Here is a 50,118-nt window from a genome sequence, read left to right on the forward strand (position 1 = left end):
CGGGGGGGGGGGGGGGGGCCCCGGGCGGTGCCTTCGCCTTCGATCAGCGCGATCAGCGCGCCGACCTCGACGGTGTCGCCGACCTTGACGACCTGCTGGCCCATCACGCCGGCAACCGGCGAGGGGACTTCCACCGAGACCTTGTCGGTCTCGAGGCTGGCGATCGGCTCATCCGCCTTCACGGGATCGCCGGGATTCTTGAGCCATTCGCCCAGGGTAGCTTCGGTAATCGATTCACCCAGGACGGGGACGTTGACGTCGGTAGCCATTCTCAACCTTTCCGGGTTCGGCGGATTTCTTGACGGACATTATGGCCGAGCGCGTCGGCGACGAGTGCGCCCTGCTCGGCCTGGTGGCGCTTCATCAGGCCGGTGGCGGGCGATGCCGCCGCGGCCCGGCCGGCATAGCGCGGGCGCTGCGGGCGGGTGCCCGCCTCGACCATGCAAGCCTCGATGAACGGTTCGACGAAGAACCAATAGCCGTTGTTGCGCGGCTCTTCCTGCGCCCACACCACCTCTTCGAGATTGGTCATGCGCGCCAGGCGTTCGACCAGCGGCTCGCCGGGGAAGGGATAGAGCTGCTCGATGCGGACGATCGCGGTGTTCTTGTCGCCGGCCGCGTCGCGGGCCTCGATCAGGTCATAGGCCACCTTGCCGGTGCAGAGCACCAGCCGCTTCACGTCCGCATCGGCCGGGGCCGAGGGATCGGAGAGGATGCGCTTGAAGTGGCTGTCGCCCAGGAAGTCCTCGGTCTTCGACACCGCGAGCTTGTGGCGCAGCAGCGACTTGGGGGTCATCTGCACCAGCGGCTTGCGGAAGTTGCGGTGCATCTGGCGGCGCAGCAGGTGGAAATAATTCGCCGGCGTCGTGATGTTGACGACCTGCATATTGTCCTGCGCGCAGAGCTGGAGGAAGCGCTCGGGACGTGCCGAGCTGTGCTCCGGCCCCTGCCCTTCGTAACCGTGGGGCAGCAGCATCACCAGGCCGTTGGCGCGCAGCCACTTGGCCTCGCCCGCCGCGACGAACTGGTCGATCATGATCTGCGCACCGTTGGCGAAATCGCCGAACTGCGCTTCCCACAGCACCAGTGCCTTCGGATCGGCCGAGGCATAGCCATATTCGAAGCCGAGCACGCCATATTCGGAGAGCGGGCTGTCGAGCACTTCGAAGCTGCCATGCGGGATCGTCGTGAGCGGCACATATTTGTGCTCGTCCTTCTGGTCGACCCAGACGGCGTGCCGCTGGCTGAACGTGCCGCGGCCCGAATCCTGGCCGGACAGACGGACGCTATAGCCCTCCGACAGCAGCGCGCCGAAGGCCAGCGCCTCGCCGGTCGCCCAGTCGAAATTCGCGCCGGACTTGAACATCTCGCGCTTGGCGTCGAGCACGCGGGCCAGCGTCTTGTGGATCTCCAGCCCTTCGGGAACGTCGGTCAGCGTGCGGCCGAGGCTGTCGAACAGCTTCTTCTCGATGCCGGTATCGACGCTGCGGCGCGCGGTCTCGGCATCGACGGGAGCGCCCAGGCCCGACCAGCGGCCGGCGAACCAGTCCGCCTTGTTGGGCAGGTACGACTTGCCCGCCTCGAACTCGCCTTCGAGCAGGGTGGTGAACTGGTGCGTCTTCTCGTCGACAAAGCCCTGGTCGATCACGCCTTCGCCGATCAGCCGCCTGGCGTAGAGGTCGCTCACGCCCGGATGCTGCTTGATGCGGGCATACATCAGCGGCTGGGTGAAGCTCGGCTCGTCGCCTTCGTTGTGTCCGAAGCGGCGATAGCACCACATGTCGATCACGACGTCGCGCTTGAACTTCTGGCGGAACTCGATCGCCACCTTGCAGGCGAAGGTGACGGCTTCGGGATCGTCGCCGTTGACGTGGAGGATCGGCGCCTGGACGCCCTTGGCGACATCCGACGGATAGGGCGAGGAGCGCGCGAATTGCGGGCTCGTCGTGAAGCCGATCTGGTTATTGATGACGAAGTGGATGCAGCCGCCGGTATTGTAGCCGCGGATGCCCGAGAAGCCGAGGCATTCCCAGACGATGCCCTGGCCCGCAAACGCCGCATCGCCATGGATGAGGACGGGCAGCACCTGCTCATGCTCGGCGAGATCGCCGCGCAGCGTCTGCAATGCACGCGCCTTGCCCAGGACGACCGGATCGGCCGCTTCCAGGTGCGAGGGATTGGCGACCAGCGACATATGGACGCTGATCCCGTCGAACTCGCGATCGGTGCTGGTGCCGAGGTGATACTTCACGTCGCCCGATCCGGCCACGTCGTCGGGATTGGCCGAGCCGCCGCCGAATTCGTGGAAGATCACGCGGAACGGCTTCGCCATCACGTTGGCGAGCATGTTCAGCCGGCCGCGATGCGCCATGCCGTACACGATCTCGCGCACGCCCATCGAGCCGCCGTACTTGATGATCGATTCCATCGCCGGGATCATCGCTTCGCCGCCGTCGAGGCCGAAGCGCTTGGTGCCGACATATTTCTTGCCGAGGAAGCGCTCCCACTGCTCGGCCTCGATCACCTTGGAGAGGATCGCCTTCTTGCCATCCTTGGTGAACTGGATGACCTTGTCCTTGCCCTCCATCCGGTCCTGGAGGAAGCGGCGCTCCTCCACGTCCGCGATGTGCATATATTCGAGGCCGACATTGCCGCAGTAGTTCGCGCGCAGGATGTCGACGATCTCGCGGACGGTCGCGTAGCTGAGGCCCAGCACGCCGCCGAGATAGATCGGGCGATCGAGATCGGCGCCGACGAACCCGTGATATTCGGGCGTCAGATCCTCGGGCAGGTCGCGGGTGGAAAGGCCCAGCGGATCGAGATTGGCGGCCAGATGCCCGCGCACGCGATAGGTGCGGATGAGCAGCATCGCGCGGATCGAATCGCCGGCGGCCTTGGCGATCACCTCGGCAGCGGGCGCGGCCACGGCGGCCGGGGCGGGGGCCGCGGCTTTGGCCTTGGCCGGCGCCGGCTCCATCTGCGTCGGATCGAGCCCGGCGGTGAGCGCGTCGGTCTCGGTCAGCGGCCAGTTGGCGCGCGCCCAGCTCGGGCCGCTCGCGGTGTTCTCCAGTCCTTCGAACCAGCCGCGCCAGCCCGCCTCGATCGAGGTGGGATCCGCCTTGTAGCGGCGATACAGAGTCTCGACGAAGGCGGGGCTTACGCCGCCTGCGATGTCGTCGAAGTCGAGGCCTTCATAGCCCATGATCTTTGTCCGTTCGTGTTAGCGCTCACATACCCCCACGATATAGGAGCGCAAACGTTGTAGATTAGCCCTTCAGCACTTCGACCAGCGTCGAGCCCAGCTCCGAGGGGCTGGCCGCGACCTTGATGCCCGCTGCTTCCATCGCCGCGATCTTGTCCTCGGCGCCGCCCTGGCCGCCCGAGACGATCGCGCCGGCATGGCCCATGCGGCGGCCCGGAGGCGCCGTGCGGCCGGCGATGAAACCGGCCATCGGCTTCTTGCGGCCGCGCTTCGCCTCGTCGCGCAGGAACTGGGCGGCTTCCTCTTCGGCCGATCCGCCGATCTCGCCGATCATGATGATCGACTGGGTCGCGTCGTCGGCCAGGAACAGCTCCAGCACGTCGATGAAGTTGGTGCCGTTGACCGGATCGCCGCCGATGCCGACCGCAGTGGTCTGGCCGAGGCCGGCATTGGTGGTCTGGAACACGGCCTCATAGGTGAGCGTGCCCGAGCGGCTGACGACGCCGACCGAACCCTTGGAGAAGATGCTGCCCGGCATGATGCCGATCTTGCACTCGCCGGGGGTCAGCACGCCGGGGCAGTTCGGGCCGATCAGCCGCGACTTGGAACCGGAAAGCGCGCGCTTCACCTTCACCATGTCGAGCACCGGAATGCCCTCGGTGATCGTCACGATCAGCGGCACTTCGGCGTCGATCGCCTCCAGGATCGAATCCGCCGCGAAGGGGGGCGGAACATAGATCACCGACGCGGACGCGCCGGTCTTGCTCACCGCCTCGGCGACGGTGTCGAACACCGGCAGGCCGATATGCTCGGTGCCGCCCTTGCCCGGCGTGACGCCGCCGACCATCTGGGTGCCATAGGCGAGCGCCTGCTGCGTGTGGAAAGTTCCGGTCTCACCCGTCATGCCCTGGGTGATGACCTTGGTGTTCTTGTCGACGAGGATGCTCATAGGTTCGATTGACCTTATTGCGGATCAGCGGGAGGGGCGGCGGCGGAGGAGCGCAGGGCGATCCAGCCGCCATAGGTAGCGAGCGTCAAACGGGTCTGGCCCTCGGCGCTCGTCGCGAAGACGAAGCCGTTGGGCTTGGAATCGGGGCGCAGATACATCGGCACGCTGTCTTCTTTCGGCATCACGATCTTGCGTGCTGCCAGATAATCGTCGTCGCCGGCGGACTGCCACAGCACCATGCACGAATCGGCAAGCGGCGCGGCGGGCGTCGCCACGGCGCTGGGCACGATCAGATAGAGCTGGCCGCCGGCGATCTGGAACATGCGGTTGGGCATCATCACGGCATCGGCGATGCCCGCCTTCTGCGCCTCGGCATCGATCGTCGGCACGACCTTGCCCAGCGCGCGGCGCGCCGGATCGGGAAGCACGGAGAAGGCCGCTTCGTTCGCGGTCTTGCGGTTGAGCCGCGCGCCGCCGCCCATGCACACCGCCTTGAACAGCGGCAGCGGTTCCGACGGCACCGACTCGGCAGCATCCTGCGCCGCCGCCGGGGTTGCCCCCAGCAGCAGCGCGAAGGGCGCTGCCGTCAGGCTCAGCCGAGCGATGAGTCGATCGACTTGCATGCCACCAGCAGTTCCTTGACCGCATCGACCGAGGCCGTGAAATTGGCCTTGGCCGTCTCGTTCAGCTCGATCTCGACGATGCGCTCGACGCCGTCCTTGCCGATGACGATCGGCACGCCGACGTACAGGTCGTCGACGCCGTACTGGCCGGTCAGGTGCGCGGCGCAGGGCAGGAGGCGCTTCTTGTCCTTCAGATAGCTCTCGGCCATCGTGATCGCCGAGGTGGCGGGCGCGTAGAAGGCCGAGCCGGTCTTGAGCAGGCCGACGATCTCGCCGCCGCCCGAACGGGTGCGCTGGACGATCGCGTCGATGCGCTCCTGGGTGGACCAGCCCATCTTGATGAGATCGGGGATCGGGATGCCGGCGACGGTGGAATATTCCACCACCGGGACCATCGTGTCGCCGTGCCCGCCGAGCACAAAGGCGGTGACGTCCTCGACCGAGACCTGGAATTCCTCGGCCAGGAAGGTGCGGAAGCGCGCGCTGTCCAGCACGCCGGCCATGCCGACGACCTTCTGGTGGGGAAGCCCCGAGAATTCGCGCAGCGCCCAGACCATCGCGTCGAGCGGGTTGGTGATGCAGATGACGAAGGCGTCGGGCGCATGGGCGGCGATGCCCTCGCCCACGGCCTTCATGACCTTGAGGTTGATGCCCAGCAGGTCGTCGCGGCTCATGCCCGGCTTGCGGGCGATGCCGGCGGTGACGATGCAGACGTCGGCGCCGGCAATGTCCTCGTAGCTGTTCGCGCCGCGCATATTGGCGTCGAAGCCCTCGACCGGGCCGGACTGGGCGATGTCGAGCGCCTTGCCCTGCGGCAGTCCCTCGGCAACGTCGAACAGGACGATGTCGCCCAGTTCCTTCATCGCGGCGAGGTGCGCGAGCGTGCCGCCGATCATGCCGGAGCCGATCAGCGCGATCTTCTTGCGGGCCATGGAATCTCCTTGCTCAATGCCAGGCAAAATGGGGCGCGAAACCTGTATCTGCGCCACCAAAGCGCGGGCGGCTTAGGCCCAATATAGGCCCGCCGCAACCCGAGATTCCGGTTGGGTGGAGATTATCTTTGCAACTAATTCGCAAGTGCAATAAGGGCGCGGGCAAGGAGAGGGTCAGCGCAGGCTGGCGCGATCCTTCTCGAAGACGATGCTCTCGAACCGGCTTAGCACGTCCTGTCCGATCAGCGATACGCCCAGGTCGTCGCTCGCCACGCCGACCCTGACATCCGCAAAACGCCGCCCGGCGATGCGCAGTTCCCCGATCCGCGCATGGGTGATGCGGACCTCGCCGGCGAGCGTGCGGGCGCGGCGCGATCCTTCGGCCTGTTCCTCCAGGCCGAGGCGCGCGGCATCGGAGCGGGTGAGGATGGTCGCGGTCGAGCCGGTATCGATCAGGAAGCGGATCTGCCCCGTATCGGCCTTGGCGGAGAGATAGAACATGCCGTCGGCCGCGCGCTCCACCTGTTGCGATGCGCCGGGAAGCTCGGGCGGCGTTGCGGGGGCGAGGGGGGCGGCGGCGACACGCGCCTGGAGCTCGGTCTCGGACAGGCGCAGCCAATGTCCCATGCCCTGGCCCATCGAGCCCACGGCCTGCACGGCCAGCACCGACGATGCCAGCAGGCCGAGAGAGGAAACAAGGGACGCATTCGCGAGCATGAGGGCATGCTAGGCGAATTTCTTTGCACAAGATTTAAGTCGGCGCCTGGGAAATCCCCTATAAGTCGTTCCCCGAGGCGTAATCGTACTTAACGAATGCTGGCCGGGTTTGCTTAATTTGGCGTTACCGCGGGTTCGGCCGAAGTGCCCATGCGGCGCCTGATGTCGCGGACCCGCAGGCGCTGGGCGATCCAGAAGAGGAAGATGACCAAAGCCCCGGTCGCGAGCTGCACCGATACCGCGAGATAGCGCAGCCGCGACGAGAGCGCGCTGCGATACAGCACATAATAGGGATTGGCGACGTGGATCCCGGCGCCGTTCAGGTACGAGACGGTCGTGCCCGGCAGGCCGTTCCGGACCAATATGCCGAGCCGGGTGTTCGACACGCCGTCATGCGCGAAATGTCCCAATTCGTCGCTGCTGAGCTCGGCGAAGAGCGTGATCTTCTGGCCGTTCGCGAGTTTGGATTCGACCTGGGCGAAGCTGGTGCGGATCAATTCGCCCGGCCAGCGCATCCGGAACAGGATCGCCCGCTTGGGCGCGCTGGCGAACTCGACCTGCGTCACGCCCTCGCGCACCTGGAAGCGATTGGCGACTGCGGACAATTGCTGCGGCGTGCCGCTGTCGCCGGGCAGATCGATGAATATCAGCAGGACCGAGACCAGCGTGGCGACCGCGAGGCCGCCCGCCGCCCAGGCGAGCCAGCGCGCGAGCCCCGCGGCGGCGCGCAGACCGGCGGTGCGTTCCTCGACGATCGGGGGCGGTTCACGGTGGCGCTGGGCGCGTTCGATCAGCTTGACGATCACGATCGGCGGCGCGCCGAACAGGAGCACGAGCCCGCTGAAATTGCCGACCGGCGAATACCAGTCGTAGCGGGCATGCTCCCACTCGGCGAGGGCGGCATAGAGGCCGGTGTACCAGAAGCCTTCCCAGCAGAAATAGCCGAGCACGAGCAGCAGCCAGGCCAGGGCCAGGGGCTTTGCGCGTTTCAGCCATGCGCGATTGCGCTCGGGCTCGAGCGCGCCGTCAGCGGTGGTGGTGGTCATGCGGCCTCGCCGCCGACACCCTCCGTTGCGGCCGGGTTCAATGCCCGCCGGCGCCAGCGGACCAGCCCCCCGACGACGCCGAAGCCCATCAGCCACATCGCCCAGGCGGCGGGCTCGGGAACCGGGCTGACCGGCGGCGTGGGATCGGTCACCGGTACGGTCGGCTCGGTCACCGGCGGGGTGGGGCCGTCGGTAGGCGGCGTCGGCGTATCGGACGGGATGAAGCCCGCGGGGCCCGAACTGGGCGCGAATTGCGACAGCAGCCCCTTGAACGGCGGAAGGGCATCGGAACCGCGGCCCGCGCTCTCTCCTCCGATGCCGGTGCCCGGTGCGGTGGGCGTCGTGGCGGGTGCCGCGACGGCGGCGATCTCGGGCATCGTGCCGGAAGAGGCCGCGCCGTCGCCGGACGGCTGCGGGCCCTCCGCGGCGGGAGCGGGCGCAGCGCCGGAGCCGCGACCGGCCGAATCGAGCAGGCGGCCGATCACGCCCCTTGCGGGGGCGATGCCGCCGGCCACGCCCTTGGGATCCGGCTGGACCAGGGTCGCGAAGGCGCCGTCGCGTCCCTCGCCGATCGCGAATATAGAGCGGCCGTTCAATTGGCTGGCGGCCGTGAGCGACAGGCATGCTGCCAAAAGCGCGACGACCAGGCGATTACGCCTGACTTCCTGTACTGCGATACCCATTTACCCGACCCCCAGCTCATCCGCCAGACAGGCGGTGCCGCTTTGGCACGATTAGCTGCACGTTCCCTGAATTTCAATAGATCGGACGTGTCCGAGTTGCGGCGGACTGTGAGAGGGGAATGGAACTTTTTGACCCGATTTAAGACGGCTCCGCCGATCGGGCGGATTTTTTCGAACCGCCGGGAGGGCGCCGCGGATCGATAGTTGCGATTCTGCCCCTTGGGGCTGCCTTGCCATCGCGCCCGCCACGGCGCTATCCGGTATGGCAATCCGCCAACGCTGCCGCGTCACGAGGTTCGTCCTCGCACCGCGGCGAAGATTGGTGGAATGATAGCGCTGTCAGGGAGGATGGGTGGTGCGTGGTCTGCTGGCGCTCATGGCTTTGCTGTTCGCGGTTCCTGCCCTGGCGCAGGTCGAGCAATCGACGGCGGCGCTGAACGATCCGGCCGCGCCCAGCGTCGCTTCGCCCGACGGCCGCATCGTGGTGACGCTCACCACCGATGGCGACGGGCGCCCGCTCTACAGCGTCAGCCGGGGCGGCAGGCAGGTCGTCGCGCCGTCCGCGCTTGGCTTCCTGTTCACGGATGCGCCCAAGATGCAGCGTAGCTTCAAGGTGGAGAGCCTGGCGTCGAGCAGTGTCGATACCAGCTGGGACCAGCCCTGGGGCGAATGGAAGACGATCCGCGATCGCCACAACGAGCTGCGCGTGCGGCTGAAGGAGGCGACCGCGCTCGGCCGGGTGATGGACATGGTGTTCCGCGTCTTCGATGACGGCGTGGGCTTCCGCTACGAGCTGCCCGACCAGCCCAATCTCAAGACCGCGCATATCGCCGACGAGATGACCGAATTCTCGATCGCCCAGGACGGCGAGGCCTGGTGGATCCCCGGCTCCGAATGGAACCGCGACGAATATCTCTACAACCGGACGCCGATCTCCAGCGTGCCGCTCGCGCATACGCCGCTGACGATGAAGCTGGCCGACGGCACGCATATCGCGATCCATGAGGCGGCGCTGGTCGATTATTCGGGCACCTGGCTCCAGCGGGTCGAGGGGACGCGCTTCAAGACGGTGCTGATCCCGGGCGCGGGGCCCGCGAAGGTGACGCGCGGCACGCCGTTCGTCACGCCGTGGCGGACGATGATCCTGAGCGACGACGCGCCGGGGCTCTATATGTCGCATATCGAGCTCAACCTGAACGCGCCGAACAGGCTGGGCGACGTCGGCTATTTCAAGCCCGGCAAATATGTCGGCGTGTGGTGGGAGATGCACCTCGCCAGATCGGGCTGGGGTTCGAAGCCGGTGCACGGCGCGCGCACCGACAACGTGAAGCGCTATATCGATTTCGCCGCGAAATACGGCTTTCCCGGCGTGCTGGTGGAGGGTTGGAACAGGGGCTGGGACACGGCCTGGCTCGGCGACGGCAAGGGCTTCGACTTCGACGTGCCCACGCCGGATTTCGATGCGAAGTTCCTCGCCGATTATGCGCGGAAGAAGGGCGTCCAGCTCATCGGCCATAACGAGACCGGCGGTTCGGTGAGCCATTATGAGAGCCAGCTTGAGCGGGCGATGCGGTTCGCGCATGCGCATGGCGAGACCGTGGTCAAGACCGGCTATGTCACCGATGCCGGGCAGCTTGAGCGGGTCGGGCCGAACGGCGAGCCGATGCGCGAATGGCATGACGGGCAGTTCGCGTCGAACCACCATCTCCGCGTGCTGCTGATGGCGCACAAGTACAAGGTGGCGATCGATGCGCACGAGCCGATCAAGGACACCGGGCTGCGGCGCACCTATCCGAACTGGATCAGCCGCGAAGGCGCGCGTGGACAGGAATATAATGGCTGGGGGAACCCCAAGAACCTGCCCGATCACGAGGCGAATCTGGTGTTCACGCGGATGCTCGCCGGGCCGATGGACTATACGCCGGGGGTGCTGAGCCTGGTGGGACAGGGCGACACCCCGATCCTGACGACCGAGGCGAAGCAGCTTGCGCTTTATGTGGTGCTCTATTCGCCGGTGCAGATGGCGGCCGACCTGCCCGAGAATTACGAGAAGCACCTGGCCGGCTTCCAGTTCATCCGCGACGTTGCGGTCGACTGGGCGGATACGCGGGTGCTGAACGGCGAGGTGGGCGATTACGTCACGATCGCGCGGAAGGACCGCGCCGGGCCGGACTGGTTCCTGGGCTCGGTCACCGATGAGAATGCGCGGGTGCTGGATGTGAAGCTGGGCTTTCTCGATGCGGGGAAGACCTATGAGGCGCAGATCTATCGCGACGGCGACGATGCCGATTACCGGACCGAGAAGCGGCATTCGCTGGTGGTGGAGAAGCGCCGGGTGACGGCGGGGGATACGCTGGCGATCCGGCTGGCGCCCGGGGGCGGGCAGGCGATCCGGTTTCGGTTGGTGAAGTAAAGGGGAACTCCCTCTCCCCAGCTCTCGCCCCGGAGGGGAGAGGGCGTGCGGGAGTTGCGCTGCTCCTGCACCGCGCTATCACCGCCCCCAGCCAATTAGGGGGAGCGCATGGCCAGCCTGTTCCGTTTGAAGCAGATCGTCGCGGAGCATGAGCGGCCGCCCGAGCACCGGTTGCAGCGCACGCTTTCCTGGCCGCATCTGGTCGCGCTCGGCGTGGGGGCGATCGTGGGCACCGGCATCCTGACGCTGATCGGCGTCGGCGCGGATCGCGCCGGGCCGGCGGTGATCCTGTCCTTCGCGGTGGCGGGTGCGATCTGCGCCTGCGCCGCGCTCGCCTATGCCGAGATGGCGACGATGATCCCGGCCTCGGGCAGCGCCTATACCTATAGCTATGCCGTGCTGGGCGAGATCGTCGCCTGGGTGGTGGGGTGGAGCCTGCTCGCCGAATATACGCTCGTGGTCGCGACGGTGGCGGTCGGCTGGTCGGGCTATGCCAACGGCTTCCTGCTGGGGCTCGGCGTGCATCTCGATCCGGCGCTGGTGCACGGGCCGGTGATGGAGGCGGGGCGGATCGTCTCCTGGGGCGTCAACGTGCCGGCGATGCTCATCGTCGCGCTGGTCGCCGGGCTGCTCTGTTTCGGCACGCGGGAGAGCGCCAATATCAACGCGATGCTGGTGATCGTGAAGATGATCGCGCTCGCCATCTTCGTCGTGGTCGCTTTGCCCTATTTCAACCCCGCCAATCTCGAGCCCTTCGCACCGTTCGGCTTCGCCAAGCATATGAGCGGCGACGGGGTGGAGCGCGGGGTGATGGCGGCGGCGGCGATCATCTTCTTCGCCTTCTACGGCTTCGATGCGATCTCGACCGCGGCGGAGGAGGCCAAGAACCCCGGCCGCGACCTGGCGATCGGCATCGTCGGCTCGATGGTGGTGTGCGTCGTGATCTACATGGTCGTCGCGGTCACCGCGATCGGGGCGCTTTCCTATACGCGCTTCGCCGACAGCCCCGAGCCGCTGGCGTTGATCCTGCGCGAGATTGGCCAGCCGGGCACCGCGACCTTCCTGGCGGCGACGGCGGTGATCGCGCTGCCCACCGTGATCCTCGCGTTCCTCTACGGACAGAGCCGCATCTTCTTCGTGATGGCGCGCGACCGGATGCTGCCGGCGGGGCTCGCCAAGGTCTCGTCGCGGGGGACGCCCGTCCGGATCACGATCTTCACGGCCGGCGTGGTGACGTTCTTCGCGGCCTTCTTCCCGATCGACCAGATCGCGGCGCTCGCCAATGCCGGCACACTCACCGCCTTCGCGGCGGTGGGCATCTGCATGCTGGTGATGCGCCGCCGCGCGCCGGATGCGGTGCGGCCGTTCCGCACCCCGGCGGCGTGGCTGGTCGGGCTCGGGGCGGCGTTGGGCTGCCTCTACCTGTTCATCAGCCTGCCGCACCAGACGCAGATCCTGTTCGGCATCTGGAACCTGTTGGGGCTGGGCCTCTACTTCGCCTATGCGCGGCGAAATGTTGAAAGGGCGAATGCATGAGCGGTTGGACGATCGGGATCATCGGCGGTTCGGGGCTCTATGATGTCGAGGGCATCGAGGGCGGCCAATGGGTGGAGGTCTCGAGCCCCTGGGGCATTCCCTCGGACGAATGCTTCGTGGGCCATGTCGGCCATGTGAAATTGGTGTTCCTGCCGCGCCACGGCCGCGGGCACCGGATCAGCCCGTCCGACCTCAACGTCCGCGCCAATATCGACGTGCTCAAGCGGCTGGGCGTGACCGACGTGCTGGCGGTCTCCTCGGTCGGCGGGCTCACCGAGGAGCGGGCGCCGGGCACCTTCACCATCGCCGACCAGTTCATCGACCGGACCAAGGGGCGCCCATCCTCCTTCTTCGGCGAGGGCATGGTGGCGCATGTCTCGATGGCCGATCCGGTCTGCCCGCGGCTTTCCGCGCTGGTGCGCGACGCGGCGATCGCGGCCGGGGCCGAGGTGCATGACGGCGGCACCTATCTGGCGATGGAGGGACCGCAATTCTCGACCCGCGCCGAGAGTCATCTCTACCGGAGCTGGGGCTGCCACATCATCGGCATGACTGCGATGCCCGAGGCCAAGCTCGCCCGCGAGGCCGAGCTGCCCTATGCGTTGGTCGGCATGGTCACCGATTACGACTGCTGGCGCGAGGGCGAGGAGGCGGTGGACGTCGCCACGGTGATTGCCCAGCTCGGCGCGAATGCCGACAAGGCGCGCAAGATGGTGATGCACCTGCTGCGCAACCTGCCGGAGGAACGGCCGGCGAGCCCAATCGACACCTGCCTGGACTATGCGCTGATTACCGCGCCGCATGCCCGCGATCCGCACCTGCTCGCCAAGCTCGATGCCGTCGCCGGCCGGGCGCTCAACAAATGAGGATGCCCATGTTCAAGCTCATGCCCTTCGCGGCGCTGGCGCTGGTCTGCGCCGCCGGGACCGCAGTCGCGCAGGATGCGCCGGCCGAGGATCATTCGCAGGATGCCGCCTGGCACAACCGCCAGATGCTCGCGCTGGCCAGCCTCAAGCCGAGCGACGGCTGGCGCTCGCTCCAGGGCGGGTTGCGCTGGCGCCGCATCAAGGGCGACGGTTCGGGCCGGCACCCGACGCTCGCCGACCAGGTGACGATCCATTATGCCGGCAGCTTCATCGACGGGACCGAGTTCGACAGCTCCTATGGCGGCGAGCCGGCGACCTTTCCGCTCGGGCGGCTGGTGGAGGCGTGGCAGATCGCCGTGCCGCTGATGGGCGTGGGCGATACGGTGGAGATCGCGGTGCCGGCCGAGCTGGGCTACGGCACGCAGGGCAAGGGGCCGATCCCGGGCGATGCGACGCTGATGTTCAAGATCGAGCTGCTGGGGATCGCGGAGTAGGGCGGGGCGTTCCGGCCTGCCGGTTGACTCATTTGACTCCATACGCGTGTGGGGTTGCCACGCGGCGCGCGCGTTCTTGTAGGGCCTCGACGATGAGAAAGAGCTGGCCCTGTGGTCGGCTCTCGAATCCTACATTGCAAGGGTGGCGTCGGGGTATTCCGCCAATCCTCTGCTCCGTCACCCCGGCCGAAGTGCCGGGGTCCACCGGGATGCTGGGAGAGCCGCTGGAGGCGTGAGGGGCTCGCTTGCGGAGGAGTGGACCCCGGCACTTCGGCCGGGGTGACGAAGGGGGGTAGGGCCGCCTTCCCTTGCGTGAATAAAGGCCCGATCCAGGAGTCACGGGCGATACGGCAGAGAAACCCTGGATCCCGGCCTTCGCCGGGATGACGGTGGGGGCGAGGTTCCCCGACCTCGAATGTCGATCGGCCTTCGGAAACGAAAGCGGCCCCGCTCCACAGGGGAGCGGGGCCGCTTCTTGTGTCCTGCAAAGCGCCGGTCAGGCGGCGAGCTTGCGCAGCACGTAGTGGAGGATGCCGCCGTTGAGGAAATATTCCAGCTCGTTGACGGTATCGATCCGGCAGCGGGTCTGGAAGGTCTCGACCTTGCCGTCGGCGCGAGTGAGGGTGACTTCGACGTCCTGGCGCGGGCGGAGACCCGCGACGCCGGTGATCGTGAAGGTCTCCGTGCCGTCGAGCTTCAGCGTCTCGCGGGTTACGCCTTCGGCGAACTGCAGCGGCAGGATGCCCATGCCGACCAGGTTCGAGCGGTGGATGCGCTCGAAGCTCTCGGTGATGACGGCGCGGACGCCCAGCAGGTTGGTGCCTTTGGCCGCCCAGTCGCGCGACGAGCCGGTGCCATATTCCTTGCCGGCGACGACCACCAGCGGCGTGCCGTCCGCCTTGTGGCGCATCGCGGCGTCGTAGATCGGCATCACCTGGTCGCCGTACTTGGTCATGCCGCCTTCGACGCCCGGCACCATCTCGTTCTTGATGCGGATATTGGCGAAGGTGCCGCGAACCATCACTTCATCATTGCCGCGGCGGGCGCCGTAGCTGTTGAAGTCCTTCTTCGCGACCTGATGCTCCTGCAGGAACGTGCCCGCGGGGCTGTCCGCCTTGATCGAGCCGGCGGGGGAGATGTGATCGGTGGTGATCGAATCGCCCAGGATCGCCAGCGGCTTGGCCTCGACGATGTCCTGCACCGGGGCCGGGGTCATCGCCATGCCCTCGAAATAGGGGGGATTGTGGATGTAGGTGGAGGCGGCCGGCCAGCGATAGGTGTCCGAGCCCTCGACGGTGATGCCGCTCCAGTGGCTGTCGCCGGCATAGACGTTGCCGTAGCGCGCGCGGAACATCTGGTCGTCGATGTTGGCGGCGATGAGATCGGCGACTTCGAGATTGGTCGGCCAGATGTCCTTGAGGAACACGGGGCCGTCGGTGCCCTCGCCGATCGGGGTCTCGTACATGTCCTCGGTGACGGTGCCCTTCAGCGCATAGGCGACGACGAGCGGCGGCGAGGCTAGGAAATTGGCGCGCACGTCCGGCGAGACGCGGCCCTCGAAGTTGCGGTTGCCCGACAGGACCGAGGCGGCGACGATGTCGTTGCCGTTGATCGCCGCCGAGATCGGCTCGGCGAGCGGGCCGGAATTGCCGATGCAGGTGGTGCAGCCATAGCCGACCAGGTTGAAGCCGATCGCGTCGAGATCCTCGGACAGGCCGGCCTTGTTCAGATAGTCGGTCACGACCTGCGAGCCGGGGGCGAGCGAGGTCTTCACCCAGGGCTTGCGCGTCAGGCCGAGCGCACGCGCCTTGCGCGCCACCAGGCCGGCGGCGATCAGCACCGAGGGGTTGGACGTGTTGGTGCAGCTCGTGATCGCGGCGATGACGACGTCGCCGTCGCCGATGTCATGGCTTGCGCCTTCCACGGCGACGCGCGCCGGATGGTCCTTGTGATAGACCTTGACCAGATCGGCGTTGAACACTTCGTCCACCGCATCGAGGCCGACGCGGTCCTGCGGGCGCTTGGGGCCGGCGAGCGACGGGCGGACGCTCGACATGTCGAGCTCGAGCGCGTCGGTGAAGATCGGCTCGGCGGCATCGGCATCGTGCCACATGCCCTGCGCCTTGGCATAGGCTTCGACCAGCGCGACGGTCTCGTCCGGGCGGCCGGTGAGGCGCATGTAATCGAGCGTCTTCTCGTCGATCGGGAAGAAGCCGCAGGTCGCGCCATATTCGGGCGCCATGTTGGCGATCGTCGCGCGGTCGGCGAGCGTCATCGAATGGAGGCCGGGGCCGTAGAACTCGACGAAGCGGCCGACAACGCCCTTGGCGCGCAGCATCTGGGTGACGGTGAGCACCAGATCGGTGGCGGTGATGCCCTCGGCCAGCGCGCCGGTGAGCTTGAAGCCGACGACCTCGGGGATCAGCATCGACACCGGCTGGCCGAGCATCGCGGCCTCCGCCTCGATGCCGCCCACGCCCCAGCCGAGCACGCCGAGGCCGTTGACCATCGTCGTGTGGCTGTCGGTGCCGACCAGCGTATCGGGATAGGCGACCGTCTCGCCGTCCGCGTCCTTCGACGACCAGACCGACTGGGCGATATATTCGAGGTTCACCTGGTGGCAGATGCCGGTGCCCGGCGGAACCACCTGGAAATTGTCGAGCGCCTTCGAGCCCCATTTCAGGAACTCGTAGCGCTCCAGGTTGCGCTCATATTCGAGCGCGACATTGTCCTCGAACGCCTTGGGCGTGCCGAACTCGTCGACCATCACCGAGTGATCGATGACGAGATGGACGGGAACCTGCGGATTGATCTTGGCCGCATCGCCGCCGAGCTTGGTGATCGCGTCGCGCATCGCCGCCAGATCGACCACGCAGGGAACGCCGGTGAAATCCTGCATCAGCACGCGGGCGGGGCGATACTGGATCTCGCGGTTCGAGCGGGCGTCCTTCTGCCAGTCGACGATCGCCTGGGCATCGTCCTTCGTGACGGTCACGCCGTCCTCGAAGCGGAGCATGTTCTCCAGCAGCACCTTCATCGAGAAGGGCAGGCGGGAGATGTCGCCGAGCTTCTTCGCCGCCTTGGGGAGCGAATAATAGCTGTAGGTGGCGGTGCCGACGCTGAGCGTGTCGCGAGTGCCGAGGCTGTCCTTGCCGATTGCGGTCATGGGGCGCGGGTTCCTTCCCTGTCTTGCCGATCCGGGCGCTCGGGGGACGCGGCCGTCAGGGTCGCGCGGGCGCACCGGAATATTGCGAATGCGAAGATTCGCTGGCGCCTTAGCGCAGCGTTGGTGTGGGGGGAAGGGGCGCGGACGGAAAGGCGCGCGATTGCATTTCCCGGCCGTTACGGGTGCGCCCGTCGGAATCGGCGGATCGTTCGCGACATGCTTTTGCCCCACTATCGCCCGATCCGGGGAGGCGTATAAAAGCGCGCGCGCAGTTTCCGCGCCCGCGCCAGTTCCTAGGGTTCCAGACAGCCTCCCGATGCAGCCGACGACTTCCCTTTCCTTGTCGGAGCGATTTCGCGCGACCTTCCGGCGGCGCGGCGCGGCATTCGTGCTGGCGCTGATCGTCGAGCTGCTGATCGCGCTGCTGCTGCTGGGGCTGATCCCGACGATCACGCCGAAGGAGAAGCCGAAGACCGTGACCTTCGGCATCAGCACGAACGAGGGCAAGGAGCCCGCATCGAAGGAGCAGGCCAAGGCCAAGGCCAAGGCGAAAGCCGAGCAGGGCGACAAGCCCGAGCCGCAGCCCCAGCCGGTGAAGCCCGAGATCGTTCCTCCGCCGCCGGTGCCCGAGGCCAAGCAGCCGCCGAGCTTCGTGGTGCTGACGCGGCAGGACTATGCGGCGGGCGACATTTCCCGGGCGAAATCGAGCGGGCCGATGTCGACGGCGGATGCGGGCAGCGCGGACAATGGCGGATCGCCCGGCGCGGGCGACAGCGAGACGGCGGGCAAGGGGCCGCATGGCGAGACGCTGTACGCCGCCGAATGGTATCGCCGGCCGCGGGATGCGGAGCTTTCGCCCTATATCCCCGAACGCGCGCGCGGCGTGGAGGGCTGGGGCGAGATCGCGTGCCGCACGGTGGCGCGCTATCATGTGGAGGACTGCCAGGAGCTGGGCGATTACCCGCGCGGATCGGGCTATGCCGGCGCGGTGCGCCAGGCGGCATTCCAGTTCCTGGTGAAGCCGCCGCGGGTGAACGGGCAGCTGCAGGTGGGAACCTGGGTCCGGATCCGGATCACCTATACCCAGCATGGCGGGGAGTGAGCGTCCGCCGCCGGGGCCGATGTTGCACGGGAACGGACCGTTTCTTCGCTCCGCTTTAACCGGAATCATGGAAATGGCGCTATGAATCAGTAACATCAATCCATTCTGGGCCCTGGAATGACCGGCGTCGTTTTCCTCCTGATCGTCAATGTCGCCGTGACGGGGTTCTTCGCGGCGGCCTTTGCGGCGGTGGCGCTTATCGGTCCGGGGCAGCGCAGGGCGTTCTGGTTCGCCGGCGCCTATGGGGTGGGCATGCTCACGCCGCTCAGCGAGTTCCTGCTGCCGCTGAGCCCCATCCCGGAACCCTTCGCCTTCATCAGCTATGCGAGCTTCCTCGGCGGCCCGCTGTTGATCCCGATCGGCCTGGCCGCCGTCCATGACGCGCCCCGGCCGTGGCGGGCCTTCTGGATCATCCTGGGGGGCGGGATCGGGCTGCGGCTGGTGATCTGGCACTGGGATCGCGGCAGCCTTCCCTATGAGCTTGCCTATCAGCTTCCCTTCGCGCTCGGCGCGATGCTTGCGTCGCGCACCATCCTGCGCCTGCCGGAGCGGCGTCCCCTCCATATCGCCGTTGCGATGCTCTTTGCCCTGATCGCGCTGCAGTTCCTGGCGAAGCCGTTCCTCGCGATGGCGTTCGGCTCGGGGAGCACGGCCGCGACCTATGTGCGCAGCACCTATGCGATCATCTCGCAGGCGAGCACCGCCGTGCTGCTCGTCGCGGCCGGGCTGCTGCTCCTGCTGATCGTCGTCCAGAAGGCGATCGGCGATTCGCAGGCGGCATCGGAGACCGATACGCTTTCCGGCCTCGCCAACCGGCGCGGCTTCGATCGGCAGGGGCAGCGCCTGATCGCGCGCGCCGCCCGCGACCGCCTGCCGCTCTCGGCGATCCTGTTCGACCTCGATCACTTCAAGGGGATCAACGATACCTATGGCCATGCCATGGGCGACGCGGTGATCGCTTCCTTCGGCGACCTGCTGCGGCGCTCCGCGCCGCAAAGCGCGGTCGTGGGGCGGATCGGCGGCGAGGAATATGCCGTGCTGCTCCAGGAAACCGTGGGCCAGATGGCGTGGCTCAAGGCGGAGGCGATCCGCGTCGCCCTGCCCGCAACGGCCGATGCCGGGCTTCCGCGCGTCACGGTGAGCGGGGGCGTCGCCGAATGGGAGCCGGGAGAGAGCCTCGCCGACCTGATGCGCCGGGCGGACAGGGCCTGCTACGACGCCAAGGGCGCCGGCCGGAACCGCGTGCACAGCGCGGATGCCGGATCGGTCGCCGCGCTGTCCGTCCTGCCGCACAACCGGGCGGCCTCGGCGATCTGACCGGACGGCGGGGGCTTGCCCCGAAGCGGCGATCGGTGATCCCTTTTTGTTCTTTCCATGTAGGATTTCGTCCGATAGCTGGTTCGCTCCTTTCTGGCGGGGGCGAGTCGTGGCGGGTTCCAAGGGGCGGGGACGTTGGTCGGCGGCGGCGCGGGAGGCATTCCTGGCGTCGCTTTCGGGGCAGGGGCATGTGCGGCATGCCTGCGCGGCGGTGGGGATGACGGTGGCCTCCGTCTATCAGCTTCGCGGGCGCGATGCCGGGTTCGCGAGCGCCTGGGATGCGGCGCTCGATCGGGCGCGGGCCGCGCGCGCGGCGCGGCAGAGCGCGCTGATCCTGCGCAATCCCGCGCTGCCCGGCCATCGCATCCGCCGTGACGGCTGGACCGGGGCGCGGCTGGGCATCTTCCTGCGCGCGCTGGCCGAGACGGGGTGCGTGCGCGACGCCTGCAAGCGCGCGGCGATCTCCTCGACCTCGGCCTATCGGCTGCGCATGGCCCGGCCGGATTTCGCCAGGGCCTGGCAGCGCGCGCTCGACAAGGCCGCGCCGACGATCGAGCAGGCCGCCTTTACCCGCGCGGTGGAAGGCTGGGACGAAGTGGTGACGCGCGACGGGCGGGAGCTTTCGCGGCGGCGGCGCTATTCGGATTCGCTGTTGCGGCTGCTGCTCCAGCGCGGCGACCTGACGGATCGCGGCACGCGGATGAGGGAGCAGGAGGATGCGCCATCGAGGGTGGGGTGGGTGCGCCACCGCGGCGGCGTGGAGGTGCGCAGAATCGCGACCGAAGAGGAAACCAACGCGGCGCTGATGAAGAAGCTGGCCGTGCTGGAACGGCAGCTACGCGAAGAGCAGGCGCAAGAAGCGGCGGCGCAACGGGAAGAGGGATCGGCGCATTGGAAAGCGGAATGGGAGCGGTGGAAGGCGGGCGGGAGCGCGCCGGACGCGCCGGCGCCCGACGGGCCGCAATTGCGGCTGATCGGACCGAAGTGAGCGCCGCGCCCCCGCCCCGCCTCAGCCGCGCGTGGCGATGGCGTAGAGCGCGATCGCGGCGGCGTTGGAGATGTTGAGGCTCTCCACCTTGGGCGAGATCGGCAGGCGGGCGAGCTCGTCGCAATGCGCCTCGGTGTTCTGGCGCATCCCTTCGCCCTCGGCGCCGAGGACCAGCGCGATGCGGCCCTCGCCCATCACTTCGGCCAGCGTGCCCTTGGCATGGCCGGTCAGGCCGATGCGCCAGAAGCCGGCCTCGCCGATCTCGTCAAGCGCGCGGGCGAGATTGACGACGCGGACCCAGGGCACCGTCTCCAGCATGCCCGAGGCGGAGCGGGCGAGCGCGCCGCTCTCCGGGGGGGCGTGGCGATCCTGGGTGATGATGCCGAGCGCGTCGAACGCCGCCGCCGAGCGCAGCACCGCGCCGACATTGTGCGGATCGGTCACCTGATCGAGCACGACCAGCGGGCGGCGATCGCCGGCACCCTGATCGAGCAGGTCGCCGAGCCAGATCTCCTCCAGCGGCTCGACTTCGGCGACCAGCCCCTGGTGCGGCGCGTCGTGCGGCACCAGCCGGCCGAGATCGGCGACGTCGGCAAAGGTGATCGGGATCACCGGCGGGATGTCGAGCGAGGCCAGCGCCTCGCGCGTGCCCCAGAGCTTCCGGACCGTCCGCTCGGGATTCGCGAGCGCGGCGAGCACCGCGTGGCGGCCGTAGAAACGGGGCCGCGACGCGGGTGCCTGGCTCGGGCGATGACCGCGCTTCGCCATCAGTTCGCCTGGAACGGGTAGAAGCCGTCATTGGGCTTCGGCTCGGTCGCCACCGGCACGCGCGGCAGCGGCTTGTCGGCATTGGCGGCCTCGACCAGCATCGCCGCCAGGATGATCGCGCCCTCGCGCATGTCGTCGGCCTTCAGGTGATCGAAGGTGTCGACATTGGTGTGGTGGACGGTCGATCCGTAATCGAGCGGATCCTGGATGAACTGGAAGGCGGGGATGCCGACCGCGTCGAAGAAGACGTGATCGGTGCTGCCGGTGCGCGCGGTGACGACATGATCGGCATCGAGCGAGGCGAAGGGGGCCAGCCAGTCGCGGAAGATCGGCACCACCGCGAGATTGCCCTGGGTATAGATGCCGCGCAGCTTGCCCGAGCCGTTGTCGATGTTGAAATAGGCGGCGAGCTTGGAATGATCGGCGAGCGGCGTGATCGGGAAGGCGCGGCTCCAGCCCATGTAGCGGGCGGTGCCGCTCAGATCCTTGGGCACCGGGCGCGTGGCGACATGGTTCTCGACATAGCTCATCGAGCCGAGCAGGCCCTGCTCCTCGCCCGCCCAGAGCGCGAAGCGGATCGCGCGGCGGGTCTTGATGCCCGACGCCTTGATGATGCGCGCGGCCTCCATGACCATCGAGACGCCGGCGCCGTTGTCCGCCGCGCCGTCGCCCATCGCCCAGCTGTCCATATGCGCGCCGGCCATCACATAGCCGGCCTTGGGATCGGTGCCGGGGATGTCGGCGAGGATGTTGTACGCCTTGGTGTCGCTGTCGTCGAAGCTGTTGGCGGCGCTGAACTCGACGGTGGGGGCGGCGCCCATCTTCGCCAGGCGGGCGAGGCGGCGATAATCCTCGGCGGCGATCTCGAAGGCCGGGAGCGGCGGCGTGGCGCCGACCTGGAACTGGCTGTTCTGGCCGTGGATCAGCTTGTTGTTGCGGCTCGACATGGTCGCATAGGCGAGCGCGCCTTCTTCCTTCAGGAAGGCGTCGCGCGCGGCCGTGAAGGCGGCGCGGTTGGGGCGGCGATTCGCCCCGCTTTGGCCGTTGGGTAGCTCGAACTTGTCGCGATTGGCGATCTCTTCCTCGGTCCAGCGCTTGAAGGGGGCATCGGTGGCCTCGGCGGGATCGGCGGGCTCGCTGACGAGCACGATCGCGCCCTTGAGCTTGCCCTTGTACTGCGCGAACGCGGCCTCGTCGGCGAGGGGGGCGAGCACGACCGGCGCGGCGACCGGGCCGTTGGTGCCGGGCGTCCAGGCGAGCGGGGCGGCGGTGAGCATCAGCGGACGGGGCGAGACCATGCGCAAGGTCGCGCCCTGGCTCGTCCAGCCGCGGCCGAACTCGAAGCCTTCCTTGTGGACGTTCACCAGGCCCCATTCGCGGAACTTGGACTGGGTCCAGTCCTCGGCCTTGCGCATGCCGGCCGAATTGGTGAGCCGGGCGCCGATCACGTCGGTAAGATATTGCGCGATGCGCATCACTTCGGAGCGGTTGGTACCTTCGTCGACGATGCGGTCCACCGGGGTGGGCGCGGTGGTCTGGGCGGCGAGCGGGGCGGCGACGGCGAGGGCTGCTACGAGAGCGATGGGAAGACGGCGCATGGGACTCCTTGGGCGGCGAGGCGTGGGAATCGTGCGACGCTATGCGTGACGAAGGCTGCGCGCAAGGCGTTGACAGGGCGCTTCGAGCCCGGCAATGGACCGCGCTCGCTGATTGGCGCCTATGGACAGGTGGCCGAGTGGTTAAAGGCAGCAGACTGTAAATCTGCCCGTGCAAGCGTACGCTGGTTCGAATCCAGCCCTGTCCACCATACTTCTCCCGCGGGAGAGCCCCCGCAAAATCGCCGGCCGCCCGCATCGGGCGAAACGGGATTGCCGCACATCCGTGTTATCCTTCAGCTTCGAACGGCCTTTGGACAGGTTCCGGGTGGGAGGGACGTCATGACGATCAGTGCCACACAACTGGCTACGCTTTCGGGCAACCAGCGCGCCTGGGGCGAACGCTGGAACGAGCAGATCACGGCCTGGCACGCGAGCATCGGCCCGCAGATGCAGTCGCAGATCGACCGGATGATCGCCGACAAGGATCTGGCGCTGGTGGCGGCGCTCACCGACATCGTGCGAATCATCCGCGGCGAGGCCCCCATGAACAGCGGCCAGGGCGACAATGCGTCGACCGGCGCCGGCGGCATCGGCGGCGAGAAGATCGCGACCAAGGAAGTCGCCGAGCCGACCGGCGCGGTCGTCAAGGGAAAGCCGGTCACGATCAAGCACCGGCCGATCTGGAGCTATCGCTTTCCCTACCTCAACAAGAACCGGCTGAAATCGGCCGGCGGCGACGGGATCTGGCGCGTCATCCTGGACGACAGCCGGACGCGCGTGCTGGGCATCTTCGATTATCACGGCAGCGGGATGACCGCCTGGCATGGGCAGGGCGGGAGCAAGAATACGGCGCAATAGGAGGCGTGCGTTCGGCGTGGATGCCCCGGCGTCCATGGTCACCCCGGCCGCTCTTCCGCGAGCGAGCCCCTCCAAGCTTCGAGCGGCTTTCCCGGCCATGCGGCGGATCCCGGCACTTCGGCCTGGGTGACGGGAGAAGCTTGACGCCTGCCGGTTACTGCTCGCGCATGGCCTCGCCCGTCCAGCGGACGAAGCGCTCCGGCATGTCGTCGATGGGGCCGGGCTCCAGCGCCCGGTCGCGGAACTCGACGAGCTGGAGGATGTGATCGAGATCCCGCACGCTGGCCGCGTTCTCGCCCTCCCGGATCGCCGCCTCGATCTGGCGGATCAGCGCATCACGCGCCGAGGCGCCATGGGCCAGCAGCGCCGCATCTGCACGTTCCAATAGGATGGCGAGCGGCGTCACGCGATTTTCCTGCCCCCAAGGATGAAGGCGCGGTCATATCCATAATGAACATACCTCTGCAATCGCCAAATTATTTCGGCTACGAAACGACACAGGCACGGGAATTTCCCTACCCCGGAGTTTTCCGGACTTGTTTACAGGGTAGTGAATAATCCATTGTGGATATATTGAAACACGAGTGCACCGGGCGATGAGCAACAATGGAGACGGCATAGAGACCGTCTGCAAGCATCTGGCGGAAGCCATAGCGCTTCTCGATCGTGCCGGGGAAGATATGGAGGCCGCGAATCTGTCGCTTTCGCTCGAGCGACTGACGTCGAAATACGACGTCAGTCGGCAGCGGGGTCCGCTAGGCGATTCAGAATGACTCCGAGCAGCCCGTCGAGCGCCTGAGCGGTTTCCTCGCTCAGCTCCAGAAAGGTGAAGCGCCTGTCGCTGGGCATGCCGTGCTTCACTACCATCCCGCGCTTCGCCAGCGCATTGATCCAGCGCAATGCCGTGGTGGTGGGCACGCCCGAGGCGGTGCAGGCCGCGGACGTCGATACGCTCTGGCCCTCGGCCCGGTTCACATAGAGATCGAGCAGGATGTTGAGCGCGGGATTGGCGAACAGGTCCGGGTTGAGATGCGTCTCCAGCAGGCCGCGCGCCCAGAGGATGAGGCGCGCAAGCTCAAGCGGCGTAAGGCCGGGGGCGACCGCGACGGCCGGCGCAGCCTTCACCTTGCCGGCGACTTCCGAGAACAATCGCTTGATGTCGGTAAGCCGCTCGTCGAACTCATGCTGTAGATCGGGCCGGTGGTTTCCCACGCGTTCCTCCATTTCAGGAGTGAAGTAAGGTACGCAACCGGCCCAGATCAAAGGTGAGGGTGCGTATGAGGTCACCTCTCAAGACGAGAGAATCGTTTCGATCGGACATCGATTATATGCATCGACTGCCGGATCGCAGCCCTAGCCTGCTGTACCGTAATGGGACATTTGCCCACGGATCAATGGACTAGGGGCGCATTTGGGCGCCGGGCCGGTGCAACTATGCGCCGGGATGATGCCCGGACCGGACGGCGGCGCCGCGATCGGGGCCGCGGCCGCGACGGGCCAGCGGCCGTGGTCGTTCGAATCGTCTCTTGCGTTTCGCCTGCATTGCGCTGTCCCCACCCCCGATTGAAACGCATGCAAAACAATGCCGGAGCGACGGATGCAACACGGATAGGGGGTAAACGGGAGGTTACCGACGCTTTGCGGTTACAGAACGGCCGCGACCAGCTGGCGGAAAGCATCGGCGCGGTGGCTCATCGCGTGCTTGGCCGCGGGCTCCATCTCGCCGAAGCTGACGGCATGGCCCGCGGGCACGAACATGGGATCGTAGCCGAAGCCCCGGTCGCCGCGCGGCGGCCAGACGAGCGTGCCGTCGACGCGGCCCTCGAACCACTCGACATGGCCGTCGGGCCAGGCGAGCGCGAGCGCGCAGACGAAATGCGCGTCGCGGCCGGTTTCCGGGGGCAGCTGCGCGAAACGATCCTCGACGCGCTGCATCGCGAGCGCGAAATCGCGACCTTCGCCGGCCCAGCGGGCGGAGAAGATGCCGGGTTCGTTGTTCAGCGCCTCGACGCACAGGCCGCTATCGTCGGCGAGCGCCGGCAGGCCGGAGAGATCGGCGGCCTGGAGCGCCTTCAGCTCGGCATTGGCGACGAAGGTGGTGCCGGTCTCCTCGGGCTCGGGCAGGTCGAGCTCGGCGGCGGAGACGGGCTCGATGCCATAGGGGCCGAGCAACTCGCGGATCTCGCGCACCTTGCCCGCATTGTGGCTGGCGATCACCAGCCGGCCGGGGACCAGCTTGCGGATCGCCTGGGGGGTGTCGCCTTCGCCGCTCATTGCACGGCCTTCAACTGCGCTTCGAAGATCCGGTTGCATCCGATCCGCGCGAGGCGGAGCAGGCGGAGCAGCCCTTCCTCGTCATAGGTCGCGCCTTCGGCGGTAGCCTGGGCCTCGGCGATCTTGCCGTCGGCGAGCAGGACGAAATTGGCGTCGGCATCGGCCGTGCTGTCCTCGGCATAATCGAGATCGAGCACCGGCGTTCCCTGATAGATGCCGCAGCTGACCGCCGCGACCTGGGTGAGGATCGGATCCTGCTCCAGCTTGCCCTCGGCGAGCAGCTTGTCGACGGCGATGCGCAGCGCGACCCAGGCGCCCGAGATCGCCGCGGTGCGGGTGCCGCCGTCCGCCTGGATCACGTCGCAATCGAGCGTGATCTGGCGCTCGCCGAGCAGCTTGAGGTCGGTGACGGCGCGCAAGGAGCGGCCGATCAGCCGCTGGATCTCCTGGGTGCGGCCGGACTGCTTGCCCTTGGCCGCCTCGCGCTGGCCGCGCGTATGGGTGGCGCGGGGGAGCATGCCATATTCGGCGGTGACCCAGCCCTCGCCCTTGCCGCGCAGCCAGGGCGGCAGGCGATCCTCGACGCTGGCGGTGACGAGCACGCGGGTATCGCCGAAGCCGATCAGCACCGAGCCTTCGGCATGGCGCGTGAAATGGGGCTCGATCGTGACAGTGCGCATTTCGTCGGGGGCGCGGCCGGATGGGCGCATCAGCTTCATTCTCCTGTAAGGTCGGCCCCGGCACCTAGACGGCTCGCGACCAACGCGCCAGTCTCGGCGGACGATCCCGGGGAGAACGACATGCGGCAATGGGTCATCTTGGGTGTGGCGGCGGCGGCGCTCGGCGGGTGCATTCCGCCCGGACGCGGGCCGGGGGAGGCCGGAGGTCCGGTCCCGATCGAAGGCGATTCGATCACCTATGCGACGGGGCCGTGCTTCGGCGCCTGCCCGGTCTATTCGGTGACGGTGCGGCCGGACGGGAGCGGCGTCTTCACCGGCATGCGCTTCACGGCGGTCAGCGGCGAGCGGCGCTTCACGCTGACGCGCGCGCAATATGACGCCTTCGCGGCGCGGCTGGCGCCCTATCGGCCGGCGAGCGGCCGGGTGCGCTATGCACCGGGCGAACCGAACTGCGGCCAGGCGGCGACCGACATGCCGAGCCTCGACATCACCTGGACGCGCGCGATCGGGGACAGCCAGAGCCTGTACTTCTATTTCGGCTGCGACAGGGAGAAGAACCGGGCGATGGGGCAGGCGCTGGGCGGCGCGGCGGATGCGCTGCCGATCGCGGCGTTGATCGGGGCGCGGCCTTGATCCGACTTCTCCCTCTCCCGCTTGCGGGAGAGGGTCGGGGTGAGGGTGAGTGGGGTGCGATCGAGAGTGCATTGCACTGAACCCTCTCCCGCAAGCGGGAGAGGGCTAAAGAAGTGCGAAAGGTTGGCGTGGCGGCGGCTTGCGTTACATAGGCGTTGCATGATTACGCCGCCCATCCACGAACTGACCGACCGCGCGCGCGATGTGTTCCGCATCGTGGTCGACTCCTATCTGGAAACCGGCGTGCCGGTGGGATCGCGGACGATCGCGCAGATTTCCGGGCTCAACCTGTCGCCCGCCTCGATCCGCAACGTGATGCAGGATCTGGAGGAGCTGGGCCTGCTCGCCGCGCCGCATACCAGCGCGGGGCGGATGCCGACCGAGACCGGGCTGCGCCTGTTCGTCGACGGGATGATGCAGGCGAGCGCGCCCAGCGCCGAGGAACGCGCCGCGATCGAGGCGCGCGCCGGGCAGGAAGGGCCGGTCGAGGAAGCGCTGGCGAGCACCACCCTGGCGCTTTCGGGCCTGTCGGCCTGCGCGGGACTGGTGCTGGTGCCCAAGCGCGAGCCGGTGCTGCGCCAGTTCGGCTTCGTGCCGCTGGGCGGCGACCGCGCGCTGGCGGTGCTGGTGGGCGATGACGGATCGGTCGAGAACCGGGTGGTCGAGCTGCCGCCGGGGATGGACCCGGTATCGCTGCAACAGGCGACCAATTATCTGAGCGCGATGCTCGCCGGCCTGACCCTGAGCGAGGCGCGGCGGCGCATCGAGCGCGAGATACGCGAGGAGCGGGCGGCGCTGGACAGCGCGGCGCGCGCGCTGGTCGAGCGGGGGCTGGCGGTGTGGAGCGAGGACAGCGGCCACCGCCCGGTGCTGATCGTGCGGGGGCAGGCGCGGCTGATCGACACCGCCGCCGCCGAGGATCTGGATCGCGTGCGGCAATTGCTTGACGAGCTGGAAGGGAAAGAAGAGATCGCCCGGCTGCTCGACAGCGCGCGCGAGGGCGAGGCGACGCGAATATTCATCGGATCGGAGAACAAGCTCTTTGCGTTGTCCGGATCGTCGGTGATCGCGAAACCTGTGCGGGCACTGGACGGGCGCGTGGTCGGCGTGGTGGGCGTGATCGGCCCGACGCGGTTGAACTATGCGCGTGTCGTGCCCATGGTGGATTTCACTGCTGCAACATTGGCCCGATTGCTGGCCTGACTATCTGGAAGAACATGTCGGAAGAGAAGAAGATGGACGTCGAGAACGCGGAAAACCTGCGCGAGGAAACCGCGGAAGCCGCGCCCGAAGTGGCGGAACAGGATCGCGCTGCCGAGCTGGAGGCGCAGCTTGCCGAGGCGCAGGCGGCGGTGCTCTATGCTCAGGCCGATCTCCAGAATGTCCGCCGCCGCGCCGAGAAGGAAGCGCAGGACGCGCGCAACTATGCCGCGACCAGCTTCGCGCGCGACATATTGTCGGTGGCCGACAATCTCTCCCGCGCGCTGGCGGCGATCCCGGCCGAGCTGCGCGCCGACGACAAGCTCAAGGGGCTGGTGACGGGCCTGGAAGCGACCGGGCGCGAGCTCGATTCGGTGTTCGGCCGCCACGGTATCTCGAAGATCGTCGCGGTGGGCGAGGCGCTCGATCCCAATCGCCACCAGGCGATGATGGAGATGCCCTCGGCCGATGCCGAGCCGGGCACCGTCGTCCAGGAGATCCAGACCGGCTATATGATCCGCGACCGGCTGCTGCGCCCCGCGCTGGTGGCCGTGGCGAAGAAGCCGGATTGATTTAATCCTCCCCGGCACGGGGAGGATCTCAGGAAGATAGTGGCGTCGTCAGCCGCTTCTCCCTATCTGCGCCTTCATGCCCGGTCGCTTCGATTCCGTCCCCCATCGCCGTGCCCTGATCGACCGGCGGGCCGTTGCCGAGCGGCTCGCCGCGGTCGAGGGCAAGGACGTGGCGGCGCTGCGCAAGGCGGCGACGGCGGAATTGAAGGCGGCGCTCGATACCGGGCGGGCCGAGATCGAGCGGCGGCTGGAGGAGCATCCCTCGCGCGGGATCGAAATCGCCGCGGCCGGCGCCTTCCTGACCGACCAGATATTGCGGCTGCTGTGGGACTTCACCGTCGAGCGGCTGCACCCCAATTCCAATCCCAGCGCCGGCGAGCGCATGGTGCTGATCGCGGTGGGCGGATACGGCCGCGGCGAGATGGCGCCGCATTCGGACATCGATATCGGCTTCCTCACCCCCTGGAAGGTCACCGGCTGGTGCGAGCAGGTGATCGAATCGATGCTCTATTCGCTGTGGGACATGCGGCTGAAGGTGGGGCATTCGTCGCGCTCGCTCGACGAGATGGTGCGCCAGGCCAAGGCGGACGTGACGGTGTGCACCGCGCTGCTCGAGGCGCGCTATGTGTGGGGCGACACCGATCTGTATGACGAGGCGGCGCAGCGCTTCAAGACGGAGGTGCAGGCCGATACCGCGCGCGGCTTCATCGCCGCGAAGCTCGCCGAGCGCGAGGCGCGGCACAAGAGGATGGGCGACAGCCGCTATGTCGTCGAGCCCAATATCAAGGAAGGCAAGGGGGGCTTGCGCGACCTGCACACGCTCTTCTGGATCGGGAAATACGCGTACAATGTCCGCGAGCCGGCCGAGCTGGTCGAGGCGGGGCTGCTGACCAAGCTGGAGTTCCGCCAGTTCCGCCGGGCCGAGAATTTCCTGTGGGCGGTGCGCTGCCAGCTCCACCAGATCACCGGCCGCGCCGAGGACCGGCTGACCTTCGACGTCCAGCGCGAGATCGCCGAGCGGATGCGCTTTTCGGACCGGCCGGGCATGTCGAAGGTCGAGCGCTTCATGCGCTTCTACTTCCTCCAGGCGAAGGTGGTGGGCGACCTGACCGGCGTGTTCCTGGCGCATCTGGATGAGAAGTTCGCCGCGCGCGGGCGGCGCTTCGGGTTGCCGGCGCTGTGGCGGGGGCGGCGCAAGCTGAGGGGCTTCGTGCTCGATCGCGGGCGGCTGGCGCTGCCGAGGGACGATTTCTTCCGCGGCGATCCGGTGCGGCTGATCGAGATGTTCCAGCTTGCCGACCTGCATGGGCTGGAGATCCACCCGCTGGCGATGCGCGCCGCCAATCGCGACGCCAAGCTAGTCGACGAGGTGCGCGACGATCCGCGCGCCAACGCGCTGTTCCTCGACGTGCTGACCTCGCGGCGCGATCCCGAGACGGTGCTGCGCTGGATGAACGAAGCAGGGGTGTTCGGGCGGTTCGTGCCGGACTTCGGCCGCGTCGTCGCGCAGATGCAGTTCGACATGTACCACCATTACACGGTGGACGAGCATTCGATCCGCGCGATCGGGCTGGTCAGCCGGATCGAGAAGGGCGCGCTGAAGGAGGATCATCCGCTCGCCACCGAGATATTCGAGCATGTCGCGTCCAGGCGGGCGCTCTATGTCGCGGTGCTGCTGCACGATATCGCCAAGGGGCGCGGCGGCGACCATTCGATCCTGGGCGCCGAAGTCGCCCATCGCCTGTGCCCGCGGCTGGGGCTGACCCCGGCCGAGACCGAGAATGTCGCCTGGCTGGTGCGCTGGCATCTGCTGATGTCGGCGACCGCGTTCAAGCGCGACCTGAGCGACTTCAAGACGATCCTCGATTTCGCCGAGCAGGTGCAGAGCGCCGAGCGGCTGCGGATGCTGCTGATCCTGACGATCGTCGACATCCGCGCGGTGGGGCCGGGCGTGTGGAACGGCTGGAAGCGCCAGCTGCTCGGGACGCTGTTCGAATCGGCCGAGGAAGTGCTGCGGCTGGGCCATAAGCAGAAGGGCCGGGGCGAGCGGATCGCCGCCAAGCAGGAGGCGCTGGCCGAGGCGCTGGGCTGGAACGAGACGCGGATGGCGGCGCTCCGGAAGCGGATGCCCGAATCCTATTGGATCGCCGAGCCGCTCGACGTGCTGGAGCGCAATGCCCGGCTGGTGGACGCGGCGGGGGATTCGCAGCTCTTCATCGAGGCGCAGGTCTATCCCGATCGCGGCGCGTCGCTGGTGACGGTCTATGCCTCCGACCATCCGGGGCTGTTCTACCGGATCGCGGGAGCGATCCATGTCGCGGGCGGCAACATCATCGATGCGCGCATCCACACGACGCGCGACGGCATGGCGCTCGACAATTTCCTGGTCCAGGATCCGCTCGGCGGCCCGTTCGACGAGCAGGCGCGGCTCAACCGGCTCAAGACCGGCATCGCCGATGCGCTGGCCAATCGCGCGCGGCTTTCCGAGCGGCTCAAGACCAAGGCCGCGCCGCGGCTGCGCTCGGATGCCTTCGCCATCGAACCGAATGTGTTCATCGACAACAAGGCTTCGAACCGGTTCACCGTGATCGAAGTCAATGCGCGCGACCGGCCGGCGCTGCTCTACGGGCTGGCGCATGCGCTGTTCCAGTCGAAGGTGACGATCCATTCGGCGCATGTCGCGACCTATGGCGAGCGCGCGGTCGACACCTTCTACCTGACCGACCTGATCGGTGATAAGATCACCTCGGCGTCGCGACTGAAGACGATCGAACGGCGCCTGCTCGAGGCCGCCGCGGGCGAGGAGGTCGCCCAGGCCGCCTGAGACAGAAGGAACACGCATGCCGGTAATCGGAATGGGCGGCTATTTCTTCCGCGCGAAGGATCCCGAAGGACTGAAGACCTGGTATCGCGAGACTTTGGGCGTGGGCGGCGGCTGCGGGCGCGACGAGACCGGCGAGTCGAGCGAATGGTTCTGGTATCCCGAGCCGGGGCCGATCGTGTTCGAGCCGTTCAAGGCCGACAGCGACTATTTCGCGGCGGACAGGCAGGTGATGCTGAACTTCCGCGTGCGCGACATGGATTCGCTGCTGGAGCAATTGAACGCGCTGGGGATCGACATCCTCACCAAGGACGAATGGGACACGCCCGAGACCGGGCGGTTCGCGCGGATCCACGATCCCGAGGGCAATCCGATCGAGCTGTGGGAGCCGCCGGCCGCCTGATGGTCAGCGGCCGGTCATCGCCTCCAGCCGCTCGGGATAGCGATTGCCTTCGACGGCGATCTTCGCGGCGGCATCCTCGATCTCGCCGAGATCCTGCGGCGTCAGCACGACATCGGCGGCGGCGATATTCTCTTCGAGGCGGCTGAGCCTGGTCGTGCCGGGAATGGGCACGATCCAGGGTTTCTGCGCCAGCAGCCAGGCCAGCGCGATCTGCCCCGGCGTCGCCTGCCTGGCGGCGGCGATCCGGCCGAGCAGATCGACCAGCGCCTGGTTGGCCCGCATCGCGTCGGGCTGGAAGCGCGGCAGGCCGCTGCGGAAATCGTCGCTGGCGAAGCTGGTCGTCGCGTCGATCTTGCCGGTCAGGAAGCCACGGCCGAGCGGGCTATAGGGCACCAGGCCGATGCCGAGCTCCTCCAGCACCGGGATCACTTCGGCTTCCAGGGGCCGCCACCACAGCGAATATTCGCTTTGCAGCGCGGTGACCGGCTGGACGGCATGCGCGCGGCGGATCGTCTGGACACCCGCTTCGGACAGGCCGAAATGCCGCACCTTGCCTTCGCGGATCAGCTCGCCGACCGTGCCGGCGACATCCTCGATCGGCACGTCGGGATCGACGCGGTGCTGGTAGAAGAGATCGATCACGTCGGTCTTGAGCCGCTTGAGCGAAGCGTCGGCGACCGCGCGGATATGCTCGGGCCGGCTGTTCAGGCTCGGCGCGCCGCGCGAGCCGACGCCGATCGCGAAGCCGAACTTGGTGGCGAGGACGACCCGGTCGCGCACCGGCGCCAGCGCCTCGCCGAGCAGCTCCTCATTGGTGAAGGGGCCATAGACTTCGGCGGTGTCGAAGAGAGTCACGCCGCGTTCGACCGCGCCGCGCAGTAGCGCGGTCATCTCGGCCTTGTCCTTGGGCGGGCCGTAGGAATAGCTCATGCCCATGCAGCCAAGCCCGAGCGCCGAGACTTCGAGGCCGCTCTTTCCCAATATCCGCTTCTGCACAGGATCTCCTAACCGCCGGGCACCGCGAGTGGTTCGGCAGCGGGGGCGGCCGGCGGCAGCCCCCGCATCGCGGTCATTTGGGCGCGATCACCATCAGCATCTGGCGACCTTCCATGCGCGGATAGCTCTCGATCTTCGCGATCTCGGCGGTGTCGCCCTGAACGCGCTGGAGGAGCTGCATGCCGAGCTGGCCGTGCGAAAGCTCGCGGCCGCGGAAGCGGAGCGTCACCTTCACCTTGTCGCCCTCGCCGATGAACTTGTGGATCGCCTTCATCTTCGTATCATAATCATGATCGTCGATGTTCGGACGCATCTTGATCTCCTTGATCTCCTGCGTCTTCTGCGATTTGCGGGCGAGGTTCGCCTTCTTCTGCGCCTCGTACTTGAACTTGCCGACGTCGAGGAACTTGGCGACGGGCGGATCGGCATTCGGGGACACTTCGACCAGGTCGAGGCCAACCGACTGCGCCTGCTCCATCGCCTCGCGCGTGTACATCACGCCGAGATTCTCGCCGTCCTGATCGATCACCCGGACTTTGGGCGACTGGATGAATTCGTTGAACCGCGGACCATTTAGCGGGATTTGTGGCGCCATCGGGCGCCGGGTCATGGGAGGACGTATAAGACTTGCTCCTGAATCGTTCTTGCTACAGCCCGCCAATATAGGCGTCATGCGCCGAATTTGGAAGCGGCACCGGCATCGCCGTACCGCAAATGAATCGGAGGACGCGGGCGGCCGTGCCCCGCCGATCGATCAATCGAGCGCGTCGAGGCGGATCGCAATGCCGGGCAGGAGCAGGGCGGCGACCGAATCATGCGCCTCATATTCCTCGACATCGGTATAGGCGCCGTCGACCGGCGCGCGATGGACGCGGATCGTGTTGCGCACCGCATCGACCACCCAATAATCGCGGACGCCGTGCGCGGCGTAGATCGGCGCCTTGACCTTCAGGTCATAGGCGATCGAGCTGTCGGCGACTTCGATCACCAGCAGCAGATCGGGGCCGCGGACCTGGCGGGGCAGAATGCCGCGGTTCCAGACCGCGAGATCGGGCTCCACCAGCGTATTGCCCGAAAGCGTGACCGAGGCTTCGATGTAGAGGCGCGCGTCGCCGGCGAGCGCCGGAACGATCGCCCGGTTCAGCCGCGACTTGGTGATCTCGTGCCAATCCGCCTTGGCCGCCGCCATCGGCACGATCTCCCCGTCGATCAGCTCGAAATTGTCTCCCTCCTTCAGCACGCCGGCCGCGGTCAGGTCATAGACCTCGTCGACCGTCAGCCGGGCGGGAAGCAGGCCTTTGCGGACATTCTGGAAGAGCGTCATGGCCGCAAAGCTATCACGAAGCCGATCAGCCCACCAGATCGGGCGGAGTCGCCTCCGCCGCCAGCTTGGCCACGACCTCGTCCAGGCTCAGCATCTGCTGGCCCTGGCTGCCCAGGACGCGCAGCGCCACGGTGCCCTCGTCCGCCTCGCGCTTGCCGACGACGAGCAGGTTGGGAACTTTGGCCACCGAATGCTCGCGGACCTTGTAGTTGATCTTTTCGTTGCGCAGATCGGTCTCGACGCGGATGCCCACGGCCGCCAGCTTCGCCGCGACCTGCTTCGCATAGTCGTCGGCATCGGAGACGATCGTCGCCACCACCGCCTGGGTCGGCGCGAGCCATGCCGGCAGCCTGCCGGCGAAATGCTCGATCAGAATGCCGATGAAGCGCTCGTAGCTGCCGAAGATCGCGCGGTGGAGCATCACCGGGCGATGGCGCTCGCCATCCTCGCCGACATAGCTGGCGTCGAGCCGCTCGGGCAGCACGCGGTCCGACTGGATCGTGCCGACCTGCCAGGTGCGGCCGATCGCGTCGGTCAAATGCCACTCCAGTTTGGGCGCGTAGAAGGCGCCTTCGCCGGGCAGCTCCTCCCAGCCATATTCCGGCGTGGCGAGCCCGGCACGGGCCACGGCGTCGCGCAGCTCGGCCTCAGCCTGGTCCCACATCTCCTCGGTGCCGAAGCGGTTGTCCGGGCGCAGCGCCAGCTTGATCGCGTAGGTGAAGCCGAAGTCGCGATAGATGCGGTCGGCCAGGCGGCAGAACGCCTGCACCTCGTCGACGATCTGGTCCTCGCGGCAGAAGATGTGCGCGTCGTCCTGGGTGAACTGGCGGACGCGCATCAGCCCGTGCAGCGCGCCGTGCGGCTCGTTGCGGTGGCAGCAGCCATTCTCGTAGAGGCGCAGCGGCAGGTCGCGGTACGACTTGATTCCCTGGCGGAAGATCAGGACGTGCGCCGGGCAGTTCATCGGCTTGAGCGCCATCCACTCGGCGTCGTTCGAGACGATCGGGCCTTCGTCCTCGGTGTTCGGCACTTCGTCGGGGATGACGAACATGTTCTCGCGATACTTGCCCCAATGGCCGGACTGTTCCCATTGGCGGGCGTCCATCACCTGCGGCGTCTTGACCTCGTTATAGCCGGCCGCGTCGATCGCGCGGCGCATATAGGCCTCCAGCGCGCGCCAGATGACGAAGCCGTTGGGGTGCCAGAAGACCGAGCCGTGCGCTTCCTGCTGGAGGTGGAACAGGTCCATCTCCTGGCCGAGCTTGCGGTGGTCGCGCTTGGCGGCTTCCTCGAGGCGGGTCAGATGCTCGTCGAGCTGCTTCTTGTTGAGCCAGCCGGTGCCGTAGATGCGGCTCAGCATCGCGTTCTTCTGGTCGCCGCGCCAATAGGCGCCCGAGACGCGCGTCAGCTTGAAGGCGTTCGGATCGACCTTGCCGGTGGAGGCGAGGTGCGGGCCGCGGCACATGTCGAGCCAGGCGTCTGCGCCCTTGCCGGCGCGATAGACGGTCAGTTCCTCGCCCTCGGGAAGCTCGGCGGCCCATTCGGCCTTGAAGCTCTCGCCTTGCGCCTTCCAGCGCGCGATCAGATCCTCACGGCTCCAGACTTCGCGGATCAGTGGTTCGTTGGCGGCGATGATCCTGCGCATCTCCGCCTCGATCGCCGGCAGATCCTCCTCGGTGAAGGGGCGGTCCTTGGGGGCGAAATCGTAATAGAAGCCGTCGTCCGTGGAGGGGCCGAAGGTGATCTGCGTGCCGGGGAAGAGCTTCTGCACCGCTTCGGCGAGGATATGCGCATAGTCGTGGCGCACGAGCTCCAGCGCGTCGGCTTCGTCCTTCGCGGTGATGAGGGCGAGGCTGGTGTCGCCTTCGAAGGGGCGCATGATGTCGCGCACTTCGCCGTCGATGCGCGCCGCCAGCGCGGCCTTGGCAAGCCCCGGACCGATCGCCGCGGCGACGTCCGCCGGGGTAGTCCCCGGGGCTACCTCACGGACGGAACCGTCGGGCAGCGTAATGCGGAACATCTCGGACACGGGACTGGGACTTTCTGGTTGGGTGTTGGAAGAGCGCGGCTTATGCCTTTGCGGGTACAATATAGGCAAGCCGTATGACCATTGCACATCGCGCGACTGCGATCCTGCCGTGCAGCGACCTGGAGCGGAGCACCGGCTTCTATGCGCGGCTGGGCTTCGCGCTGGTGAGCGATCATGGCCATTACCGCATCCTCTCCGACGGCAGGGGCTGGGATCTGCATCTGCGCGTGGAGGATATGGCGGCGCTCCAGGCGCCGCTCAATCCGTTCGGGCTCTATCTCTATGCCGAGGATGTCGATGCGGTGGCCGAGAAGGTGCGCGAGCTGATCATCGAGCCGGGCGCGCCGCATGCGAAACCCTGGGGCATGTACGAGTTCGCGGTGAGCGATCCCGACGGCGTGCTGGTGCGCGTGGGGCGGCTGCTGGCTTGAGCGCGGGCGAGGCGGAGCGGCTGATCGGGGCCGCGGCGCAGCTTGCGCAGGGCGGGGATGCCGGCCGGGCGTTGCAGGCGCTGAGCCGGGCGCTCGACCTGGCGCCGGAGATTGCGGCGGCGCCCTATGCGGCGCTGGTTTCGCAGATCACGCCGCGTGGGTATTTCGCGAAGCTCGATCATGATCTGCGGGTGTGCCTGGCGGCGGAAAGCGTCGATCCGCAGACGCTGGCGCGGGTGACGGCGCGGTTGCTGCTGCTCAAGCCTGACGCGGGAGATGGCGAGGCCGATCCGCTCTGGGTCGCGTTCCTCACGCGCTGCATCAATGTCGATGCCGGGATGGAGGCGCGGCTGGTTGCGATGGCGGAGGCGCCGGGGGGGCTGCGGGAGGCTTTGGCGGCGCAGGCGTTCGCCGGCGAATATGTGTGGGGCGGCGAGGCGCTGGGCGTGCCGGCGGGCGCCGTTGCCGAGCTGGCCGAGGAGCAGGCGCTGGCCGGTGCGTTGCCGAGCCTGGGGGAGTTGGGGGATCGCGTCTCGGCGGCGGTGCGGGCGCAATATGAGGCCAATCCCTATCCGCGCTGGCGCGCGCCGCCTGCTCCACGGCGGGTTCTTGTGCGGGAATTGCTGCGCAGCATGGGTGGTATGCCGGGCGAGTCCGTGGCGGTGCTGATCGCGGGATGCGGGACGGGGTATGAACCGATCGATCTGGCGCGGACCGATCCTTCGCTGTCGATCACGGCGCTCGATCTCAGCCGGGCGAGCCTGGCCTATGGGCAGCGCATGGCGGCGGCGCTGGGCGTCGGGAACGTGTGGTTCGTGGCGGGCGATCTGCTGGAGGCGGCGCGGCTGGGGCAGCGCTTCGACTTGGTGAGCAGTACCGGGGTGCTGCACCATATGGCGCGGCCCGAGGAGGGGCTTGCGGCATTGGTTGGCGTGCTCAGGCCGGGTGGGCTGCTGCGGATCGCGCTCTACAGCGAGCGGGCTCGGGGCTGGGTGCGGGCGGCGCATCGGGTGATTGCCGAACGCGGCTGGGAGGCTACGGCGGAGGGCATCCGTGCGTTCCGGGCGCATGTGCTGGCGCTGCCGGAGGGGGCGGAGCTGGCGCGGCTGAGGGAGAGCGACGATTTCTACACGCTGAGCGGGTGCCGCGACCTGTGCTTCCATGCGCAGGAGCATTGGTATCGATTGCCGCAGGTGGCGGCGATGTTGCGCAGTGTGGGGTTGGAGCTGGTGCGGTTCGATGCGCCGCCCGAGGCGATGGCGCTGTTTCGGGGCGATCCGCTCGACCTGGCGGCTTGGGACGCGCTGGAGGAACGGCATCCGCTGCTGTTTGCGGGGATGTACCATTTCTGGTGCCGGCGGGTGGATAGATAACTGATTGCGGGTCGCCATACAGTATCCTGTGTGGTGACCACCCCCCGTCCCCCGGCCGCAGTGCCGGGGTCCACGCATCCGCGAGCGAGCTCCTCACGCCGCAAGCGGCTCTCCCAGCATCCCGGTGGACCCCGGCACTGCGGCCGGGGTGACGGGGGGAGGGTTCGGTGCCGCTCTCGATCTTACCGATCGACCGGCAGCGGCGCGTTCGGGGCGACCAGGCCCTGGCGGCGCATCTCGTGCCAGAAATCGTCGGGGATCGTCTCGTTCAGCGCGGCATGATCCTCGGCGAGGCGATCGGGCTTGCTCGCGCCGGGGATGACCGCCGCGACCGCCGGATTGGCGAGCGAGAATTGCAGGCCGGCGGCCTTCATGCTCACGCCGAACCGGTCGGCGATGCCCTTGATGCGCTGGACCTTGGCCAGCATCTCGGGCGAGGCGGGGGCGTATTCGAAGTGCGCGCCGCCCACCAGCACGCCCGAGCTGTATGGCCCGCCGACGACAATGCCCAGGTTGCGCTCGACGATCTTCGGCATCAGCCGCTGGAGCGCGCGTTCATGGTCGAGCAGCGTATAGCGGCCGGCGAGCAGGAAGCCGTCCGGGCGCGGGCCCTCGAGATCGAGCAGCAGCTCGCACGCCTCGACCTTGTTGACGCCCAGGCCCCACGCCTTGATGACGCCTTCGTCGCGCAGGCGATCGAGCGCCTTGAACGCGCCCTTGCGCGCGGTCTCGAACACGCCGATCCATTCGTCGCCATAGAAATCCTGGGCGAGATCATGGACGAAGACGATCTCGACATGATCGGTCTTGAGACGCTTCAGGCTGCCCTCGATCGAGCGTAGCGTGCCGTCATGGGTGTAGTCGTTCACCACCTTGTTGGCGCGGCCATGGGCGAAGACGCCGGCCTTTTCGCCCTGATCGCGGGCGCCGACGTCTTCCAGCTCGTCGAGGATGATGCGGCCGACCTTGGTGCTGATGACATATTCGTCGCGCGGGCGCCCGGAGAGCACTTCGCCCATGCGGATCTCGGCCAGGCCGGCGCCGTAGAAGGGGGCGGTGTCGTAATAGCGGATGCCCTGTTCCCAGGCGGCATCGACGGTCGCGAGCGCCTCCGCATCCGGAATGTCGCGAAACATGTTGCCGAGCGGCGCGGCGCCGAAGCCCAGCTTGCCGGGCAGGATATCCTTGATAGCCATTTTCTGACTCCCTTTTTGATCGAAGCTCGGACGGGCAGATAGGGCCGGTTGGTTGCAGGCGTTAGGCGGCGGCGCTTCGCAGGAGCTTTGCGCTCGGTTCAAAGGTCGAAGGCTTGGCGATAGGCGAACAGGCCGGGGACGCCGCCGGTCATGACGTAGAGCAGCGCTTCGCCCGGGGCGTACTCGCCCGCGCGGACGGCCGCGATCAGCCCGGCGAACGCCTTGCCGCTATAGACGGGATCGAGCAGCAGTCCCTCGGTGCGGGCGAGCAGGCGGACGGCCTCCAGCATCGCGTCGGTGGGGATGCCGTAGCCGGGGCCGCGCTGGCTGGGGTCCACCCGGATCGCGGCGGCGTCGATCGTGCCGGAAAAGCCGGTGCGTTCGAGCGTGGCGCGGGCGAGCGTGACGGTCGCCGCGTGCGCGGCTTCGACGGGGGCGAGGACGGTGAAGGACTGGATGCGGGCCGGGTCATCTCCAGCCGCTGCCATGCCCGCGGCGAGACCGGCATGGGTGCCGGCGCTGCCGTTGGGGATGAGGATGCGGACGAAGCGGAGGCCCAGCGCGCGCTCCTGCTCCAGGATTTCCCAGGCGCAGCCGGCATAGCCGAGCGCGCCCACCGGCGAGGAGCCGCCCGCGCCGACGACATAGGGACGGCGCCCTTCGGTGCGAAGTTCCTCGGCGCGGGCCTGGGCGAAGGCGAGCGGGTCCGCGTCGCCGGGCACGGCATGGACCTTCGCGCCGAACAGGCCGTCGAGCAGGACATTGCCGTTGGCGCGATAGTCGGCGTCGTGGCGGGGCACGACATCGGCCAGCACCAGCTCGCAGGCCAGCCCCATCCGCGCCGAGGCGGCGGCGCTGAGCCGGGCATGGTTGGACTGGATGCCGCCAGTGGTGACGAAGGTGTCGCAGCCCTGGGCCAGCGCGTCGCCGAGCAGGAATTCGAGCTTCCTGAGCTTGTTGCCGCCGCCGCCGATGCCGGCGACATCATCGCGCTTCACATGGATGCGGACCTGCGTGCCCAGCGCCTGTTCGAGCCGTTCCAGCCGCTCGATCGGCGAGGGGTGGCTGAGGAGCGACACGGCGCCATGGCGGCTACGAAGCGAGGCGGCGTCGGACATCACGCCACCCCGAACGGCACGACCTTGTTCAGCTCGACATGCCCTATCTCGGCGCGGCCGAGATAGGGCACGCCCATCTCGCGGCACCAGCGCACGATCATCTGGTCGATCGTCTCGCCGAAATCATTGCCATTGTCCTTGACCTCGCTCACCGCGCCCAGCCGGACGCCCGCGACGCCCTTGAGCTGGGTGGCGTGCGCCATGTTGAACAGCATGCGATCGATCCGATAGAGCGGCTCGTCCACCTCCTCGATATAGAGGACGTGATCGGTGAGATCGGGCAGCCATTTCGTGCCGATCAGCGCATCGAGGATCGACAGGTTGAACGCGGCGGCGGGGCGGCCGTCGGCCAGGCCCGGCTCCAGCCCGCTCTTGTCGCCGTCGATCAGCCAGCCGAGCACCCAGCCGGCGCCCTCGCCCTTGTCGTTCCTGCCCAGGCTCGACGCCATCGGCCCATGCGCCTGGCGGCCGATGCGGCGGGCATAGAGCGCGCCGAGCATGAAGCCCATGTCGGAGAAGCCGATATAGGTCTTGTGCCCCGCCGAGACATTGAGCTGCGGCATCACGTTTTCGAGGATGCGGTTCGAGCCATAGCCGCCGCGCGCGAACCAGATCGCGTCGAAGCCGGTATCGTTGGCGAATTCGAGGAACGCCCGGGCGCGCACTTCGTCGGGACCGGCGAAATGGCCCTGCTCCATGAAACACTGCGGATGGAACACGATCTCGTGATCGGGATAGGTGAGCGCCATGAACGCCGAGAGCCGCAGCGCGGACTCCCTGCTGACCGTTCGTGCCGGTGCCACCACTCCAATGCGCATACACTTGCCCCTTGACCGTGAATTGCCGATAGCGCGGGGCGATGCATCACCGCAAACCCTACTTCTTCGTCGGCATCGGCGGATCGGGCATGATGCCCCTGGCGATGATCCTGGCGGGGCAGGGCGCGATCGTCGCGGGATCGGATCGCAGCCTCGATTCGGGGCGGCTGCCGGCCAAGTTCGACTATCTCAAGGCGCTGGGCGTCGCGCTGTTCCCGCAGGACGGGAGCGGGATCGCCTCGCCGGACCAGATCGTCGTCGCCTCCGCCGCGATCGAATCGAGCGTGCCGGACATGGTGCGCGCGGCGGAGCTGGGCAACGAACGGAAGAGCCGGGCGGAACTGCTCGCGGCGCTGTTCAACGCCGCGCCGCTGTCGGTGGGGGTGGCGGGGACCAGTGGCAAATCGACCGTGACGGGGATGATCGGCTGGATCCTCCACGCGCTCGGCCGCGATCCGACGGTGATGAACGGCGCGGTGATGAAGAATTTCGCGACGCCCGACGCGCCCTTCGCGAGCGCTCTGGTGGGCGAGGGGGATGCGTTCGTCTCCGAAGTCGATGAGAGCGACGGTTCGATCGCGCTTTATTGGCCGAAGGTGGCGGTGCTCAACAATGTGAGCCTGGATCACAAGTCGCTGGAGGAGCTGCGCGACCTGTTCGGCGGCTTCATCGCCAAGGCGGCGACCGCGGTGATCAATCTCGACAATGGCGAAGGCGCGGCGCTGGCGATGACGCTGCCCGCGGAGCGCCTGCTGACCTTCGGGATCGAGCGCGAGGCGGATCTGGCGGCAGTGAATATCGAGGCGCGGCGCTTCGGCGCGGCGTTCGACCTGGTCGAGCGCGGCGGGGCGCGGCATCGCGTGACGCTGGGGGTTCCGGGGCGGCACAATGTCTCCAACGCGCTGGCGGCGATCGGCGCGGCGAAGGCGGCGGGGGTGCCTGTCGAGGATGCCGCGCGCGCGATCGAGGGCTTTGCGGGGCTCAAGCGGCGCTTCGAGCTGGTCGGCGAGGCGGGCGGCGTCGCGGTGATCGACGATTTCGGGCATAATCCGGACAAGATCGCGGCGACGCTCGATACGCTCCACGCCTTCCCCGGCCGGCTGCTGCTGCTGTTCCAGCCGCATGGGTATGGGCCATTGAAGGTGATGCGGCGCGAGCTGGTGGCGATGTTCGCGGAGAAGCTGGGCGGCGGCGACCTGCTGGTGCTGCCCGATCCGGTCTATCAGGGCGGGACGGTGGCGCGCGAGGTGACCAGCGCCGATATCGTCGCGGACATCGCCGCGGCCGGCGCGCAGGCGCTCCACATCCCCGATCGCGGGGCGGCGGCGGCGCATCTGGTGGCACAGGCGCGGCCGGGCGACCGCATCGTGGTGATGGGCGCGCGCGACGATACGCTGAGCCTGCTCGCGCAGGAGATGCTGGGGAAGCTGGCGGGCTAGCCGATTCGCGTGCGATTTCGGCCCGGCTTCCTATATGCAGGGCGCAGGCACGGAGGCTAGCCATGGACAGGACCATATCGTCCGACATCGTCGAACAATGGATGACGCATCTCCGCCTGCAGCGATCGCGTGCGCGCGACATGATCTGGCTGATCGAGCACGGCGCCACGCTGCATGACGGGCGCGACGGCAAGCCGATGCACGACGCCACCGAACGCTGGCTGGGGGAGCAGCGTCAGGTCGTGGCGGACGTGAACCGGCTCATCGGGCTGTACAAGAGCGTCAACGCCTGAAATCGGCATTGCCGGGGGCGCTGTCGGCCTGGGCGTGTTCGGCGCGCCGGGCACGTTCCCGCCGGCGTTCGTGCGCGGCGCGTTGCCGCGACGAATTATAGTGGAGCCAATAGGCGATCACGATCGCCGCGGCCACCATCACCACGATCAGGGCGTAAGCCACTATCAGGCGCGTTTCGATGCCCCGTCTCCCGGAAAGCGGGCAGGCTGGCGGCCTGGCCCGGGTACACAAGACGGGGAACGCCGAATTCCGGCAAAAAGTTGCATGTCGGGGGTGCTTGTCTGACTGTAAAGTAACATTGACACATCCTGTCAAATCAATGTAAAGCTCGCTTGACTGATTCGAAAGGGAGCTTGACATGGGTAGGTTCGATCGAGTGGCGCGCCGCCGCAAATACAACCCGGCCCAGCGCCGCTATGTGTGGCGTTTCTCGATCGCGATGACGGCCTATGTCGTCGTGCTGTTCGCCTGCACCTGGGCGGGCCGGGCATATGATCCGCACGGCCCGGCGCTGTTCCTCCTGTCGCTGTTGCCGGCGCTGCCGCTGCTCGTGGTGATCGGCGTGATGGGCCGATATCTCATCGAGGAGGGCGACGAGTTCATTCGCGCCCGGCTGGTGACCGCGATGATCGGCGGCATCGGCGTGACGCTGGCGGTGACCACGGTCTGGGGGTTCCTGGAGGAAGGGGGCGTCGTCGCGCATTTCCCCACCTTCCTGGCCTTTCCCTTGTGGTGCGCCAGCTTCGGCCTGGTCCAGTGTTTCCTCAACCTGCGCGACCGGCTGATGGGAGGCGGGGAATGAACAACCGCCTGAGAGTGCTGCGTGCCGAGCGCGCCTGGAGCCAGCAGGATCTGGCCTCCGCCCTCGAAGTATCGCGCCAGAGCGTCAACGCGATCGAGACCGGCCGCTACGACCCCTCGCTGCCGCTCGCCTTCAAGATCGCCGACGTCTTCGGGATGCCGATCGAAGCCATCTTCATGAATCCCGCAAAGGAGACCGGGCAATGATCCGCCGCCGTTCCGTTCCGATCGCCGCGCTGGCGGCCGCCATCGCCGCGACCGGCGCCGACGCGCAACAGGGCGCCACTCCCGCGCCGCGCGAATTCACCGTCGCATCCAGGGACGGCACGCCGATCCATGGCCAGGCCGATCTCGCCGCCCCGGCGCCCAGGGTGGCGGTGGTGATGGTTGCCGGCACCGGCCTGTTCGACCGCGACGTGCGCTTCGGCAAGAGCGGAACCGAAGGGGACAGGCTGTTCAAGGACATGGCTGCGCGCTTCGTCCGGCGCGGGCTCGCCGCGATTCGCTATGACCGGCGCGGCGTCAATTTCGGCAAGACCGGTGCCGAGATGCTCGACAAGCCGCTTTCCGGATCGTCGACGGTCGAGAGCCAGCGCGACGACCTTGCCGCCATCTATGGCTGGGCGCGGGCGAAGGACGGGCTCGGCGCACGGTGCGTGATCCTGTTCGGCCATTCGGAGGGCACGCTGCATATCGCCCGGCTCGCGGCTTCCGGCGCGCCCGAGCCGCTCGCGGTGATCGGCATGGGCGCCGCGGCGGCGAGCCCCGCCGAGACGGTCCGCTGGCAGATGAGCGAGCGCGACGCCTGGTCGCTTGCGGCGATGGATGCCGATCATGACGGCCGCACGACCAAGGCCGAAGTCGAGGCGCATTGGCAGGAGACGCCGTCCTCCGTCTTCGACCTGCTCGCGCCGCTGCTGCCGCCGGACGGCGTGGCCTGGACGACGGAGCAGATCGCGCAGGTCCGCGCCGCCCAGGCCGTGCTCTATGCCCAGGCCAAGGCCGCCGCGCTCGCGCTCGACGATGCGGCGCCCTATCCGAACGCGGTCACGCCGATGGCACGGAGCAGTTGGTGGAAGAGCTGGTTCACCGACGAGACCGAGACCGCCAGCCTGCTTGCCCGCTGGCCGCATGTGCCCGTCTATTTCCACTGGGGGGCGAAGGACTCGCAGACGCCGCCATCGCTCAACCTTTCCCCGGCGCGGACATGGCTGGGCAGCCGCGCCACGCTCACCGTCCATCCCGGTCTCGGCCACAACCTGGGCACGCATGCGCTGTTCGGGCCGATGGACCCCGGCGCGGCCGACCAGATCGCCGATCAGGCGGCCGCGGCCGCCCGCCAATGCCGCTGAATCCCATCGTCTCGAAAAGGAGAACTGCCATGATCCGTCGTCTTCTTCCCTTCGCCGATTGCCGCGACACGCCGCTGCGCTGGATCGCCATCGCCGTCGCGATCTGTGCCGCCGCCGCTTCGGCGACTCATGCCCATGCCCAGCCGGCGGCCCCGGTTGCCGCGCCTGCCATCCAGGCCGCGCCTGCCATCCAGATGGAGCACATCTCGGTGCAGGTGACGGGCAAGGGCAGCCCGGTGATCCTGATCCCCGGCCTTTCCAGCCCTCGCGCGGTGTGGGACGGCGTGGTGCCCGATCTCGCCAAGGGCCACACCGTCTATCTGGTGCAGGTCAACGGCTTCGGCGGCGACGATCCGCGCGGCAATCTGAAGCCGGGCATCCTGGCCGGAATCGTCGCCGATCTCGACCGGCTGGTGCAGGATCGCAAGCTGAAGGATGCCGCGGTGATCGGCCATTCGATGGGCGGACTGGCGGGGCTGATGCTCGCCAAGGCGCATCCGGGCGATCTTTCCAGGCTGATGATCGTCGATTCGCTGCCCTTTATCGGCGCGATCTTCATGCCCGATCCCAGCGTCGCGGCGCTCGAGCCCCAGGCGGCGGCGATGCGCGACCAGATGGTGGCGGGCTATGGCAAGCCCGCGAACGAAGCGGGCATCCAGGGCACCGCGGCGTCGCTGGCGCTCAAGCCCGGCTCGCGCGAGAAAGTGGCGGGCTGGGTGCGCGCCGCGGACGCCCGCGTCTCCGGCGTGGCGATGTATGAAGACCTGACCACCGATCTGCGCGGGGATCTGGCCGGCATCGAGACGCCGATCACCCTGGTCTATCCCTGGTCGGCGATGATGCCCAAGGAGCGTGCCGAGCCCTTCTACAAGGCGCAATATGCCAAGGCGCCGCATGTCGGCTTCGTGGCTGTCGGTGACTCGGCGCATTTCGTGATGCTCGACCAGCCCGAGGCGTTCAAGGCGGCGGTGCTGGCGTTCGCGGGGGAGTGAGGCTGGAAAAAGGTCCGGGAGCAATCTCCCGGACCCAGTTCCTGCTCACGTTCCTTATGGAGGCGGTGCCGGCCCGCCACCGCAGGCGCGTTTCAATAGGTGCCGGAGAAACTCCGGTTGAGATTGCGATCGGTCCGCCAGGACCGGTCTTCGCCTTCCGATCCGAACAGGGCGCCCGAGCGCTCCTCGTCCTTCCAGTGCGCCTGCGCCTCCTCGGTGGTCCTGCGCAGCTTCACCTTGTCGTCGACCGAGGCGATCCAGCGCGAGGGGATCGAATGGTGATGGTTACCGGCATCGCTGTCGCTTTTGGTGAGGAGGATGCGGTCGCCGCGGACCTTGTCGACCGTGCCGACATGCTCGCCGTCCGATCCCAGCACTTCCATATGCTCGGTCACGCGGCGCAGGCTGTCGCGCTGGCTCAGCCGATCGGTGCGCCACGTGTTGAACTCGTTCTCGAAGCGCTGGGCATTCTCGCGGCGATATTCGTCATAGTCGCGATCGAGCTCGGCGATACGGTTGCGGCGCCAGGCGGTATAGTGATCGTCGGGATGGGCGCGGCGCTCGCTGCGGGTCAGCATGTCGTCATAGCGCTGGTCGCGCTCGCGGCGGCGCTCGGCCTCCTCGTCGCCGAACCAGGAGCGGACCTCGTCGCCGGCGCGATCGAAGAAGCCGCGATCCTCGTCATGGCCGGGCTGGCGGTTCCGGCCGTAATCGGCGCGCGGACCGGCGGTGCGATGGTCCGGGCGGTTGCGGTTCCATTCGTCGCGATAGTCGCGGCTGTCCTGGCCTCGGTTGCGGCCCGTGCCGAACTCACCGGCGGCGGCGTAATCGCGGGCGCTCGAATAGGTATAGTCGCGGCCGGAGCCGTAATCCCGGGTATAATCGTCCGGGCCGCGGCTGTTGAAGCCGTCCCGCGGGCCATAGGGGCTGTTGCGGTCATCCATCTCCAGGTCTCCTGATCGATTGGGCGACGGCGCATGGGGAGGCGGTGCGCCGTTTCCGCGGATTCAACCGAGGGGCGGGCAGATCAGTTCCGGGATTCGCCCGCGATTCCGGGGCGTTTCGCCGCGATCGAAAAACCGCTGGGCGAAGTGCATTCAAGCCGGTTGCATCGCCGTGCGGGTGCCGCTAAGGGGTGCGCCTCCCGGGGTCCGGGACAGGTGGCGGGGCTGTAGCTCAGATGGGAGAGCGCTGCAATCGCACTGCAGAGGTCAGGGGTTCGATTCCCCTCAGCTCCACCAGCCGCCACTCGCTGAAATCCGGGACTTTTTGACCAGCGCGCTGAGGCGTGCTCGCCAATAGCGGTTCCGCACTGGCGCGCCGCCGGCGCGCCAGGCTCCGTTCTCAATTCTTGACGATCTCGACGCGCCGGTTGCTCGGATCGGAAGCGGGCAGGCCGTCGCGTGGGTGGGCGAAGCCATAGCCGATCGCGGTCAGCTTCGATGCGGGCACGCCGCGGCCGACGAGATAGGCGACGACGCTCTGCGCGCGCTGGCGGGAGAGATCCAGGTTCATCGCGCGCGATCCGATCGAATCGGTGTGCCCCTCGATCAGGAAGCGGCCCGATGCGCCCGCACTCTCCTTCAGCACCTTCGCGAAGATATCGGCCTGGGCCATCGCGTCCCTGGTGAGCTGGGCGGAGCCGAGCTCGAAGCTCAGGCGCATGTCGAGCGACTGCCGGTCCGCGACCGGGCGCGCCGGCGTGCCGTCGCGCGCCGACCTGCGCGGGGCCGCGCGGCGTACGGCCGCCTTGGGCGGTGCGGCCTTGGGCGCCGTCGCCGATTTGGGCGCAGCGGACGAGATGTTGGTGAGCGAGAATTTCTTCTCCGCATCGATCTTGCAGACACCGGAGACGAAGCAGCGGGCCTCTTCTTCCGAAACCGCAGTGCTTTGAGCCTGTGCGCTTTGGGCGGTCAGCGCGATGCCGCCTAAAGCCAGGGAGGCGAGAAACAGATTTTTCATTAGTCACTCCGTTCGAAACAGGACGACTCACGCGAACATAGTACTTCCAAGACGATAGACCGGCAACTGCGCTGCGAGTCGGGGAGTCCCTTCTGTCCCGTTGCTGGACCTGGCGCGCGCCCGATCGACTTCGAATGTCGCTCGCCGCTTTAGTGCCGCATCTCAAAAGGAATTTCGGGTCATTCCGATGACAGTTCGCGGGATTTTGAAGATACTCTTGTTCCGCTGTGCAACTTGTTTCAGCAATGGGCAAGAAGCGGGTGGGAGACGGTGCTTGAAAGCGCGCGCGATAGACTCGACGGCTGGAGCATTCGTCCTGCTTGCCGCCACGGCGGTTGCCGCGCTTTCGGTCATCCTGGGCGCGCAGTTCGTCTTCGGGCGCATCCTCGAAAACCCCGGTGTGGCGGCGTGGAGCCCGGTGCTGCTCGAATCGCTGTTCACGATCGCCGTGTTCGGGATTCTGGGGGGGATCGCGGGCCTGGCGGTCCGGCGTTTCGGCGGACGCGCTGGCGCGGGGCCGGCTGCGGCAGTCTCGGCGGGAGTGGGCGTCGTTGCCGGGGCTGCGGGCCTGGGCATCGCCATCGCGTTGTCTGCGCTGGCGGGTGTCGCACATGCTGGGGAGGGCGGCGGCGCGGGAGCGCTGCTGCTGGCGGGGGCTGTCGTCACGCTGATCCAGACCGGTGCCGAGGAACTCTATTTCCGTGGGTGGCTCCAGCCGCATCTCGAATCGGGCTGGGGGCGCTGGCCGGGGCTGGCCGTCACGGCGCTGGCGTTCGCCGCGCTCCATTTCGTGAGCGGCGCTTTCGAGTGGCTGAGCTTCGTCAATCTGGTGCTGGCCGGGCTGTGGTTCGGACTGCTGGCCCAGCGCAGCGGCGGGCTCGCTTTGCCGATCGGCGCGCATTTCGGCTGGAACTGGGCGGAGGAGATGCTGTTTGGCGCCACGCCCAATCCGGGGGTGAGCAGCTTCGGGACGGTCTTCGACTGGGATCTGACCGGATCGCCGCTCTGGGGCGGTTCGAGCGAGGGGCTGAACGCCAGCCTTTCGGCGAGTTTCGTGCTGATCGCGCTGGTGATCGTCGCGGCGAGCTGGCGCGGCTTCAGTTCGCCTGGGCGGCGCGGCTGACGTCGATCCGGTCGCGGGCCTTTTCGAACGCGATCAACTGGGCGCCGTCGAGCGTGCGGCCGCTTTCGGTCTGGATGCTGAGCGGATCGACCTTCTCGCCGTCGATATGGACTTCGTAATGGAGGTGCGGGCCGGTCGAGCGGCCGGTGGTGCCGACCTCGCCGATCTGCTGCCCCTGCGAGACGCGCGCGCCGGTGACGATGCCGGGCATGAAGCGGTTCATGTGGAGGTAGAGCGTCTCCCAGCCATTGTCGTGGCGGATCTTGACGAAATTGCCGTTCGGTCCCTTCGGCCCCGCGAATTCGAGCACGCCGCTGCCCGAGGCATAGATCGGCGTGCCGGTGGGCGCAGCGAAGTCGATGCCGCCGTGGAGCTTCATGAACTTGAGGATCGGGTGGAAGCGAAGCCCGAATTTCGACGTGACGCGGGCGCCGTCCACGGGCGTGCGCATCAGGGCGCGGATGATGCTGCGGCCGCTGGCGTCGAACCATTCGTCGGTCTTGCCGTCCGGCGCGAAGCGATAGACCGCCGCGGACTTGGCGGAGGTGGTGAGCGCCGCATAGAGCAAGGTCGGCGCGCCGACGGCTTCTCCCGAGGCGTTGGTGGGCTGGGCATAGGCCGCCTCGAACGCATCGCCGGCCGATACTTCGCGCTGGAAGTCGAAATCGAAGGCCAGCGCCTTGGCGAATTCGGGGATCACGCTGTTCGGGACGCCGACCGCGACGGCCGAGGTGTAGAAGCTGTCGCCGTCCATCGTGCCGTGGCGGACGAGGATCCGCGTGCTGATCTGCGCGGCGACGCGCGATACCGCGAGCGTGCCCGAGGCGGAGCGCGTGACCACCACGCCCGAGCTGTCGCCGTTCGAGGCGTCGAGCCGGTCGAGCGCGAAACCCTGGCCGACTCGGGTGAGCGTCAGCACCGCGCGGATCTCGCCGGTCTCGCTGAGCCCGGGGGCGGCCGCCTGCGCAACCTCGCGCGCGACATCGGGGCCGAGGCCGGAAGAGGCGAGCGCGTCCGCGAGGTCGGTGG

Annotated in this window: 48 protein-coding genes and 2 tRNA genes; 24 read left to right on the plus strand and 26 right to left on the minus strand. The window is 67.7% G+C overall.

Going from position 1 to position 50,118, the window contains the following annotated elements; all coding sequences use genetic code 11:
• From HB724_RS13390 to HB724_RS13425, 8 genes are all read right to left on the minus strand, one after another.
• Positions 1–269, minus strand: a 269-nt coding sequence (locus HB724_RS13390; RefSeq protein WP_346344727.1) for a biotin/lipoyl-containing protein, incomplete at its 3' end; no start/stop codon positions are given.
• A gap of 2 nt (positions 270–271) precedes the next feature.
• Positions 272–3,202 carry a 2-oxoglutarate dehydrogenase E1 component gene (locus HB724_RS13395; protein WP_213981445.1) on the minus strand — a complete coding sequence of 977 codons (2,931 nt, stop codon included), beginning with the start codon at positions 3,200–3,202 and terminating at the stop codon, positions 272–274.
• 64 nt (positions 3,203–3,266) lie between these two features.
• Complete coding sequence (gene sucD, locus HB724_RS13400) at positions 3,267–4,151, minus strand: succinate--CoA ligase subunit alpha (RefSeq protein ID WP_213981446.1); 885 nt, start codon at positions 4,149–4,151, stop codon at positions 3,267–3,269.
• A gap of 14 nt (positions 4,152–4,165) precedes the next feature.
• Positions 4,166–4,774, minus strand: a complete 609-nt coding sequence (locus HB724_RS13405) for a hypothetical protein (protein ID WP_213981447.1) — start codon at positions 4,772–4,774, stop codon at positions 4,166–4,168.
• Complete coding sequence (mdh, locus tag HB724_RS13410) at positions 4,744–5,706, minus strand: malate dehydrogenase (protein WP_213981448.1); 963 nt, start codon at positions 5,704–5,706, stop codon at positions 4,744–4,746. Before mdh ends, HB724_RS13405 begins: the two co-directional genes overlap by 31 nt.
• A gap of 174 nt (positions 5,707–5,880) precedes the next feature.
• On the minus strand, positions 5,881–6,423 hold the full coding sequence (locus HB724_RS13415) for a retropepsin-like aspartic protease (protein WP_213981449.1): 543 nt from the start codon (positions 6,421–6,423) through the stop codon (positions 5,881–5,883).
• Positions 6,424–6,536: 113 nt separating this feature from the next.
• Entirely contained in the window at positions 6,537–7,469 is a 933-nt protein-coding gene (locus HB724_RS13420) for a hypothetical protein (RefSeq protein ID WP_213981450.1), read from the minus strand.
• Positions 7,466–8,152, minus strand: coding sequence for a PEP-CTERM sorting domain-containing protein (locus HB724_RS13425; protein ID WP_213981451.1), 687 nt, complete (start codon positions 8,150–8,152; stop codon positions 7,466–7,468). Before HB724_RS13425 ends, HB724_RS13420 begins: the two co-directional genes overlap by 4 nt.
• A 376-nt stretch (positions 8,153–8,528) precedes the next feature.
• On the opposite strand from HB724_RS13425, the gene HB724_RS13430 reads away from it, so the two are divergent.
• From HB724_RS13430 to HB724_RS13445, 4 genes are all read left to right on the plus strand, one after another.
• Positions 8,529–10,565: a glycoside hydrolase family 97 protein gene (locus HB724_RS13430; protein WP_213981488.1), complete on the plus strand. Its 2,037-nt coding sequence runs from the start codon at positions 8,529–8,531 to the stop codon at positions 10,563–10,565.
• A 108-nt stretch (positions 10,566–10,673) separates the two neighbouring features.
• Positions 10,674–12,101, plus strand: a complete 1,428-nt coding sequence (locus HB724_RS13435) for an amino acid permease (RefSeq protein ID WP_213981452.1) — start codon at positions 10,674–10,676, stop codon at positions 12,099–12,101.
• On the plus strand, positions 12,098–12,967 hold the full coding sequence (locus HB724_RS13440) for an S-methyl-5'-thioadenosine phosphorylase (protein ID WP_213981453.1): 870 nt from the start codon (positions 12,098–12,100) through the stop codon (positions 12,965–12,967). The genes HB724_RS13435 and HB724_RS13440 overlap by 4 nt, the downstream gene beginning before the upstream one ends.
• An 8-nt stretch (positions 12,968–12,975) precedes the next feature.
• A complete protein-coding gene (locus HB724_RS13445) occupies positions 12,976–13,461 on the plus strand; it encodes an FKBP-type peptidyl-prolyl cis-trans isomerase (RefSeq protein WP_213981454.1) in 486 nt (161 codons plus the stop codon).
• A 496-nt stretch (positions 13,462–13,957) separates the two neighbouring features.
• Here the strand turns inward: HB724_RS13445 and acnA are convergent, their stop codons facing one another.
• On the minus strand, positions 13,958–16,627 hold the full coding sequence (gene acnA, locus HB724_RS13450) for an aconitate hydratase AcnA (protein ID WP_213981455.1): 2,670 nt from the start codon (positions 16,625–16,627) through the stop codon (positions 13,958–13,960).
• Positions 16,628–16,967: 340 nt separating this feature from the next.
• Between acnA and HB724_RS13455 the strand changes: the two genes are divergently transcribed.
• The 3 genes from HB724_RS13455 (at position 16,968) to HB724_RS13465 (ending at position 20,034) form a co-directional block, all read left to right on the plus strand.
• Positions 16,968–17,729, plus strand: coding sequence for a hypothetical protein (locus HB724_RS13455; RefSeq protein WP_256731510.1), 762 nt, complete (start codon positions 16,968–16,970; stop codon positions 17,727–17,729).
• A gap of 117 nt (positions 17,730–17,846) precedes the next feature.
• Positions 17,847–19,046 (plus strand): GGDEF domain-containing protein, encoded by a 1,200-nt coding sequence (locus HB724_RS13460; RefSeq protein WP_213981457.1) that lies wholly within the window; start codon positions 17,847–17,849, stop codon positions 19,044–19,046.
• 109 nt (positions 19,047–19,155) lie between these two features.
• The gene (locus tag HB724_RS13465) at positions 19,156–20,034 is read left to right on the plus strand and encodes a hypothetical protein (protein ID WP_213981458.1); all 879 of its coding nucleotides are present in this window, start codon (positions 19,156–19,158) and stop codon (positions 20,032–20,034) included.
• Between the two features lie 21 nt (positions 20,035–20,055).
• Here HB724_RS13465 and rlmB read toward each other — a convergent pair whose 3' ends face one another.
• Both rlmB and HB724_RS13475 read right to left on the minus strand, forming a co-directional pair.
• A complete protein-coding gene (gene rlmB, locus HB724_RS13470; RefSeq protein ID WP_213981459.1) occupies positions 20,056–20,802 on the minus strand; it encodes a 23S rRNA (guanosine(2251)-2'-O)-methyltransferase RlmB in 747 nt (248 codons plus the stop codon).
• Positions 20,802–22,400 (minus strand): M20/M25/M40 family metallo-hydrolase, encoded by a 1,599-nt coding sequence (locus tag HB724_RS13475; protein WP_213981460.1) that lies wholly within the window; start codon positions 22,398–22,400, stop codon positions 20,802–20,804. Before HB724_RS13475 ends, rlmB begins: the two co-directional genes overlap by 1 nt.
• Before the next feature lie 123 nt (positions 22,401–22,523).
• Between HB724_RS13475 and HB724_RS13480 the strand changes: the two genes are divergently transcribed.
• Both HB724_RS13480 and HB724_RS13485 read left to right on the plus strand, forming a co-directional pair.
• A tRNA-Tyr gene (locus tag HB724_RS13480) sits at positions 22,524–22,609 on the plus strand.
• 130 nt (positions 22,610–22,739) lie between these two features.
• Complete coding sequence (locus HB724_RS13485) at positions 22,740–23,258, plus strand: hypothetical protein (protein WP_213981461.1); 519 nt, start codon at positions 22,740–22,742, stop codon at positions 23,256–23,258.
• Between the two features lie 154 nt (positions 23,259–23,412).
• Here the strand turns inward: HB724_RS13485 and HB724_RS13490 are convergent, their stop codons facing one another.
• The 4 genes from HB724_RS13490 to rph form a co-directional block, all read right to left on the minus strand.
• Positions 23,413–23,664: a hypothetical protein gene (locus tag HB724_RS13490; RefSeq protein ID WP_213981462.1), complete on the minus strand. Its 252-nt coding sequence runs from the start codon at positions 23,662–23,664 to the stop codon at positions 23,413–23,415.
• A 329-nt stretch (positions 23,665–23,993) separates the two neighbouring features.
• Positions 23,994–24,470 (minus strand): transcriptional regulator, encoded by a 477-nt coding sequence (locus HB724_RS13495; protein ID WP_346344728.1) that lies wholly within the window; start codon positions 24,468–24,470, stop codon positions 23,994–23,996.
• Positions 24,471–24,902: 432 nt separating this feature from the next.
• Positions 24,903–25,532 (minus strand): RdgB/HAM1 family non-canonical purine NTP pyrophosphatase, encoded by a 630-nt coding sequence (gene rdgB / locus HB724_RS13500; RefSeq protein ID WP_213981464.1) that lies wholly within the window; start codon positions 25,530–25,532, stop codon positions 24,903–24,905.
• Positions 25,529–26,242: a ribonuclease PH gene (rph, locus tag HB724_RS13505; protein WP_213981489.1), complete on the minus strand. Its 714-nt coding sequence runs from the start codon at positions 26,240–26,242 to the stop codon at positions 25,529–25,531. Before rph ends, rdgB begins: the two co-directional genes overlap by 4 nt.
• Positions 26,243–26,332: 90 nt before the next feature.
• Between rph and HB724_RS13510 the strand changes: the two genes are divergently transcribed.
• From HB724_RS13510 to HB724_RS13530, 5 genes are all read left to right on the plus strand, one after another.
• Entirely contained in the window at positions 26,333–26,845 is a 513-nt protein-coding gene (locus tag HB724_RS13510) for a DUF6438 domain-containing protein (protein ID WP_213981465.1), read from the plus strand.
• Between the two features lie 159 nt (positions 26,846–27,004).
• Positions 27,005–28,048 carry a heat-inducible transcriptional repressor HrcA gene (hrcA, locus tag HB724_RS13515; protein ID WP_213981466.1) on the plus strand — a complete coding sequence of 348 codons (1,044 nt, stop codon included), beginning with the start codon at positions 27,005–27,007 and terminating at the stop codon, positions 28,046–28,048.
• Positions 28,049–28,062: 14 nt separating this feature from the next.
• The gene (grpE, locus tag HB724_RS13520; protein WP_213981467.1) at positions 28,063–28,617 is read left to right on the plus strand and encodes a nucleotide exchange factor GrpE; all 555 of its coding nucleotides are present in this window, start codon (positions 28,063–28,065) and stop codon (positions 28,615–28,617) included.
• Positions 28,618–28,693: 76 nt separating this feature from the next.
• Positions 28,694–31,441 (plus strand): [protein-PII] uridylyltransferase, encoded by a 2,748-nt coding sequence (locus HB724_RS13525; protein ID WP_213981468.1) that lies wholly within the window; start codon positions 28,694–28,696, stop codon positions 31,439–31,441.
• Between the two features lie 16 nt (positions 31,442–31,457).
• Entirely contained in the window at positions 31,458–31,841 is a 384-nt protein-coding gene (locus tag HB724_RS13530) for a VOC family protein (RefSeq protein WP_213981469.1), read from the plus strand.
• A 3-nt stretch (positions 31,842–31,844) separates the two neighbouring features.
• Here HB724_RS13530 and HB724_RS13535 read toward each other — a convergent pair whose 3' ends face one another.
• The 4 genes from HB724_RS13535 to thrS form a co-directional block, all read right to left on the minus strand.
• Positions 31,845–32,837: an aldo/keto reductase gene (locus HB724_RS13535; protein WP_213981470.1), complete on the minus strand. Its 993-nt coding sequence runs from the start codon at positions 32,835–32,837 to the stop codon at positions 31,845–31,847.
• 73 nt (positions 32,838–32,910) lie between these two features.
• Positions 32,911–33,447: a translation initiation factor IF-3 gene (gene infC / locus HB724_RS13540; RefSeq protein ID WP_213981471.1), complete on the minus strand. Its 537-nt coding sequence runs from the start codon at positions 33,445–33,447 to the stop codon at positions 32,911–32,913.
• Positions 33,448–33,591: 144 nt separating this feature from the next.
• Entirely contained in the window at positions 33,592–34,161 is a 570-nt protein-coding gene (locus HB724_RS13545; protein ID WP_213981472.1) for a Uma2 family endonuclease, read from the minus strand.
• A 25-nt stretch (positions 34,162–34,186) separates the two neighbouring features.
• Positions 34,187–36,181: a threonine--tRNA ligase gene (gene thrS, locus HB724_RS13550; protein ID WP_213981490.1), complete on the minus strand. Its 1,995-nt coding sequence runs from the start codon at positions 36,179–36,181 to the stop codon at positions 34,187–34,189.
• An 83-nt stretch (positions 36,182–36,264) separates the two neighbouring features.
• Between thrS and HB724_RS13555 the strand changes: the two genes are divergently transcribed.
• Both HB724_RS13555 and HB724_RS13560 read left to right on the plus strand, forming a co-directional pair.
• Complete coding sequence (locus HB724_RS13555) at positions 36,265–36,621, plus strand: VOC family protein (RefSeq protein ID WP_213981473.1); 357 nt, start codon at positions 36,265–36,267, stop codon at positions 36,619–36,621.
• Positions 36,618–37,994, plus strand: a complete 1,377-nt coding sequence (locus HB724_RS13560; protein WP_213981474.1) for a class I SAM-dependent methyltransferase — start codon at positions 36,618–36,620, stop codon at positions 37,992–37,994. Before HB724_RS13555 ends, HB724_RS13560 begins: the two co-directional genes overlap by 4 nt.
• A 182-nt stretch (positions 37,995–38,176) precedes the next feature.
• On the opposite strand, the gene HB724_RS13565 is transcribed toward HB724_RS13560, so the two are convergent.
• The 3 genes from HB724_RS13565 to HB724_RS13575 form a co-directional block, all read right to left on the minus strand.
• Positions 38,177–39,190, minus strand: coding sequence for an aldo/keto reductase (locus tag HB724_RS13565; protein WP_213981475.1), 1,014 nt, complete (start codon positions 39,188–39,190; stop codon positions 38,177–38,179).
• Positions 39,191–39,288: 98 nt separating this feature from the next.
• On the minus strand, positions 39,289–40,308 hold the full coding sequence (locus tag HB724_RS13570) for a D-cysteine desulfhydrase family protein (RefSeq protein ID WP_213981476.1): 1,020 nt from the start codon (positions 40,306–40,308) through the stop codon (positions 39,289–39,291).
• Positions 40,308–41,126 (minus strand): LD-carboxypeptidase, encoded by an 819-nt coding sequence (locus HB724_RS13575; RefSeq protein WP_213981477.1) that lies wholly within the window; start codon positions 41,124–41,126, stop codon positions 40,308–40,310. The genes HB724_RS13570 and HB724_RS13575 overlap by 1 nt, the downstream gene beginning before the upstream one ends.
• 41 nt (positions 41,127–41,167) lie before the next feature.
• Between HB724_RS13575 and HB724_RS13580 the strand changes: the two genes are divergently transcribed.
• The gene (locus HB724_RS13580; protein ID WP_213981478.1) at positions 41,168–42,565 is read left to right on the plus strand and encodes a Mur ligase family protein; all 1,398 of its coding nucleotides are present in this window, start codon (positions 41,168–41,170) and stop codon (positions 42,563–42,565) included.
• 62 nt (positions 42,566–42,627) lie between these two features.
• The gene (locus tag HB724_RS13585) at positions 42,628–42,858 is read left to right on the plus strand and encodes a hypothetical protein (protein WP_213981479.1); all 231 of its coding nucleotides are present in this window, start codon (positions 42,628–42,630) and stop codon (positions 42,856–42,858) included.
• On the opposite strand, the gene HB724_RS13590 is transcribed toward HB724_RS13585, so the two are convergent.
• Complete coding sequence (locus tag HB724_RS13590; RefSeq protein ID WP_213981480.1) at positions 42,848–43,021, minus strand: hypothetical protein; 174 nt, start codon at positions 43,019–43,021, stop codon at positions 42,848–42,850. The genes HB724_RS13585 and HB724_RS13590 overlap by 11 nt on opposite strands.
• 196 nt (positions 43,022–43,217) lie before the next feature.
• Here HB724_RS13590 and HB724_RS13595 point away from each other — a divergent pair, with 196 nt between their 5' ends.
• The 4 genes from HB724_RS13595 to HB724_RS13610 are packed head-to-tail and all read left to right on the plus strand — an operon-like array spanning position 43,218 to position 46,004.
• Positions 43,218–43,661, plus strand: coding sequence for a hypothetical protein (locus tag HB724_RS13595; protein WP_213981481.1), 444 nt, complete (start codon positions 43,218–43,220; stop codon positions 43,659–43,661).
• Complete coding sequence (locus HB724_RS13600; protein ID WP_213981482.1) at positions 43,658–43,867, plus strand: helix-turn-helix transcriptional regulator; 210 nt, start codon at positions 43,658–43,660, stop codon at positions 43,865–43,867. Before HB724_RS13595 ends, HB724_RS13600 begins: the two co-directional genes overlap by 4 nt.
• Positions 43,864–45,012: a hypothetical protein gene (locus tag HB724_RS13605; protein ID WP_213981483.1), complete on the plus strand. Its 1,149-nt coding sequence runs from the start codon at positions 43,864–43,866 to the stop codon at positions 45,010–45,012. Before HB724_RS13600 ends, HB724_RS13605 begins: the two co-directional genes overlap by 4 nt.
• A gap of 29 nt (positions 45,013–45,041) precedes the next feature.
• A complete protein-coding gene (locus HB724_RS13610) occupies positions 45,042–46,004 on the plus strand; it encodes an alpha/beta hydrolase (RefSeq protein ID WP_256731511.1) in 963 nt (320 codons plus the stop codon).
• 92 nt (positions 46,005–46,096) lie between these two features.
• On the opposite strand, the gene HB724_RS13615 is transcribed toward HB724_RS13610, so the two are convergent.
• Positions 46,097–46,948: a DUF2171 domain-containing protein gene (locus HB724_RS13615; protein ID WP_213981484.1), complete on the minus strand. Its 852-nt coding sequence runs from the start codon at positions 46,946–46,948 to the stop codon at positions 46,097–46,099.
• Positions 46,949–47,169: 221 nt separating this feature from the next.
• Between HB724_RS13615 and HB724_RS13620 the strand changes: the two genes are divergently transcribed.
• A tRNA-Ala gene (locus tag HB724_RS13620) sits at positions 47,170–47,245 on the plus strand.
• A gap of 103 nt (positions 47,246–47,348) precedes the next feature.
• Here HB724_RS13620 and HB724_RS13625 read toward each other — a convergent pair.
• Positions 47,349–47,966, minus strand: a complete 618-nt coding sequence (locus HB724_RS13625) for an OmpA family protein (RefSeq protein ID WP_213981485.1) — start codon at positions 47,964–47,966, stop codon at positions 47,349–47,351.
• Between the two features lie 274 nt (positions 47,967–48,240).
• Here HB724_RS13625 and HB724_RS20625 point away from each other — a divergent pair, with 274 nt between their 5' ends.
• Positions 48,241–49,089, plus strand: a complete 849-nt coding sequence (locus HB724_RS20625; protein WP_213981486.1) for a type II CAAX endopeptidase family protein — start codon at positions 48,241–48,243, stop codon at positions 49,087–49,089.
• Here HB724_RS20625 and HB724_RS13635 read toward each other — a convergent pair.
• On the minus strand, positions 49,064–50,118 hold a 1,055-nt coding region (locus HB724_RS13635), incomplete at its 5' end, for a M23 family metallopeptidase (RefSeq protein ID WP_213981487.1). The two genes, HB724_RS20625 and HB724_RS13635, sit on opposite strands and share 26 nt — an antisense overlap.

Source organism: Sphingomonas sp. dw_22 (genome assembly GCF_018449795.1).
In the GTDB taxonomy this organism is placed as follows: Bacteria; Pseudomonadota; Alphaproteobacteria; order Sphingomonadales; family Sphingomonadaceae; genus Sphingomonas.

Bases quoted from the DNA above. Each gene is read 5' to 3' on its own strand.
- HB724_RS13395 (WP_213981445.1), bottom strand. From the start codon at position 3,202: ATGGGCTATGAAGGCCTCGACTTCGACGACATCGCAGGCGGCGTAAGC.
- sucD (WP_213981446.1), bottom strand. From the start codon at position 4,151: ATGAGCATCCTCGTCGACAAGAACACCAAGGTCATCACCCAGGGCATG.
- HB724_RS13405 (WP_213981447.1), bottom strand. From the start codon at position 4,774: ATGCAAGTCGATCGACTCATCGCTCGGCTGAGCCTGACGGCAGCGCCC.
- mdh (WP_213981448.1), bottom strand. From the start codon at position 5,706: ATGGCCCGCAAGAAGATCGCGCTGATCGGCTCCGGCATGATCGGCGGC.
- HB724_RS13415 (WP_213981449.1), bottom strand. From the start codon at position 6,423: ATGCTCGCGAATGCGTCCCTTGTTTCCTCTCTCGGCCTGCTGGCATCG.
- HB724_RS13420 (WP_213981450.1), bottom strand. From the start codon at position 7,469: ATGACCACCACCACCGCTGACGGCGCGCTCGAGCCCGAGCGCAATCGC.
- HB724_RS13425 (WP_213981451.1), bottom strand. From the start codon at position 8,152: ATGGGTATCGCAGTACAGGAAGTCAGGCGTAATCGCCTGGTCGTCGCG.
- HB724_RS13430 (WP_213981488.1), top strand. From the start codon at position 8,529: ATGGCTTTGCTGTTCGCGGTTCCTGCCCTGGCGCAGGTCGAGCAATCG.
- HB724_RS13435 (WP_213981452.1), top strand. From the start codon at position 10,674: ATGGCCAGCCTGTTCCGTTTGAAGCAGATCGTCGCGGAGCATGAGCGG.
- HB724_RS13440 (WP_213981453.1), top strand. From the start codon at position 12,098: ATGAGCGGTTGGACGATCGGGATCATCGGCGGTTCGGGGCTCTATGAT.
- HB724_RS13445 (WP_213981454.1), top strand. From the start codon at position 12,976: ATGTTCAAGCTCATGCCCTTCGCGGCGCTGGCGCTGGTCTGCGCCGCC.
- acnA (WP_213981455.1), bottom strand. From the start codon at position 16,627: ATGACCGCAATCGGCAAGGACAGCCTCGGCACTCGCGACACGCTCAGC.
- HB724_RS13460 (WP_213981457.1), top strand. From the start codon at position 17,847: ATGACCGGCGTCGTTTTCCTCCTGATCGTCAATGTCGCCGTGACGGGG.
- rlmB (WP_213981459.1), bottom strand. From the start codon at position 20,802: ATGGCGAAGCGCGGTCATCGCCCGAGCCAGGCACCCGCGTCGCGGCCC.
- HB724_RS13475 (WP_213981460.1), bottom strand. From the start codon at position 22,400: ATGCGCCGTCTTCCCATCGCTCTCGTAGCAGCCCTCGCCGTCGCCGCC.
- HB724_RS13485 (WP_213981461.1), top strand. From the start codon at position 22,740: ATGACGATCAGTGCCACACAACTGGCTACGCTTTCGGGCAACCAGCGC.
- rdgB (WP_213981464.1), bottom strand. From the start codon at position 25,532: ATGAGCGGCGAAGGCGACACCCCCCAGGCGATCCGCAAGCTGGTCCCC.
- rph (WP_213981489.1), bottom strand. From the start codon at position 26,242: ATGCGCCCATCCGGCCGCGCCCCCGACGAAATGCGCACTGTCACGATC.
- HB724_RS13510 (WP_213981465.1), top strand. From the start codon at position 26,333: ATGCGGCAATGGGTCATCTTGGGTGTGGCGGCGGCGGCGCTCGGCGGG.
- hrcA (WP_213981466.1), top strand. From the start codon at position 27,005: ATGATTACGCCGCCCATCCACGAACTGACCGACCGCGCGCGCGATGTG.
- grpE (WP_213981467.1), top strand. From the start codon at position 28,063: ATGTCGGAAGAGAAGAAGATGGACGTCGAGAACGCGGAAAACCTGCGC.
- HB724_RS13525 (WP_213981468.1), top strand. From the start codon at position 28,694: ATGCCCGGTCGCTTCGATTCCGTCCCCCATCGCCGTGCCCTGATCGAC.
- HB724_RS13530 (WP_213981469.1), top strand. From the start codon at position 31,458: ATGCCGGTAATCGGAATGGGCGGCTATTTCTTCCGCGCGAAGGATCCC.
- infC (WP_213981471.1), bottom strand. From the start codon at position 33,447: ATGACCCGGCGCCCGATGGCGCCACAAATCCCGCTAAATGGTCCGCGG.
- HB724_RS13545 (WP_213981472.1), bottom strand. From the start codon at position 34,161: ATGACGCTCTTCCAGAATGTCCGCAAAGGCCTGCTTCCCGCCCGGCTG.
- thrS (WP_213981490.1), bottom strand. From the start codon at position 36,181: ATGTTCCGCATTACGCTGCCCGACGGTTCCGTCCGTGAGGTAGCCCCG.
- HB724_RS13555 (WP_213981473.1), top strand. From the start codon at position 36,265: ATGACCATTGCACATCGCGCGACTGCGATCCTGCCGTGCAGCGACCTG.
- HB724_RS13565 (WP_213981475.1), bottom strand. From the start codon at position 39,190: ATGGCTATCAAGGATATCCTGCCCGGCAAGCTGGGCTTCGGCGCCGCG.
- HB724_RS13570 (WP_213981476.1), bottom strand. From the start codon at position 40,308: ATGTCCGACGCCGCCTCGCTTCGTAGCCGCCATGGCGCCGTGTCGCTC.
- HB724_RS13575 (WP_213981477.1), bottom strand. From the start codon at position 41,126: ATGCGCATTGGAGTGGTGGCACCGGCACGAACGGTCAGCAGGGAGTCC.
- HB724_RS13580 (WP_213981478.1), top strand. From the start codon at position 41,168: ATGCATCACCGCAAACCCTACTTCTTCGTCGGCATCGGCGGATCGGGC.
- HB724_RS13585 (WP_213981479.1), top strand. From the start codon at position 42,628: ATGGACAGGACCATATCGTCCGACATCGTCGAACAATGGATGACGCAT.
- HB724_RS13595 (WP_213981481.1), top strand. From the start codon at position 43,218: ATGGGTAGGTTCGATCGAGTGGCGCGCCGCCGCAAATACAACCCGGCC.
- HB724_RS13600 (WP_213981482.1), top strand. From the start codon at position 43,658: ATGAACAACCGCCTGAGAGTGCTGCGTGCCGAGCGCGCCTGGAGCCAG.
- HB724_RS13605 (WP_213981483.1), top strand. From the start codon at position 43,864: ATGATCCGCCGCCGTTCCGTTCCGATCGCCGCGCTGGCGGCCGCCATC.
- HB724_RS13610 (WP_256731511.1), top strand. From the start codon at position 45,042: ATGATCCGTCGTCTTCTTCCCTTCGCCGATTGCCGCGACACGCCGCTG.
- HB724_RS13615 (WP_213981484.1), bottom strand. From the start codon at position 46,948: ATGGATGACCGCAACAGCCCCTATGGCCCGCGGGACGGCTTCAACAGC.
- HB724_RS13625 (WP_213981485.1), bottom strand. From the start codon at position 47,966: ATGAAAAATCTGTTTCTCGCCTCCCTGGCTTTAGGCGGCATCGCGCTG.